The sequence below is a fragment of the Tritonibacter horizontis genome, from assembly GCF_001518015.1.
In the GTDB taxonomy this organism is placed as follows: domain Bacteria; phylum Pseudomonadota; class Alphaproteobacteria; order Rhodobacterales; family Rhodobacteraceae; genus Epibacterium; species Epibacterium horizontis.
This window is the reverse complement of record NZ_LPUY01000087.1, coordinates 1-52,186: the sequence shown is the minus strand read 5'-3', so window position 1 is coordinate 52,186 and position 52,186 is coordinate 1. Positions and strand designations below refer to the sequence as shown.

At 60.4% G+C, this 52,186-nt stretch carries 55 protein-coding genes; 15 read left to right on the top strand and 40 right to left on the bottom strand.

The annotated features are described in order from the left end of the window. A partial coding sequence (locus TRIHO_RS16810) for a glutathione S-transferase family protein (RefSeq protein WP_068246286.1) occupies window positions 1–466 on the bottom strand: 466 nt, incomplete at its 3' end. Window positions 467–568: 102 nt separating this feature from the next. Here TRIHO_RS16810 and TRIHO_RS16805 point away from each other — a divergent pair. Continuing rightward, window positions 569–1,006 (top strand): MarR family winged helix-turn-helix transcriptional regulator, encoded by a 438-nt coding sequence (locus tag TRIHO_RS16805; protein WP_232367817.1) that lies wholly within the window; start codon window positions 569–571, stop codon window positions 1,004–1,006. Between the two features lie 62 nt (window positions 1,007–1,068). Here the strand turns inward: TRIHO_RS16805 and TRIHO_RS16800 are convergent, their stop codons facing one another. Together TRIHO_RS16800 and TRIHO_RS16795 are read right to left on the bottom strand one after the other, a co-directional pair. After that, window positions 1,069–2,307 (bottom strand): L-rhamnose isomerase, encoded by a 1,239-nt coding sequence (locus tag TRIHO_RS16800; RefSeq protein ID WP_068246275.1) that lies wholly within the window; start codon window positions 2,305–2,307, stop codon window positions 1,069–1,071. An 86-nt stretch (window positions 2,308–2,393) separates the two neighbouring features. Continuing rightward, a complete protein-coding gene (locus tag TRIHO_RS16795) occupies window positions 2,394–4,493 on the bottom strand; it encodes a bifunctional rhamnulose-1-phosphate aldolase/short-chain dehydrogenase (RefSeq protein WP_106406203.1) in 2,100 nt (699 codons plus the stop codon). 186 nt (window positions 4,494–4,679) lie between these two features. Here TRIHO_RS16795 and TRIHO_RS16790 point away from each other — a divergent pair, with 186 nt between their 5' ends. The 7 genes from TRIHO_RS16790 (at window position 4,680) to TRIHO_RS16760 (ending at window position 11,800) form a co-directional block, all read left to right on the top strand. Then, window positions 4,680–5,480: a DeoR/GlpR family DNA-binding transcription regulator gene (locus TRIHO_RS16790; protein ID WP_068246320.1), complete on the top strand. Its 801-nt coding sequence runs from the start codon at window positions 4,680–4,682 to the stop codon at window positions 5,478–5,480. 32 nt (window positions 5,481–5,512) lie between these two features. Next, window positions 5,513–6,514, top strand: coding sequence for a rhamnose ABC transporter substrate-binding protein (gene rhaS / locus TRIHO_RS16785; RefSeq protein WP_068246265.1), 1,002 nt, complete (start codon window positions 5,513–5,515; stop codon window positions 6,512–6,514). Between the two features lie 89 nt (window positions 6,515–6,603). Then, complete coding sequence (locus TRIHO_RS16780; RefSeq protein ID WP_068246318.1) at window positions 6,604–8,151, top strand: sugar ABC transporter ATP-binding protein; 1,548 nt, start codon at window positions 6,604–6,606, stop codon at window positions 8,149–8,151. Beyond that, window positions 8,151–9,137: an ABC transporter permease gene (locus TRIHO_RS16775; protein ID WP_408646196.1), complete on the top strand. Its 987-nt coding sequence runs from the start codon at window positions 8,151–8,153 to the stop codon at window positions 9,135–9,137. The genes TRIHO_RS16780 and TRIHO_RS16775 overlap by 1 nt, the downstream gene beginning before the upstream one ends. After that, window positions 9,134–10,132 carry an ABC transporter permease gene (locus tag TRIHO_RS16770; protein WP_068246259.1) on the top strand — a complete coding sequence of 333 codons (999 nt, stop codon included), beginning with the start codon at window positions 9,134–9,136 and terminating at the stop codon, window positions 10,130–10,132. The genes TRIHO_RS16775 and TRIHO_RS16770 overlap by 4 nt, the downstream gene beginning before the upstream one ends. Then, entirely contained in the window at window positions 10,132–10,446 is a 315-nt protein-coding gene (rhaM, locus tag TRIHO_RS16765) for an L-rhamnose mutarotase (RefSeq protein WP_207498712.1), read from the top strand. Before TRIHO_RS16770 ends, rhaM begins: the two co-directional genes overlap by 1 nt. A gap of 7 nt (window positions 10,447–10,453) precedes the next feature. Then, a complete protein-coding gene (locus tag TRIHO_RS16760) occupies window positions 10,454–11,800 on the top strand; it encodes an FGGY-family carbohydrate kinase (protein WP_068246255.1) in 1,347 nt (448 codons plus the stop codon). Window positions 11,801–11,806: 6 nt separating this feature from the next. Here TRIHO_RS16760 and TRIHO_RS16755 read toward each other — a convergent pair whose 3' ends face one another. Continuing rightward, entirely contained in the window at window positions 11,807–12,103 is a 297-nt protein-coding gene (locus TRIHO_RS16755; RefSeq protein WP_068246252.1) for a DUF2218 domain-containing protein, read from the bottom strand. 80 nt (window positions 12,104–12,183) lie between these two features. Further along, window positions 12,184–14,148: a TonB-dependent receptor domain-containing protein gene (locus TRIHO_RS16750; RefSeq protein ID WP_082705178.1), complete on the bottom strand. Its 1,965-nt coding sequence runs from the start codon at window positions 14,146–14,148 to the stop codon at window positions 12,184–12,186. A 166-nt stretch (window positions 14,149–14,314) separates the two neighbouring features. On the opposite strand from TRIHO_RS16750, the gene TRIHO_RS16745 reads away from it, so the two are divergent. Beyond that, window positions 14,315–15,289, top strand: a complete 975-nt coding sequence (locus TRIHO_RS16745) for a helix-turn-helix transcriptional regulator (RefSeq protein WP_068246249.1) — start codon at window positions 14,315–14,317, stop codon at window positions 15,287–15,289. 186 nt (window positions 15,290–15,475) lie between these two features. Here TRIHO_RS16745 and TRIHO_RS16740 read toward each other — a convergent pair whose 3' ends face one another. The 4 genes from TRIHO_RS16740 to dcm form a co-directional block, all read right to left on the bottom strand. Continuing rightward, on the bottom strand, window positions 15,476–16,693 hold the full coding sequence (locus TRIHO_RS16740; RefSeq protein WP_068246246.1) for an MFS transporter: 1,218 nt from the start codon (window positions 16,691–16,693) through the stop codon (window positions 15,476–15,478). Between the two features lie 546 nt (window positions 16,694–17,239). Next, window positions 17,240–18,472, bottom strand: coding sequence for a type II restriction endonuclease (locus tag TRIHO_RS16735; protein WP_068246243.1), 1,233 nt, complete (start codon window positions 18,470–18,472; stop codon window positions 17,240–17,242). Between the two features lie 18 nt (window positions 18,473–18,490). Then, window positions 18,491–18,946: a very short patch repair endonuclease gene (locus TRIHO_RS16730; protein ID WP_068246303.1), complete on the bottom strand. Its 456-nt coding sequence runs from the start codon at window positions 18,944–18,946 to the stop codon at window positions 18,491–18,493. Then, window positions 18,939–20,171: a DNA (cytosine-5-)-methyltransferase gene (gene dcm / locus TRIHO_RS16725; protein ID WP_068246240.1), complete on the bottom strand. Its 1,233-nt coding sequence runs from the start codon at window positions 20,169–20,171 to the stop codon at window positions 18,939–18,941. Before dcm ends, TRIHO_RS16730 begins: the two co-directional genes overlap by 8 nt. 446 nt (window positions 20,172–20,617) lie before the next feature. Here dcm and TRIHO_RS16720 point away from each other — a divergent pair, with 446 nt between their 5' ends. The 3 genes from TRIHO_RS16720 to TRIHO_RS23945 are packed head-to-tail and all read left to right on the top strand — an operon-like array spanning window position 20,618 to window position 24,381. Continuing rightward, complete coding sequence (locus TRIHO_RS16720; protein ID WP_207498710.1) at window positions 20,618–22,354, top strand: HEAT repeat domain-containing protein; 1,737 nt, start codon at window positions 20,618–20,620, stop codon at window positions 22,352–22,354. Further along, a complete protein-coding gene (locus TRIHO_RS16715; RefSeq protein ID WP_068246234.1) occupies window positions 22,351–24,054 on the top strand; it encodes a hypothetical protein in 1,704 nt (567 codons plus the stop codon). Before TRIHO_RS16720 ends, TRIHO_RS16715 begins: the two co-directional genes overlap by 4 nt. Window positions 24,055–24,096: 42 nt before the next feature. Next, window positions 24,097–24,381 (top strand): hypothetical protein, encoded by a 285-nt coding sequence (locus tag TRIHO_RS23945; RefSeq protein WP_165595924.1) that lies wholly within the window; start codon window positions 24,097–24,099, stop codon window positions 24,379–24,381. A gap of 580 nt (window positions 24,382–24,961) precedes the next feature. Here TRIHO_RS23945 and TRIHO_RS16705 read toward each other — a convergent pair. The 31 genes from TRIHO_RS16705 to TRIHO_RS16555 form a co-directional block, all read right to left on the bottom strand. Further along, complete coding sequence (locus TRIHO_RS16705; RefSeq protein WP_082705177.1) at window positions 24,962–26,017, bottom strand: DUF262 domain-containing protein; 1,056 nt, start codon at window positions 26,015–26,017, stop codon at window positions 24,962–24,964. Next, entirely contained in the window at window positions 26,014–26,769 is a 756-nt protein-coding gene (locus TRIHO_RS16700) for an FRG domain-containing protein (protein WP_068246225.1), read from the bottom strand. The genes TRIHO_RS16705 and TRIHO_RS16700 overlap by 4 nt, the downstream gene beginning before the upstream one ends. 455 nt (window positions 26,770–27,224) lie before the next feature. Then, on the bottom strand, window positions 27,225–27,599 hold the full coding sequence (locus tag TRIHO_RS16695; RefSeq protein WP_068246222.1) for a hypothetical protein: 375 nt from the start codon (window positions 27,597–27,599) through the stop codon (window positions 27,225–27,227). Next, the gene (locus TRIHO_RS16690; protein ID WP_068246218.1) at window positions 27,596–28,363 is read right to left on the bottom strand and encodes a hypothetical protein; all 768 of its coding nucleotides are present in this window, start codon (window positions 28,361–28,363) and stop codon (window positions 27,596–27,598) included. The genes TRIHO_RS16695 and TRIHO_RS16690 overlap by 4 nt, the downstream gene beginning before the upstream one ends. Then, the gene (locus tag TRIHO_RS16685) at window positions 28,363–28,632 is read right to left on the bottom strand and encodes a spike base protein, RCAP_Rcc01079 family (protein ID WP_068246215.1); all 270 of its coding nucleotides are present in this window, start codon (window positions 28,630–28,632) and stop codon (window positions 28,363–28,365) included. The genes TRIHO_RS16690 and TRIHO_RS16685 overlap by 1 nt, the downstream gene beginning before the upstream one ends. A 93-nt stretch (window positions 28,633–28,725) precedes the next feature. Next, on the bottom strand, window positions 28,726–29,532 hold the full coding sequence (locus tag TRIHO_RS16680; protein WP_068246300.1) for a DNA adenine methylase: 807 nt from the start codon (window positions 29,530–29,532) through the stop codon (window positions 28,726–28,728). 180 nt (window positions 29,533–29,712) lie between these two features. After that, window positions 29,713–30,060, bottom strand: a complete 348-nt coding sequence (locus TRIHO_RS16675) for a hypothetical protein (protein WP_068246212.1) — start codon at window positions 30,058–30,060, stop codon at window positions 29,713–29,715. A 43-nt stretch (window positions 30,061–30,103) separates the two neighbouring features. Continuing rightward, complete coding sequence (locus tag TRIHO_RS16670; RefSeq protein ID WP_068246211.1) at window positions 30,104–30,874, bottom strand: peptidoglycan-binding protein; 771 nt, start codon at window positions 30,872–30,874, stop codon at window positions 30,104–30,106. A gap of 74 nt (window positions 30,875–30,948) precedes the next feature. After that, complete coding sequence (locus tag TRIHO_RS16665) at window positions 30,949–31,275, bottom strand: hypothetical protein (protein WP_068246210.1); 327 nt, start codon at window positions 31,273–31,275, stop codon at window positions 30,949–30,951. Window positions 31,276–31,284: 9 nt separating this feature from the next. Next, a complete protein-coding gene (locus TRIHO_RS16660; RefSeq protein WP_068246205.1) occupies window positions 31,285–32,511 on the bottom strand; it encodes a peptidase G2 autoproteolytic cleavage domain-containing protein in 1,227 nt (408 codons plus the stop codon). Window positions 32,512–32,528: 17 nt separating this feature from the next. Then, the gene (locus tag TRIHO_RS16655; protein WP_068246202.1) at window positions 32,529–33,434 is read right to left on the bottom strand and encodes a hypothetical protein; all 906 of its coding nucleotides are present in this window, start codon (window positions 33,432–33,434) and stop codon (window positions 32,529–32,531) included. Further along, the gene (locus tag TRIHO_RS16650; RefSeq protein WP_068246199.1) at window positions 33,434–38,191 is read right to left on the bottom strand and encodes a phage tail tape measure protein; all 4,758 of its coding nucleotides are present in this window, start codon (window positions 38,189–38,191) and stop codon (window positions 33,434–33,436) included. The genes TRIHO_RS16655 and TRIHO_RS16650 overlap by 1 nt, the downstream gene beginning before the upstream one ends. Next, window positions 38,192–38,470, bottom strand: coding sequence for a hypothetical protein (locus tag TRIHO_RS16645; protein ID WP_068246197.1), 279 nt, complete (start codon window positions 38,468–38,470; stop codon window positions 38,192–38,194). It abuts the gene before it with no gap. Window positions 38,471–38,508: 38 nt separating this feature from the next. Further along, window positions 38,509–38,892 (bottom strand): GTA-gp10 family protein, encoded by a 384-nt coding sequence (locus TRIHO_RS16640; RefSeq protein WP_068246194.1) that lies wholly within the window; start codon window positions 38,890–38,892, stop codon window positions 38,509–38,511. Then, window positions 38,889–39,335 carry a hypothetical protein gene (locus TRIHO_RS16635; RefSeq protein ID WP_068246192.1) on the bottom strand — a complete coding sequence of 149 codons (447 nt, stop codon included), beginning with the start codon at window positions 39,333–39,335 and terminating at the stop codon, window positions 38,889–38,891. The genes TRIHO_RS16640 and TRIHO_RS16635 overlap by 4 nt, the downstream gene beginning before the upstream one ends. 49 nt (window positions 39,336–39,384) lie before the next feature. Then, a complete protein-coding gene (locus TRIHO_RS16630) occupies window positions 39,385–39,747 on the bottom strand; it encodes a hypothetical protein (protein ID WP_131811214.1) in 363 nt (120 codons plus the stop codon). Further along, window positions 39,744–40,223 carry an HK97-gp10 family putative phage morphogenesis protein gene (locus TRIHO_RS16625; protein ID WP_068246186.1) on the bottom strand — a complete coding sequence of 160 codons (480 nt, stop codon included), beginning with the start codon at window positions 40,221–40,223 and terminating at the stop codon, window positions 39,744–39,746. The genes TRIHO_RS16630 and TRIHO_RS16625 overlap by 4 nt, the downstream gene beginning before the upstream one ends. Further along, on the bottom strand, window positions 40,223–40,561 hold the full coding sequence (locus tag TRIHO_RS16620) for a head-tail adaptor protein (protein ID WP_131811213.1): 339 nt from the start codon (window positions 40,559–40,561) through the stop codon (window positions 40,223–40,225). Before TRIHO_RS16620 ends, TRIHO_RS16625 begins: the two co-directional genes overlap by 1 nt. After that, entirely contained in the window at window positions 40,561–41,142 is a 582-nt protein-coding gene (locus TRIHO_RS16615; protein WP_068246180.1) for a head-tail connector protein, read from the bottom strand. The genes TRIHO_RS16620 and TRIHO_RS16615 overlap by 1 nt, the downstream gene beginning before the upstream one ends. Before the next feature lie 33 nt (window positions 41,143–41,175). Continuing rightward, entirely contained in the window at window positions 41,176–41,370 is a 195-nt protein-coding gene (locus TRIHO_RS16610; RefSeq protein WP_068246174.1) for a hypothetical protein, read from the bottom strand. Window positions 41,371–41,431: 61 nt separating this feature from the next. Then, window positions 41,432–42,715 (bottom strand): phage major capsid protein, encoded by a 1,284-nt coding sequence (locus tag TRIHO_RS16605; RefSeq protein WP_068246171.1) that lies wholly within the window; start codon window positions 42,713–42,715, stop codon window positions 41,432–41,434. Window positions 42,716–42,809: 94 nt separating this feature from the next. After that, entirely contained in the window at window positions 42,810–43,403 is a 594-nt protein-coding gene (locus TRIHO_RS16600) for an HK97 family phage prohead protease (RefSeq protein ID WP_068246168.1), read from the bottom strand. An 11-nt stretch (window positions 43,404–43,414) separates the two neighbouring features. After that, window positions 43,415–44,722 carry a phage portal protein gene (locus tag TRIHO_RS16595; protein ID WP_068246165.1) on the bottom strand — a complete coding sequence of 436 codons (1,308 nt, stop codon included), beginning with the start codon at window positions 44,720–44,722 and terminating at the stop codon, window positions 43,415–43,417. After that, window positions 44,713–46,548 carry a terminase large subunit gene (locus TRIHO_RS16590; protein ID WP_068246162.1) on the bottom strand — a complete coding sequence of 612 codons (1,836 nt, stop codon included), beginning with the start codon at window positions 46,546–46,548 and terminating at the stop codon, window positions 44,713–44,715. The genes TRIHO_RS16595 and TRIHO_RS16590 overlap by 10 nt, the downstream gene beginning before the upstream one ends. Continuing rightward, the gene (locus TRIHO_RS16585; protein ID WP_068246294.1) at window positions 46,545–47,024 is read right to left on the bottom strand and encodes a P27 family phage terminase small subunit; all 480 of its coding nucleotides are present in this window, start codon (window positions 47,022–47,024) and stop codon (window positions 46,545–46,547) included. The genes TRIHO_RS16590 and TRIHO_RS16585 overlap by 4 nt, the downstream gene beginning before the upstream one ends. Window positions 47,025–47,141: 117 nt before the next feature. Continuing rightward, window positions 47,142–47,372 (bottom strand): HNH endonuclease, encoded by a 231-nt coding sequence (locus TRIHO_RS24380; RefSeq protein ID WP_232367816.1) that lies wholly within the window; start codon window positions 47,370–47,372, stop codon window positions 47,142–47,144. 223 nt (window positions 47,373–47,595) lie between these two features. Then, window positions 47,596–48,375 (bottom strand): hypothetical protein, encoded by a 780-nt coding sequence (locus tag TRIHO_RS16575; protein ID WP_207498708.1) that lies wholly within the window; start codon window positions 48,373–48,375, stop codon window positions 47,596–47,598. Further along, a complete protein-coding gene (locus TRIHO_RS16570) occupies window positions 48,372–48,980 on the bottom strand; it encodes a hypothetical protein (RefSeq protein ID WP_131811212.1) in 609 nt (202 codons plus the stop codon). Before TRIHO_RS16570 ends, TRIHO_RS16575 begins: the two co-directional genes overlap by 4 nt. Before the next feature lie 173 nt (window positions 48,981–49,153). Continuing rightward, window positions 49,154–49,777, bottom strand: a complete 624-nt coding sequence (locus tag TRIHO_RS16565; protein ID WP_082705175.1) for a hypothetical protein — start codon at window positions 49,775–49,777, stop codon at window positions 49,154–49,156. Next, window positions 49,774–50,034 (bottom strand): hypothetical protein, encoded by a 261-nt coding sequence (locus tag TRIHO_RS16560; RefSeq protein WP_232367815.1) that lies wholly within the window; start codon window positions 50,032–50,034, stop codon window positions 49,774–49,776. The genes TRIHO_RS16565 and TRIHO_RS16560 overlap by 4 nt, the downstream gene beginning before the upstream one ends. Beyond that, window positions 50,034–50,357 (bottom strand): hypothetical protein, encoded by a 324-nt coding sequence (locus TRIHO_RS16555; RefSeq protein WP_068246154.1) that lies wholly within the window; start codon window positions 50,355–50,357, stop codon window positions 50,034–50,036. The genes TRIHO_RS16560 and TRIHO_RS16555 overlap by 1 nt, the downstream gene beginning before the upstream one ends. A gap of 315 nt (window positions 50,358–50,672) precedes the next feature. On the opposite strand from TRIHO_RS16555, the gene TRIHO_RS16550 reads away from it, so the two are divergent. The 3 genes from TRIHO_RS16550 (at window position 50,673) to TRIHO_RS16540 (ending at window position 52,011) form a co-directional block, all read left to right on the top strand. Continuing rightward, window positions 50,673–50,933: a helix-turn-helix transcriptional regulator gene (locus tag TRIHO_RS16550; RefSeq protein WP_068246149.1), complete on the top strand. Its 261-nt coding sequence runs from the start codon at window positions 50,673–50,675 to the stop codon at window positions 50,931–50,933. A 315-nt stretch (window positions 50,934–51,248) separates the two neighbouring features. Beyond that, window positions 51,249–51,530 (top strand): hypothetical protein, encoded by a 282-nt coding sequence (locus TRIHO_RS16545; RefSeq protein WP_068246147.1) that lies wholly within the window; start codon window positions 51,249–51,251, stop codon window positions 51,528–51,530. Window positions 51,531–51,762: 232 nt separating this feature from the next. Beyond that, window positions 51,763–52,011: a hypothetical protein gene (locus TRIHO_RS16540; protein WP_068246144.1), complete on the top strand. Its 249-nt coding sequence runs from the start codon at window positions 51,763–51,765 to the stop codon at window positions 52,009–52,011. Window positions 52,012–52,186 lie beyond the last annotated feature (175 nt).

Genomic DNA, 52,186 nt, shown 5'->3' with positions numbered 1-52,186 from the left:
AAACCAGCGCAAATGCCGCATCGACCAGCGAAAACGTCGCGCCATTGAAATAGGGCCCGGCGCTTAACTGGTCTTCAAGTCGTCGCACTTTCCGGGTCATGGCCGCGATCTTCTGGTCAAAAACTGTCGGGTCGCTGGTCCCATAAAAGCCGGCAATGTCGTTCAGCATTTCAGAGGCGAAGGCAATCCATCCGCGATGCTGGGCCCGCACCACGGGGTCAGCGGGATGGAGCGGCGGCGTTTGGCTCTCTTCCAGAAACTCAAGGATCGCAACGGAGTCAAAGATGGGTTGACCCTCCACGGTCAGAACCGGCGTTTTTCCCAAGGGGGACAGCGCCAGGAACCAGTCCGGTTTGCGGGCCAGGTCGATGGTCGTGCGTTCAACCGCGACGTCCTTTTCAAAAAGAGAAATCGCCGCCCGCTGCACATAGGGACACAGTGCGTGGCTCATCAGGTGAAGGTTCATCTCGCGCTCCAATGTAAATGCAATTGCATGTATATTGGCGTTGGAAAGCCAGATGTCAATCTTGATGCAGCTGCATCTTTTGGTCTATTCTGAGGCATGAGCGTGCCAAACCAACATACGATCGCGGCCTGGACCGCGCTGGTTACCGCCAACCGAAGGGTGCTGGAGACCATCGAACGGGCCCTGAAAACAGCGGGATTGCCGCAGTTGAGCTGGTATGACGCGTTGCTGGAGCTTGAAAAAGCCGGCCCGTCTGGGATACGGCCCTTCGCCCTAAAGGAGCGGTTGTTGTTGCCGCAATACAGCCTGTCCCGGCTGCTCGACCGGTTGGAGGCGGCACAGCTGATCGACCGCCACGAGGCAGCCGATGATGGGCGTGGCCAGATTGTCCATCTGACCGAGCTGGGCCTGCGGACCCGACAAAAGATGTGGCCGGTCTACGCCGAAACGCTGTTGCATTGCGTCGAAGACCGACTGTCACCGAACGAAGCGGCAGAGCTTGCGCGACTGCTCGCCAAACTCGCTGACGCGCCATCGTAAGACCGCAAACAATGCCCGGCGGCACCACCCAAGATTACCCGCCGCGGGCCAGCCGGGGCCTGTCACCCTCTGTCCGTGACAGAAGCCTGGTACCGCGCCAGACTGTCGACCAGCAGCGCGCCCGTCGGACGATCCTGACGGGCGCAGAACTCGGCCCAGATGGCGGCATAGGGCAGGTCTTTCAACTCCTCGGTCAGAACCAGCCGCGTTGTATAATCCCGCGCGGTCTCGGCCTGTTTCAGCCGCTCTTGCGGTGCCAGAAGCGCCTCGAGCAAGGCCTTTTGCATGTTGCGGACGCCGATGACCCAGGCCGCTGTGCGGCTGATGGTGGCGTCGAAAAAGTCCAGCCCGATCCGGGTGCGCTGCAAGAGCCCGCCAAAGACCAGCTCCTGCGCCATGGCCCGGATGCTGTCGTCCAGCAGGATCACATGATCGCTGTCCCAGCGCATCGGGCGCGAGACATGCAGCAGAATATCCTGCACGCTGAGCGCCACCGCCGAAAGTTTGTCGGCGACATTCTCGGTCGGATGGAAATGGCCCATATCCAGGCAAAGGGCGGTGTTGTTCCGGATTGCATAGCCCAGGTAGAATTCATGGCTGCCGACCGTCATCGCCTCGACCCCGATCCCGAACAGCTTGCTTTCGACCGCGTCCAGCAAATGCGCCCGGTCATGCGCCGGGGCAAACATCGCATCCAGCGAGGCCTCGAGCCGACGCCGCGCCCCCATGCGGTCGACCGGGTTGTCCTTTGACCCGTCCGGCACCCAGATGTTGTTCACCACCTCGCCGCCCTGGGCCGCCCCCATCTTGGCGGCGATCTCGCGACAGCGCTTGCCGTGTTCGATCCAGAAATCGCGAATGCCCGCGTCGGGATGGGCAAGCGTCAGGTTGTCGTCGGCCTTTTCATGGGCAAAAAAGGTCGGGTTGAAATCAAGCTTGATGCCCGTCTCGCCCGCCCACTCGACCCAAGGGGCAAAGTGGCGAAATTCGATCTCGTCCCGGTCTGGCGTCTCTTGCGTGTCGAGGTAGAAGGCATGCAGATTGAGACGGTGCTTGCCCGGGATCATGGAATAGGCAAATTCCAGATCCGCGCGCAGCTCATCCGGGGTGCGGGCCCGGCCGGGATGGTTTCCCGTCGCCTGAATGCCACCGCCAGAGGTGCCCTGCTGTTTCTCAAACCCTCTGACATCGTCGCCTTGCCAGCAGTGAACCGAAATCGGGATCTGCGCCAGGGCGGTCAAGGCGAGTTCCGTGTCGACCCCCCATGCGGCAAAGGCCTCGCGCGCGTCTTGGTAACTCATGTTTCCTCCGGGAACTTTACTGGGATCGGAACCTCCGATCGTTCATGGGCCGGTGTCGAGGCGGCGCAATGGCCGCCTCATGCCAATCAGCGGGTAAAGGCTTCCTTGTTGCCTGCATCCACGTTCACGATATTGCCGGTCGATTTGGCGGATTGATCCGATGCCAGGAAATAGGCTGCCTCGGCGATATCCTCAGGCAGCACAGACCGTTTCAGCAGCGACCGGTTGCGGTACATTTCTTCCAGCCCGCCCTTGTCGGTGCCATAGGTCGAGGCCCGTTGCTCCAGCCATTCGCCCTCCCAGATCTTCGACCCGCGCAGCACCGCGTCCGGATTGACCACATTGACGCGGATCCCGACCTCCGCGCCCTCCAGCGCAAGGCAGCGGGCAAGGTGGATTTCCGACGCCTTTGCGGTGCAATAAGCGGAGGCATTGGGCGAAGCGGCAAGCCCGTTCTTGGAGGCGACAAAGACAATCGCCCCGCCGATATCCTGCACCCGCATCACCTTGAACGCCTCGCGCGAGACCAGGAAATAGCCCGTCGACAGGATGTCCATGTTCTTTTGCCACAGCGCCAGGCTGGTTTCCTCGACCGGGGCCGACGACGCGATCCCGGCGTTGGACACCAGAATGTCGAGGCCACCGAATTCGACCGCAAGATCCGCATAGGCCTGGGCCACGGCCGCCTCATCCGTCACGTTCATCTCGGCGATCCGGACGACGTCGCGGCCATATTTCTGCACCAAGGCCTCCTGCGTGGCGGTCAGGCTTTCGGTATTGATATCGGCCAGCAACACGCAAGCGCCTTCGCGCAGGTAGCGTTCTGCGGTGGCCGTGCCGATGCCACCCGCGCCGCCGGTGACCAGCGCAACCCGGCCCGCCATTCCCTTGGGCTTTGGCATCCGCTGCAGCTTGGCCTCTTCCAGCAGCCAGTATTCGATGTCAAAGGCCTCCTGTTCCGGCAGGCCGACGTATTCAGACACCGCCGAGGCGCCGCGCATCACGTTGATCGCATTGGTGTAGAATTCGCCAGAGATCCGGGCCGTGGCCTTGTCCTTGGCAAAGGTGATCATACCGACGCCGGGCACCAGATAGACCACAGCATTCGGGTCACGCAGGGCGGGCGAGTCGTCATGTTTGCAGCGGTCGTAATAGGCCGCATAGTCGTTGCGATACTGGGCGATCTGCTCGGGCAGATTGGTCAGGACCTCGTCGATATTGCCCTTGGCGGGATCAAAGTCGAGCACCAGCGGGCAGATTTTTGTGCGCAGGAAATGGTCCGGGCAAGAGGTTCCCAGGGCGGCCAGCGCGCGCATGTCCCTGGCGTTGACGAATTCAAGCACCGTGTCGCTGTCGTCAAAATGACCGACCATATGCTGGTTGCCGGAGACAAATCCGCGAATGGCCGGCATCAGCCGCGCCGCGACGCTGCGCCGGGCCTGTGGGTCAAGGCTCTGATGAACGGCGCCGCCAAAACCGGGCTGTCCTGCGGTCCGTTCGGCGAACCAATCCATGCCCCGCTGGATGATATCAAGCGTCAGCTCGTAGCAGGCCTTGGCATCGTCATCCCAGGTGAACAGGCCGTGGCTTTCCAGCACGACGCCCTTGGCGTTGGGGTTTTTCTCGCAGAACTCTTCCAGCCACAGACCCAACTCATAGCCCGGACGCTTCCACGGTAACCAGCCGATCTCGGCGCCGAAAATCTCTTGCGTCAGCGCGCGGGAGTTTTTCGCAGCAGCAATCGCGATGATCGCATCGGGATGCATGTGATCGACGTGTTTTTTCGGCACATAGGCATGCAGTGGCGTGTCGATGGATGCCGCGCGCGGGTTCAGGTTGAAGGTGCAATGGGGCAGATAGCCAACCATTTCGTCTTCAAATTCGACGCCGCGGTATTTGCCCTTCAGCGCGTTCAGCTTGTCCATATAGAGGGTCGCGAAACCGTCCATCTTGATCGAGCCGACATCGCCGCCGGATCCCTTGACCCAGAGCACCTCGATAGGGGCGCCGGTCAGCGGGTCGGTTTCGGTCACCTTGGCAGAGGTATTGCCGCCGCCATAGTTGGTGATTCGCTTGTCGGACCCGAGAAGATTGGACCGATAAAGCAGTTTTTCGGGCTCGGACATGCCCTCGGCACGCGCATCATCCCACAGGTTTTGAAGCCGATTTTCGGCACGGGTCAACATGGTCATCCTCCCTGAAACACCGCAAGATGCGGCAACTTGCTTGACCGATCCTTGCGAAACTTTGCAACGGGAGTCAACCAAAACCAATCACAAACAGTCATGCTGCACCGCAGTATGATCGAAACTGAAAGAAAATGATTGACCGAATGAGAATTTCGGGCATTCTGCATGGAACGGGAGGACACAATGCACGAGACGGAGCGCCACAGGATCATTCTATCGGCTGTACAGGAACGCCCCATCGCCACGGTGGGGGAACTTGTCGCCTTGACAGAAACCTCCGAGGCCACGATCCGCCGTGATATCGCGACACTTGATGCCAAGAAACGCCTGCGCCGGGTGCGTGGCGGGGCGGAGGCGCTGACGCCCCCGGCCCTGCCGGGACTGGCGGGGCGGCCATTCAGCGTCAACCAGGCGATCAACGCGGAGGCCAAGCAGGCCATCGCCAAAGAGGCGGTCGCGCTCTGTGACGATGGCGATCCGATCATCATCAATGGCGGCACGACCACCTTTCAGATGGTGCATCCGCTGGTCAATCGTCGGCTGCAGGTGCTCACCAACAGTTTTCCGATCGCCGAACACCTGCTGCGTCACTCCAAGAACACCGTGATGCTGCCGGGCGGCGCGATCTACCGCGAACAGAACATTATCCTGTCGCCATTTGACAATGACATGACCCGGCATTTCTATGCCCGGCGCATGTTCATGGGCGCACATGGGCTGGGCCCTCTTGGCCTGATGGAAGGCGACCCCTTGCTGATCCAGGCCGAAGAAAAACTGATCGGGCAAGCGGACGAGCTGGTCGTTCTGGCGGACAGTTCCAAATTTGAGAACCGCTCCAGTCTGGTGCTCTGCCCGCTGGATCGGATTGACGTGGTGATCACGGACGAAGGAATCACGGACCGGGCGGCTTCCATGCTGGAGGCGGCAGAAATCCGGCTGATCGTGGCGCAAGGGAGTGCCGCGCAATCATCGAACGCAGGATAGCGTTCACACTTACTCAAAGGGAGGATTTGAGAATGACACTGACACGGAGACTGTTTGGCGGCGCAGCGATGGCAGCGGCCCTTCTGGCCGGAGGCGCGGCCCAGGCGCAAGAAGACCCCATCCGCATCGCGCTGGTGGTCAAGGCGCTCGGCATCGGCTTTTTCGAGGCCGCAGCCAAAGGCGCCGAAGAAGCGGCAGAAGAGCTGGGCAATGTCGAGGTGATCTATACCGGTCCCACCGACACCACCGCCGAGGGCCAGATCGAAGTGATCAATTCCCTGATCGCACAGCAGGTCGATGCCATTGCCGTATCCGCCAACGACACCGATGCCCTGGTGCCGGCGCTGAAAAAGGCGATGCAGCGTGGTATCACGGTCATTTCCTGGGATTCCGGGGTCGCACCCGAAGGGCGGCAACTGCACCTGAACCCCTCTTCCAACCCGCTGATTGGCAACATGATCATCAAGATGGCCGCGGATGAGCTGCCTGAGGGCGGCAAAGTGGCGGTGCTTTCGGCCACCACCACCTCGACCAACCAGAACATCTGGATCGAAGAGATGAACAAGGTGCTGGGCGACTACGAAGGCATCGAGGTCGTGGGCACTGTCTACGGCGACGACCTGGCGGATAAATCCTACCGCGAGGCCACCGGCCTGATGCAGACCTATCCTGATCTCGACGCAATCATTGCGCCGACCTCGGTCGGGATCGTGGCCGCCGCCCGCGCGGTCGAGGATGCAGGCAAGATTGGCGAAGTCAACGTCACCGGCCTTGGTCTTCCGTCGGAAATGGCCGGTGCGATTGCCAGCGGTGCGTCCAAATCCTTTGCGATCTGGAACCCGATTGATCTCGGCTATTCCGCGACTTACCTCGCCTATCAGCTGGCAACCGAGGCCGCCGAGGCAGCGCCGGGTGCGAGCATCCCGATGGGCCGCATGGGCACGCTGACACTGGATGAGAACGCCGAAGGCGCGATGGCGGATCCCTTCGTCTATGACGCAAGCAACATCGACGCGTTCAAGGATATCTTCTGATCCACGTTTCGTAATCTGCCTACCAGTCCCGGCAGCGCCACAGGTCCTGCCGGGACCACCTGAAACCACATCCAATGATGGAGGAAACGATGCAGATGAGCGTCGAGTCCCGACAATTCGGCGCGCCTGCAGCGGGCGATGAGCCGATCCTGGCCCTTTCCGGGATCACCAAGACCTTTCCGGGGGTCAAGGCGCTGTCGGATGTGTCGCTGGACCTCTATCCCGGCCAGGTCACTGCGCTGATCGGTGAAAACGGTGCCGGAAAATCCACCATCGTGAAGACATTGACCGGGATCTACCAACCTGACGCCGGCGAGATCCGGGTGTCGGGCGAGCCGGTGCATTTTGCAACCGCCCAGGACGCCGCTGCGGCCGGGATCACCGCGATCCATCAGGAAACGGTGCTGTTTGACGAGCTGACGGTGGCCGAGAACATCTTTATCGGCCATGCCCCGCGCAGCCGGTTCGGCCTGATCGACTGGGCCCGCATGCGCCAGCAGGCCCGGGACATCCTGACACGGATTGATGCCGACCTGGAACCGGACATGCTGCTGCGCGACCTTGGCATTGCGTCGAAACACCTGGTGGCCATCGCGCGCGCCCTGTCTGCCGAGGCCCGTGTCGTGGTCATGGACGAGCCCACTGCCGCCCTGTCTCACAAGGAAATCGAAGAGCTCTATGACCTGGTCGAACGGCTGAAGTCCGAAGGCCGCGCGATCCTGTTCATCAGCCACAAGTTCGACGAAATCTTTCGCATTGCAGATCGCTATACCGTGTTTCGGGATGGCACCCATGTCGGTTCTGGACTGATGTCAGAGGTCAACGAAGCGGATCTGGTGCGGATGATGGTGGGCCGCGACGTGGACCAGATTTTCCCGCAGCGTCAGAAATCGCCCGGCGACGAGGTGTTGCAGGTGGTGGGATATTCCCATCCGACCGAATTTGCCGATATCGGGTTCACCCTGCGTCGGGGCGAAATCCTGGGATTCTACGGTCTGGTCGGGGCGGGGCGTTCTGAGGTGATGCAGTCCCTGGTCGGCATCACCCGCCCGTCCAAGGGCGTTGTGAAAATCGACGGCACCATCAAGGTGATCCGATCCCCCGCCGATGCTGTCAGCAACGGCATAGTCTACGTGCCCGAAGATCGCGGCAAACAGGGTGCGGTTATCGGCCTGCCGATCTATCAGAACGTCACCCTGCCCTCGCTGTCGCAAACCTCTCGCAACGGTTTCCTGCGCCTGGCGGAAGAATTCGATCTGGCCCGCCACTATACCCAGCGGCTCGACCTGCGGGCCGCAGCACTGGATCAGGATGTCGGCAATTTGTCAGGTGGCAATCAGCAGAAGGTGGTGATCGCCAAATGGCTGGCGACCAAGCCCAAGGTCATCATCCTAGATGAGCCGACCAAAGGCATCGACATCGGCTCGAAGGCGGCGGTGCATGCCTTCATGGCGGAACTGGCGGCGGAGGGGCTGTCGGTGATCATGGTCAGTTCCGAAATCCCCGAGATCATGGGGATGTCGGATCGGGTGATCGTGATGCGCGAAGGTCTGATCGCCGCAGAGCTTGAGGGTGACGCGCTCACGCCGGAAACGCTGGTGCGGCACGCCGCCGGTATTGGAGAAAAACAGCCATGATGACATTTCTGAAATCCCGCGAGGCGATGCTCGGCGCGGCCATCCTGTTGCTGCTCTTCCTCATCGCCAGTCGGTTTCCCGCGTTTGTGGCGCCCGCCAACCTGGTGCGGGTATTTACCGACACATCGCCGCTGCTGATCCTTGCACTGGGACAGACCGTGGTGATCCTGACCCGCTGTATTGATCTGTCTGTTGCTGCGAACCTTGCGTTGACCGGGATGGTCTGTGCGATGCTGAACGCAGCCATGCCGGGCCTGCCAGTCGCTGCGATCCTGTTGCTTGCCGTCGCCCTCGGGGCGTTCATGGGGGCGTTGAACGGGCTTCTGGTCTGGAAGCTCGCGATCCCGTCAATCGTGGTCACCCTTGGCACCATGACGATCTTTCGCGGCATCATCTTTCTGATTTCCGACGGCGCCTGGGTCAATGCCCATGAGATGAGCGCCTCATTCACCGGCTTTCCCCGGTCAACGGTCCTCGGGCTGCCGGTGTTGGCCTGGTTTGGCCTGCTGGTGGCGGTTCTGGTGGCGGTGATGATCGCGCGGACACCGCTGGGGCGCGCGTTTTACGCCGTTGGCGGCAATCCGCATGCCGCCATCTACACCGGGATTGATGTTGGCAAGACCCAGTTTTGGGCCTTCACCCTGTCCGGGGCCCTGGCCGGGCTGACCGGTTATCTTTGGGTTGCGCGCTATGCGGTGGCCTATGTCGATATTGCCGGCGGCTTCGAGCTGGAGGTCGTGGCCGCCTGTGTGATCGGCGGCATTTCGATTGCCGGTGGCGCGGGGACGATCCTCGGCACTATCCTCGGGGCGCTCTTTCTCGGAATTGTCAAAAACGCCCTGCCGGTGGTCGATATCTCTCCCTTCTGGCAGATGGCGATTTCCGGCACCGCAATCATTGTCGCTGTCACCCTGAATGTACGCAACGCGCGGGCCAAGGGCCGTATCATCCTGCGCAGCGCCCAGGCCGAAGGAGCCACCGCATGAGCGATCTCAGCACAGATCCGTCCGTCCGTCAGATCCCGGACCGTTTGCAAAGCAGATCCGCGCGGTTGCTGCAAAGCTGGGAGTTGCTGTTGTTGATCGTGGCAATTGCGATCTTTATCGCCAACAGTTTTGCCTCGCCCTATTTCCTCAACGCCTGGAACCTCAGCGACGCGACGTTCAATTTTACCGAAAAGGCGATGATCGCCTTTGCCATGGCGCTGCTCATCGTGTCGGGCGAGATCGACCTGTCGGTGGCCTCCATCATCGCGCTGGCCTCGACCGCCATGGGGGCGGCGGCCACGGCCGGGTTTGGCACACCGGCGCTTGTGCTGGTCGGCCTGGTGACGGGTCTGCTGTGCGGCGCCTTCAACGGGACGCTGGTCACCCGACTTGGGCTGCCGTCCATCGTGGTGACCATCGGCACCATGAGCCTGTTTCGCGGCATCAGCTATATCGTGCTGGGCGATGGGGCCTATCGCAGTTATCCGGCGGATTTCACCTATTTCGGACAGGGCTACGTGTTCTGGGTGATCTCTTTTGAATTTGTCCTTTTTGTGCTGTTTGCGCTGGTTTACTACGTCCTGCTGCACCGCACCAACTTTGGCCGCGCCATCTTTGCCATCGGCAACAACCCCACCGCCGCGCAGTTCTCCGGGATCCGGGTGGGACGGGTCAAGTTCACCTTGTTCCTGTTGACCGGGCTGATGTCCGGGGTGGCGGCGATCTGCCTGACCTCGCGGCTCGGCAGTACCCGCCCGTCGATCGGCTTTGGCTGGGAACTGGAGGTGGTCACCATGGTGGTTCTGGGTGGCATTTCGATCCTCGGCGGATCCGGGTCCATTCCGGGGGTGGTCATCGCGGCCTTCGTCATGGGGCTGGTCACCTTCGGGCTCGGGCTGTTGAATGTGCCAGGCATCGTTATGTCGATCTTTATCGGCTGCATGCTGATCGGCGTCATCGCACTGCCACGCCTGTGGAAAATGTGGAGATCATAGTGGAAAAATACGCCTTCACCATGAAACTGCACGCCGGTCAGGCAGCAGAATACAAGCGTCGCCATGACGAAATCTGGCCAGAGCTGGTGACGCTGCTGAAGCAGGCAGGCATCTCGGATTATTCCATTTACCTGGACGAGCAGAGCCATGTTCTGTTCGCGGTGCTCTGGCGTCGCGACGATCATACCATGGACCAGCTGCCGCAGAGTGAGATCATGCAACGCTGGTGGTCCCATATGGCCGACATCATGGAAACACTGCCCAACAACGAACCGGTCGCCCTGCCGCTGCAACCGATGTTCCACCTGTCATGAGCCAACCATGCCCCATGTAGCCGTCCTTGATCTGGGCAAGACCAACGCGAAACTGGCGCTGGTCGCGACCGACACAATGCAGGAAATTGCGGTGCTGACGCGGCCCAATACGGTGTTGCCAGGCCCGCCCTATCCGCATTTCGATACCGAAGGTCTTTGGGCTTTTTTTCTCGACAGCCTGCGCAAGGTCCATCGCGAATATGGCATCGACAGCATCAGCGTCACGACCCATGGTGCCTGTTTCGTTCTGTTGTCGGACACCGGCGCGCTGGCCTGTCCGGTGCTGGATTACGAACACGACGGACCGGATGCACTGGCCGCTGCTTATGACAAGATCCGCCCGGCCTTTGCCGCCACCGGCGCGCCGCGATTGCCGATGGGGCTCAATGTGGGGGCGCAATTGCACTGGCTGCTGCACACGCAGCCCGATCTGCGCGAGCGGGTGTCGCAGGTCGTCAGCTATCCGCAATATTGGTCCGGTCGGTTGACCGGCCACTACGCGACCGAGCCGACGTCGCTTGGCTGCCATACCGATCTCTGGGTGCCGCAAGATCACCGTTTTTCGGATCTGCCAGCGCAGCTCGGGCTGCGTATGGCGCCCCTTGCGGCGGCCAGCGACATCGCCGGGGTCATCACCCGCGAGGTGGTCGCGGCCACGGGGCTTGCGCCGGACACGCCGGTGCATTCCGGAATTCATGACAGCAACGCATCGCTATTGCCCCATTTGCGCCTGCGGCAGGGGGCGTTTTCTGTCGTGTCCACCGGCACATGGGTGGTGACAATGGCCGTGGGCGGCGCGCCGGCGTCGCTGGATCCGGAGCGGGATACATTGATCAATGTGAATGCTCTGGGACAGCCGACGCCTTCGGCCCGATTTATGGGCGGGCGGGAATATGAACAACTCCGTTCCGAAATCGCGGCGCCGACGCCTGCGGACATCGCGCGGGTTCTGGACGACCGTGTGTTTCTCTGGCCCGCGACCGCGCGGGGCTCTGGCCCGTTTCCAGAACGGGTCGGCGGATGGAGCCGCCCGGACCTGACGCCGCAACAAAAAGGCGTCGCCCTGCCCTGGTATCTTGCGTTGATGACAGCCGAATGTCTGTCGCTGATCGGGGCCGCGGGCTGCACCACCGTCGAGGGTCCGTTTGCGCGCAACCCGCTTTATCTGTCGATGCTGGGGGCGGCGACCGGCCGTCCGGTGCGCACGTCCAGCACCGCGACCGGGACCAGTATCGGGGCGGCGCTTCTGGCGGATTCTACGGCAGAGCCACCGGACAGCGCGCCCTTTGTTCCTGAGGACACGCAGGGTTTAGAGGCCTATGCCGCGGAGTGGCGGGCCGGTGTGGGGCCGTAATCGCAGCTATTCCTGCGCCGGTGTGTCCCAGGTCATCTCGGTAAAATCTTCCCGGAATGCAAAGGTCTTGAGGTGGGAATCTATCACCGCCCGGGCCCGCACCAGCACCTCCGCCTCCTGCGCGCAGACCGTGGCATGCAGGGCGTCGTCCGTGGCGCGCAACTCTGCCCGGCCAAAGGGAAAGGCGACCTCCCCCCGCTCGGTATCAAAGGTCACCTCCACCTTATGGGCAAAGTGTTTGCACAGCTGTTGCAGGTATTTGCTGGCGTGAGATGTCGGGAAATGGCCGGTTTGCGTATACATAGAGATCTGGCTTTTCGCTGGAAGAAAGAAGGACGGAGGGCGACTGGCGCCCTCCGCCGACGAGGCAGATACCGGTGGCGTCAGAACCGAAGCCGCGCTGTCAGCCCGAAGGTGCGACCCGGTTCGTTCAGCGCGATCACCCGGGTGGAGCCGACCCCATCAGAGCTGCGGCTCTGGTAGGTGGCATCCAGCAGATTTTGCACATCCAGACGGATTTCAAGATTGTCGATGTTGCGCGGACGGTAGGCGGCGTAAACATTGAACACCTCATAGGCCGGCAGGACGGTCGCGGCGTCGTCATTTTCCAGCGCGATCTCCGCCGTGCCGCCGACACGCCATTGGGTGTCAATGGTCCAGCCGCCTTCCAGCGCGATCACATGCCCGACCGGACGACCGAGGTAATAATCGGTGGTGCCGATCACCGCTTCGTTCAGCTCGACATCGGCATAGGTCCAGTTGACCCGCGCAAATCCCGACAGCCAGTTGTATTCGGCAGAGGCGTCAAAGCCGCGACTGGTCAGGTCAGACAACGCCCCCCGCGCCCCGTCGGTCGGCAGGACGGCGGCAATATCCTTGACTTTCGTTTGGAACAGGGCCGCGCTGACCTTCCAGGGACCGTTGTCATAGCGCAGACCGATCCGACCGGAGGTGGCACGCGACGGTGCAAAGCCGGTATAATCCCAGGCGGTGCCGAAATTGACCAGCGCCGCTTCACCCAGTTCATAGCCGCCCCAGCTGGAGGCAAGCCCGGCGGTCAGGCTCCAGGTGTCCGACAGGACGACATCGACCGCACCGTTGACGCTCAACCCGTTGTCGGAGAACTCGGTTCCATCGGCCGCAGTGAAGTCCTGGCTATCAAACCGGGCCCCGTAGCTGACAGAGAACCGGTCGCCCAGATCCTGACGCGCCTGTGCAAACAGACCGATATTGTTCAGCTCTTCCTTGCCTGAACTGCCAAAGGGACCCGGGCCGCGGCCCTCGCCCTCTGCGGTTTCGCGGAAGAAATCGAGCCCCGCCGTCACCGAACCGCCCGCAATGGCAAAGCTGTTCTTGAAGGTCCCGGAGAGACTCTTGTTGGTGCCATATACCCCGATCGCGTCGATTTCCTGCTCGTTGTGGCTCAGTTGGAATGTCGGATCCCATTGCCCGGCAGGCTGGGTGTTGTTGTAGGTCAGCGTATAAGACGTGCGGCGCGACAGGCCTTCGGCAAGAACGCTGGGTCCGGAGGTGATCCCGGAAAAGTCCGGCCGGATGAACAAGATCCCGCCCGGCCCCGCCTGAGCGGCCCGCAGTCCTGTGTCCTCGGTGCGCGAGGCGGCGAATTCGAGGCGATGCCCCTCAAGGCTCTCATAGGCGAACTTGCCGACGAAATCAGTCAGATCGGCCTGGGTCCCGAGCACTTCATTGCCATCGCCATCTTCGTAGTCGTCGCCGGTGCGACGGGTGGCGCTCAGCAAGTACTCCAGGCTGCCCGAACGCCCGAAGAGCGACAGGGAGGTGTCGAGCTTGGTTCCATTGGAGGTGGTGCCAAGCGTGAACAGCCCGCCGAACGGATCGCCCTCCTCCAGCAGATCATCCGCATCCTTGGTCTCATATGCAATCGACCCGGCCAGCGCACCGGGGCCTGCATCTGCCGGGGCGAGCCCCTTGGTGATGCCGACAGATTTCAGCAATTCAGGGTCCAACAGGACGTTGCCCGTGTGGTGGAACGCCGACTTGTTCTGGCGTGCCCCATCAATGGTAACCGACAACAGGCTTTCTTCGATCCCGTTGACAAACACCTTTTGCGCAATGGCCGCGCCGCCACCCGTGGTCACGGAGCTTTCGCCGGCAAAGACCTCCCTGGTGGAGGCAGGGTTGCGCGCTTCGATCTGTTCCTGGGTGATTTCATCGTTGCCAAGCACGCTTTGCGAGGCGGGGGCCTGGATCCGGATCGGTTCGAGCACGATGACGTTTTCTTCTTGGGCAACCACGGTTTGGGCCAGAAGAGACGTGGACAATGCGGTTCCGGCAAGCATTGTAAGGCGCAGGGGCTTCCGCGACATGAGACGTTCCTTGAAAAGTTGACTATAACTGTTGGGAACTCTATAGACTGACAGGTGCCCCAGCCAGACGGTGACCTTTGCGAGATGGTCAAAAACATTTGCCAGATGTGCAAATCCTGCGTCCTTCAGCCAATCGGGCCATGAGTTCACTAGATTTGGCGACGAGATGACAGGGTCCGCTTTCCCCACCCAGACCGCGACGGATTTCAAACGCAAGCTCGACTGGTTCACCCCAGCCGAACGGCCCAAGCCGCAGGTCTTTGACGGGCTTGTGACGGCTGTGCAGCTACAGGCCGGGCTTGGCCTGCACACATTGAACGCAACCGCGCGGCAGGCCTTTGCGGTCGATGGGCAGCGTCCGCCCGGCGCGGTCCTGCATTGCTTTCTCGAAGGCAGCACCGACGCCCGCCTTGACGGCAAACCGATGAACCTGGGGCGGCGCAACGGAGAACCGGTCCGGCTGGTCCTGACGGCGATTGACGAAACCCAGTCCTTCACGCGGCAGTCGCATGAAAATGAATATGTCCGCAAGGTCAGCATCCAGATGTCGCATGCCTGGCTCGATACCTATGGGTTCGCCTTGCCCGGCACCGCCCGGGCCAAGGGCGGGCAGCGGATGGAATGGCTGGCGAGCCCCGAAGATGTGGCCGCGCTGGAAACCTTGGCGCGGTTCGAAGGGTTTACCTCGCCGCTTGTGCGGCTGCAGGCCGAAGCGACCTCACTGGCGCTCTTGGGGCGCAGTTTTGAAACCCTCGGCACGACGCCCTCGCTCGTTCCCGCAGGTCGGGCGTTATCGGACCGCGAATGCAAGCAACTTCGCCGGATCGAGGATCTGGCGAGAGCCTTCGGCGCCCTGCCCTCGCTGCGGCAACTGGCCACCGAAGCCGGACTCAGTCAATCCAGTCTCAGGCGTCTGGTGCAGTCCGCCTATGGGCGATCCCCCCTCGAACATGTCCGCCACCTGCGCCTGCACCAGATCCGCGAAGATCTGGAGCGCGGGCATATCAGTATCGAAACAGCGGCCGAACTCAGCGGCTACAGCGCCGCCAGCAATTTCGCGACAGCATTCCGTCGGACCTTCGGCGTCACCCCCTCGCAGGTCAAACGCAAAACCCGCTCCCAGATCGGCGATCCCCGATAGCAGCGAGCCGCAAATAGCGCCATTTGCCAACCCAAGGCTTTTGCCAAGCATGAGCGGGTGATGCCACGGTCCAGCCCACCCTCAAATGGTGCCCTTCGCTGCTGGTGCACTCCCCCCACCCCCATCGACCGGAAGAGTTGTGGGACCTTGCGGCCTTTAGATTGGCCCAAAGGAGGGTCCGCTTGACTATTCCAAACGGAGTTTCGCCAATGCGTAGGCGAGCAAAACCGCACATGCCGCTCCGGCGCAGATAAATGTAGCGCGCAACGCGATTTCCCGCCCGAGTTCCTGCTCCAAGACTGAGACGAGAAGCCCGCCAGCCATGGCACCAAATGGCATCGATCCCCATCCGAAGAAACGGTAAATACTGTTGACCCGTCCAAGCAACGCGGGCGGAATACGCCTTTGCCGCCAGGACACTGTGATAACGTTCCATAGCATGGCTGCCGCCATCACAAAGAACAGCGCAGCGGACATTACCAATCCAGAATGGCTAAGCCCGATAGATTCATAGCCAATGCCCCAGGTCGCAATCGACAGATACAGGCACCGTTGAGTTCCGAAGAGCACAACAAGCTTTGGGGCAAGCAGGCTGCCCGTGACGGCCCCTAGGGCGGCGACAGACAAGACCAGCCCATAAGCGTAGGCAGACATGGCCAGAACATCTTGCGCAAAAAGCACCTGAATTGTGATCGTGGCCGTCGCGATGAAATTTGCGACCCCCAACACAACGGCAAGTCGCAGCAATAGGGAATCGGAACGCATAAAGGCGATCCCTTCCATCAAAGCCTTGCGAAAACGTGTCTTGCGCCGCGTCCGTGGAGCGAGTGAAATCATCCAGATTAAACCGGCCGACAAGACCAGCAAGGCAGCGTCAACACCAAAGGGGATGCCAATGCCTGCCGCGATCAGAACCCCGGCCAGGGGCGGTCCGATAAACTGGTTTGTCAGTTGCTCGCTGCTCCAGAGTTGACCATTGGCCGCCTCCAGGTCTTTTGAGTCGACGATGGACGGAAGCATCGTCTGAGCCGCATTGTCTCTCAGCACTTCCGCAGAGCCCAAGACGAACGCGAGCCCCGCCAGCACCCAGACTGCGCCCTCTGCGGGCTGGTTCACGGCCAGCATAAGGATCGCCAACGCGATGATCGCACGCACAAGATCAGCTTTGGCGATCAGCCTGTTGTGTTCAGCATTGTCGATAACGACGCCCGCCGGCACCGCAAAAAGCAGCCAGGGCAGCCGACTGGCCGCCGCTACCGCACCAATCGCCACAGGGTTTTGTGACATCAATGTTGCAAGCCAGGGGAGTGCGAGCAAGACCAGCCCGTCGCCAAGATTGCTCAAGGTGCCGGCGCCCAGGAGAAGGCGGTAGTTCTTGTTTCTGATAAGAAGAGGTGCCGTCACGATTTACCCCTATTGCCGCTTGGTAAACTGTGGCAGTGCCGCGCAGTCGCGGCAAGCGAAAGGGTGTGGATTTGTGGAACGGTCTGATCCCAAAGTCGCCGACTGCCGATGTCGTAGACACGAAGGACAGATCGTGACCGTGATACTGAACTGTGAATTGGACGCCACGGCGTACGCCCTCGCCTTCAATATCGCGGCTGTGAAGCTGGCGACGGAGCGTGTCGGGTGTGGGTCTCATCTGCCACTTGGTGAAAAGGAAAAGCCGCCGGTTTTGTCACCGGCGGCTTTCTCAAGCAAAAACAATGCTTTGCGATGGTACCCAAGGCCGGACTCGAACCGGCACGCTGTCACCAGCGGGGGATTTTGAATTCAGCGGAAATAGCCGAATTACAGCGGTCTATTGAATATATGCCCCCCAGACAGAACAAGAACGAACGGAGAATGGGGGGCGCGATAGTTTGCCTCATTTGAAACGATCCAGTATCGCAAAGCACCTCAACCAACAGCCGCGCTTGTGCCAAGACTCTTGGGTCAGCGCAGAGAAATTCACTCTCTGGACCGGATTACATCGAGAAAGTTTTCTACGCTCAGCAGCCAACCTTGCTGATCTTCATGATAGGATTGATGAATTGCTTGCGGCAGCACCAACCTCAGGCTCTGCTTTCGCATCTCATCCGTCTGCGTTCTTGAAATGGCCGGCTCCAAAGTCAGCAAATGTTTCTCGTTGATCCGGTCGGCCTCAGCCAAAACCTGCCGCCAGCGATCTTTACAGGTTGTCTTGGCCGCGAGCATGGTCAGTCTGGCCGTAGGAAACGCCAGGTCGGTATATTCTTCTTCGCCTGGAAACAGAAAGTCCGCGGCATTTCGTTTTTCGGTGGTGGCCTCACGCTTGTAGCGTACAGAATTTGCTTGCAAGACAGCCTCGATATGGTGGCCAAAAGCATAGCCCACCCTCGATTTTCGACGGTTCTGCACGCCTAGTGAGAACTTCAGGAAACCATCTACATCCACTTCGTTTCCTGAAGCGAATCCTGCTCTCAAACGCTCTGCCAGTACTTCCTTTTCCATGTGGCGAAACAATGCCTCTTCATGTTCCATCCATGCCATCAAGGTCTTGTCTGGCTCAGCCAGAGGGTCGACGTTCTTCAGCGTGTCTCGCGCGAACTTGGAGAGCTTGGCTGTGGACGGGAAGACCAAGCCGAACTTTTTCAGGAGTTGGTCGAACGCGGCTGGCGTTGGTTCTTCAGCTTCTATCCCGATTTCTTCAAGGACAAATCGCGCCGCGAAATCGATATCTCGCCCACCTTCTTCAACAATATCGCGCTGAGACAACTCAAAGTCGCTGGTCAGGGATAGGCCAAACAGCCAAAGCAATTTCTGCTCGATCGAACTCCCTACCGGACACAGTATCGCCAGAACCTTTCTGCTCGCCGTCATGCAGAGGAAAAGCGTATCGTTTTCCTTCGCACGATAAACGATGGGTTCCGCGGCTGCAGGATAGTAAAGGCGGTATTCGGGTGTCCGGTGCGGCTGTCGTTTTCGGCTATTATACCACGTTCCGGTCAGCTCAAGGCTAACAGGATCCTCTCCGCTGTCATCCATCCAGAGGTAGGTGAGAGGGACAATTTCACGATCAGCAGGAATGCCGACAAATGCTCGGAATACATCTACACCCTGAAACTCATGACCTCGCGAGACTTTGGGGTCGACTTCAGTTCCCCTAAGGCTTTTCGCTGCAGCACCAATAAAGTATTTTGAAAGAAATCCACGGCCCGACAAAAGCGCTACTCCTTTAGTTCAGCGGAAGCCCTCAATCACGAGCTCAGTGTCGGCAGTCAGCAACCAATGGGAGAGAGAGTCAATCACATCTCCCGCGTCTGTTTTGCCCCTTCCCTTCAGCGCGCATTCCCAAACAACTGCCACATGCCAGCCCTCGGTCTCCAATGCCGCCCTGTTCCTGATATCGCGTTCAATATTTGCACTGATCTTGTCGTGCCAGAACTGCTCGCGGCTTGCTGGCCATTTGAAGAGCGGGCAGTCGTGACCATGCCAGAAGCAGCCGTTTACAAGTACGACCGCGCGATGTTTCGGGAATACCAGGTCGGGCCTGCCCGGCAAGTTTTTGGCATGAAGCCTGAAACGAAAGCCGCGGGCATGAAGCCCGCGCCTTACGATCAATTCTGGTTTGGTATCGCGGCCACGGATGGCTGCCATGTTCCGGCTACGCGTTGTCTTGTCGTGTACATCAGGCAACAGCAACTTCCGGGATTTTTTGCTCTTCTTCGATCAGATGCCTGATGTGCGGCTCCATAGCTCGTGCGACCTCTGAAAATACGGGTACTGCGACGGAATTGCCAAACTGTTTGTAGGCCTGCGTGTCAGATACGGGGATCTGAAAATCCTCCGGATAGCCCATCAGACGGGCACATTCCCTGGGTGTCAGCCTGCGGGGATTTTTGCCTTCGCCGCGGCTGACAAGGATTTCCGACCCGTCTTTGTAGTACCGGGCTGATAGCGTCCGGGCGATACTGTCGCCGTCAACAAGTCCAAACCCAAACCCGTTTCCCTTGGCCTTATGTTTCGCCGCGTAATTTTGCAGGTAAGCCCAAAGTTTGTCAGTCAGCACGTACTTGCTATTGACGGTCGCGTCGTTGCCAAGCGTGAAATGGCCTTCCGGATCTTCGGTGCCATCTTCCGGGTGCAGAATATCGCGCATACGCTTGTTGCCATAGGGCGGGAGTGAGATGTCATCGAAGCTAAAAGGTACGTCCTTTCGGTACCCGACAATGACGATACGTTCCCGGTGCTGTGGTACGAAGTGTCCTGCATCAACAACCCGCGGTTCTGGCACGAAATATCCAAGTTCGTCGCGCAGTTTTCGCATGATCACTTCGAATGTACGACCCTTATCGTGGCTGCGCAGGTTCTTGACATTCTCAAGCAGAAACGCTGCTGGCCTGTGGTGCTGAAGGATACGCAACACGTCAAAAAACAGCGTCCCCTGTGTCTCATCTTTGAAACCATGCGCACGGCCAAGCGCATTTTTCTTAGACACCCCAGCGATTGAAAACGGCTGGCAGGGAAAGCCCGCCACAAGCACCTGGTGTTCCGGAATACTATCCGCACTGATCTCGCGGATATCCCCTTCAATTGGGCGATTGTCTCTATAGTTTGCGTCGTATGTCTGCTGGGCAAAACGGTCCCATTCCGATGTAAAGACACACCGCCCGCCGATGCTTTCCATAGCCTTGCGCAACCCGCCGATCCCTGCGAAAAGATCAATGAACGAGAAAGCTGGTGCACCTTCTGACGGCCTCTTGGCATCAACTGTCATTCGGAGGGTTTTGAGAGCAGCTTCCCGTGCGGGTTCATCACCACGTTTCCAGCGATATACATGACCTTCGGAGTAGCCAAGCAGCTTAGCCGCTTCAGAAACCGACAGACCGGCCTTCTGAAGCAGAAGTTCAAACTCATTCATGTGGTATCCTCGCTCGACCAGAAAAACGAAGCGCAATCTGGGTATTTTTCTGACACAATGAGAGACATCGACCCCGGAGGCAAGAACATTTGGCTAACAGAAGTCGTTTTTCCGGACAAGATCAGAAGAACGTTGCCTCCTAGACCTCGATACGCCTATTTGTGGACGGCCTCATCAAAGCAGACTTTATGTTGCCTGCCGCTCACGCTAGGGGCTTCAGCCCTTAGCTGCCGGACATGTCCGGCGCGGCACAAGGCTTGGTGTCGACACGAAGGGCGGGTAGCCGACTATCGCTGCACTTTGCGCTGATATCGGAAATTCATCAGGAAGCGGACTTCGCCGAGGCGTGCATCGCGTTTGGCTTGAATCTCTCAAGCACGCATAGCATGTTTGCCTTCTGATGGCGTACAGCTGCCAGCTGTGTGCTAGAGTTACGACTTATTGAATTGGCCATTGCTGAAATGATGCTTCCTGAAGACATAGAAAACGCGCTGATCACGGCGGAGCGTGAAGTGGCGCTCATTGCCGCGGTTACGTCAAATGAATTGAGAGGGCAGAGCGACGAGCTTGGCGCCAAACTGAGTGACTTACACAATTCTGGCGCAATCTGCCTCACGTCTGAAAGTAACCTCAATGCCATCCAAGCCTTAGATCACAAAGATTTTTGGATTGCCGTACACCCGCTTAAAGAGGCCATTCCCAACCTGCTAGGATCACATGGCCAGATGTTGGCATACGTTAACACACTGGTAAAAAAAGCGGGGTCTGACGGCGCTGCAGGTATGCCCAATGTGGCGTTGATCGAATGGTGCCGAAAAAACCCTGAAGAAGCATCGAAGATCGTAGAGCGCGCCCAAAATTGTGATCCGCTTGGGCTAGAGCACGGCTTGTTCGCTGTTTTGGCGCTAGCAAATCCTAAATCGCCCTTTGAACTGATCAGACACGCTGAGCTCAAAGTTCGAACACTGGGATTGCGGTCGTTAGGAAGAATGGAAGATTTGAGCTTGGAACACATCAAAGCGGGCGTAGATGAAGCATTGAGGGCGCTAAAAGTCGAGACAGATGAAGACGTCCGGACTGCGGCTATCGAAGCTTCTTTTAGACTGTGGGAGAATGCTCCTCCAAAGTTTCGCTATAAACAGACTGATTTGATCAACTCTATCGGAGAGCTAGGCAATCAGACTGAACTGACAGTTCTCGCGGCGATGCTGTTTTATCATAACAAAGGCTTAGTCGGCGCGGATATCGACCTAGTGCTAGATTGGCTTTCCAAGAAACCTTCAAACGCTGCTGCGACGCTCAGGCACCTCGATATGGCTATTCGACGTAACGATGAGCGTTGGAAATTTGAGAATGTGGTGAGTGTCATCGAATTTTGCCTGCCTATGCTCGACAAGCCAGTTGATGCAGACGGCTTCTATGGATTTCGCAAGTGGCTTTGGGACGACCCCAAGCACGCGTCCTATCTTTTCTCCCGCTGGCTACTCAACGGGCAACGTCAACTGTGCGACTTTCTCAGCGAGATCCTCCAAGCTCTCTCTGCAGAACAACTGATAAACATTCAAAAGGGTGATCTGCCGACTAAGACAGCTGATCAGGTCTTCTTGGCGCAAAAGTGTATTGGCTACCTTTGGAACCACGAAACAGTCGTGGCTTCAATACTGCTGAGCATTGTTCGAAATGGAACAACAGACGCGCGTGCAAATGCGGAAGAGCTTCTGTTCCACCCAATGCTATTGAGCTATGGCGGAAATTTACGCAGCTATCTGGAAGGTCAGCGAGGCAACAATTCAAAGCGGATTTCAGAGAGCATAGAGCGATTGCTCAGTAAGCACGACATGCACATATCAGGCACCGAAGAAGTCCGCGATGTTGTCGAGTTATGTCCGACGATTGAACAGCGGCGTGCCGTGGCCATGAAGGACCGTGATAGAAATCGAGACATTCAAAAGGCTGCGCACAAGCGGTCAATTTTTGCGGACTTGGCGACCCACCAAACGCTTCTGTATGGGCGCAAGAGCTTATCGATTATTCACGGCGTGGACGGGGAGCAACATCCTCAAATCACTGAACTCACTGAACACTCCTATAGTGTTGAGCTTCCTCGTCTCTCGGTCATTGATCCGGTTGGCTTCAACCAACTCTTGACTGTTTTTCGAGCCAGGACGCGAGCCCAATCATGAAGTTGATTTTGAAAGAGTATTTGGCTTCTCTTAGAGAGCGCGGCGACTTGGATAAATCGGTATTGCCGAACTTGCTAGCTGAGATCGGCCTGAACGTACTAAATACACCGATGATCGGCACCCGTCAGAACGGTGTTGACATTGCCGCAGTTGGCAAGGTGAAAGGCGAAGACATCGAGCGTTTTTTGTATCTGTTTTGTATCAAAGCTGGCAATGTCACTCGCAGTGATTGGGAGGGCAATCCGCAATCCGTGCGCCCAGAACTCAATGAGATTCGTGATGTCTATCTGAATGCCAACGTGGCAAAGGAACACGCGGATTTACCTGTGAAAATCTGTCTGTGCTGCGGTGGCGAGATTGAAGAAACCGTTCTAATGAACTGGGCGGGTTACACCAAGCAACATACCACAGACAAAATTCACTACGAACGTTGGAATGGCGATAGGCTAGCGGACCTCATGATGCGGTCTTTGTTAGCTAGAGAATTATTGGACGAAGGACCACGTGGCGATTTCCAAAAGGCGGTCGCGATGGTGAACGAACCTGGTGCCTGCTACGAATACACCAGTGCCTTCTTGCGCGGCCTGTTGCTCGATGCCCAAGAACTCCCTGAGAAGGCTCAGCTGTTAAGGTTAAGACAAGCCTATATCTGCATAAACGCCATCACGGCATGGGCACTCGAAGCAAAAAACCTTGAAAGTATCTACAAGGTTTCTGAGTTGGGAATGCTACTTTGCTGGCATGTAGTTCGAAAATCCCTGCCGGAAGACAAGAAGCCCACCAAGTTTCACCGTTCGTTGCATGCTCTGATGGACCAGTTTGTAAAACTGCACCTAACGTGTTCTGAGTTGTATCTTGCTAAAACCGCTTTTGCGCACGCTCACAAACGTCATGCGCTTTCGGTTGCTGTCCGCTCACGGGAAGCAGTTGATGTGAACCTTGCGATGTTTGAGCTGCTTGGACGCGTCGCCATCCGCGGGATTTGGACAGCCACGTTGGCGCTAAATCAAGCTGAATCTGATTCAGAATTCGCACAGGCGATGGCCGAGAGCACACAGCGTTCACTAGATGTGATCGTTGAGCTCATTAACAATAACCCGACTCTCCATTCACCCTTCAAGGACGATCACATGATCGAAATTGCGTTGGTGATGTACTTGGCGCAGTTGACGGATTCAGTGCCGCGATTTGTTCCGTGGTTGACGTCAGTAGGCGAAAAAACCACCTTCGCTCTGCTCTTAAATTCCAACTATCCTACGGCGCACAGAGACTACGTTGATCTCTTGAACCACCCTGCAAGTAACGATGATGAATATAGGAGCGAGGCATGTAGCGGCAGCATCCTTTACCCGTATTTGTTTGTGTGGTTGGCAAATACAGGCACCGAGGAAGAAAAGTTTGGGTTCTGCGAGCGTTTGAAAGAAATGCTCCCAAACTGCACCTATCAGGCCTGGTTGCCGGATGAAGACACCGAGGAGCTGATTTGGCAGGGCGAGACCTATCATGGCGTTTGCGTTACTGATCTATCTCCGCAAAATGGGCTGAATGAAGTAGCAAAGATGCTCAATTTGGCCATTGATAACTGCCCGGATATCAACAGCATAAGTGCAGTTCGCTTTGGGTTAGTACCAATGTTCCTTGCGGCTTGCAGGCACTACCGACTACCAATACCTCCGCATTTTTGGTTCACCTCGAGCTAAAATCAATGACCCCGCGAAGATCTCGCTTATTCCACGCGACTTTTGAGTTCGGTTGAGGCCAAAATTTTTGGCCGCAACGAATGTCTGGAATGGTTGGCCGCACTGCAGAAAATGTGGTCCGCGCTGGATGGCAGCTTTGGGCCGGAAGCAACTACATTGCCGCTGCCGCCAGCCGTCTGGCCTGCTGCACCACCGCATGCCCGATTAGCACTCTCAGTCGACGATTCGGCCCATGCGCGCTGTCACAAGCGCCACGAGTTCGGGCTGCATGAACTCAAATTTGTCCCTTATATCCAGGCAAACGAGCCGCTTTCCCTTGAGGTGTGAACCCAACTGGCGTCTGAGGCGAGACAGCTGCGTCTTCTCCATAACGGCTATTGTATCAGCCCACGCCAAGTGCTCAGGACTAACACGCTCGTCTGCGTCGGCACTTAGCCCTGCAAAATCTGTTTCCATGCCCGGGCGGTCGGCGAGGACGGCAGCTGCCGTGGGGCTTCTTTTGCGGGCCTTTCCGCATATCAAAAGGACGTTGGTCATCGCTAAACCATCTTACAGCGACCTGCCGTTGTCCAGCGGTGAGTGCCGCGCGCTGTCCCAGATTGTGAGGACCGGCTCGCTGGATGATGCTGCACGGCGGCATAAAAGGCCGGTTCGGGGAAGCTGCACCGCACCGGTGATCCGCTTGGCGAAGGTCAGGAAAGGGCGGGAAGCACGGGCCGGCGCATTACGGCACGCCCCTTGGGAGCGATGTCCGCTCTCAGCCCAAAGCGACCGCCTGCCTGGTGGCCAGTCAGGCGGGCCAGTGCAAGCAGGTGGGGCGGGAACCGGACCTTCTCCAGGTGCGTTGAGCCGCGGTCAACATGGCCAAAGCAATCATTCGGGCAGCTGTTTTGAGCCGATCACGCCCTTAGATCTTTAGCCAGTCTTTGTAGGAATCCTCCATTATTTGAACTCTACCAATGTGACTTTGAAGATCATTGGTGCTTCTGTTCAACGTATCAAATCGGGCGAGGTTTCTCTGAAGAGCCTCAGCACCTGCCACTTTCTGATTGTCTCTGTTTTTTTTCCGCTCTTCTTCGAAATAGATTAAGAACGGGCGAATTGATGCCAATTCATTCATGCCGATATTTCGAATAAACCAATAGAATACTGGAATTATCCCAGCCGATGACAATAATGGATCGTGTGGAATGAAGACTTGGCTCATAGATGAGAGCGTATCCAGAGCACGCCTTCCAGCTAACTCCAATTTCTCCCGATCAATATCTTGTTTCGCGAATGCATCCAAGTCGCTCTTCTTGGTCGCGGTAGGCATCTGCTGATACTCAAAAAGCAGCAACTTGGCTGCGGCATTCAAGTCTGCAGCTCGCTTAACTGAAAACCGAATATTCTCAACAAAGAATTCGTGTGAAGTTAACACGCGAATTAAGTCCGCAACAGGGCCATCAACAGCGTTTCTAACCTCTGCGCCGGTTAGCGGTTTTGATTTATTCAAACGCACGAAAATGTCATTAATGACCGCTTCTTCTTCGGCGACAACGCTCATGATATCGAGGGATTCGTTTTCAAATTCACTCGCAACCCGCGGATGAGACCGTCTTAGGTCCTTAAGACTCAACCCGCCAAGTTTCAATGTGAGGTCCTTTCTGAACTTAAAATCTTCATTGAGGACCAGATTATTCTCGAAAAAATCGAACACTGCTTCCAGCCTCTGTTTTCCGTCAATAATCGCATAGGGAAGTTTCGCTTTGTTCAGCTCTGATTGACCGTACTGAAAATCTGCAAGGTATAGTTTTGGAACATCAAAGCCATTGATGATTGAATCTATAAGATAGGCTTTGTCGCGATCAGACCACAATCTGCCTCGACGTTGATAAGGAGGATCAAAGTCGATCTCATCCTTTCGACCATACCACCAAATTAACGTTTTAGGGCTGTGAGGGGATATTTTGAAGTTTTTCATTGGGTAAATCCAAACGAGCGTTTTAATTCCAACGAAAGACCATGAAGGTCAGGGTAGATTGTGGAATCAGATATTCCTTTTCGAAAAAGCGATGTGGCTATGTTGTCTCTATCTGCTTTTGGAATTATTACTTGTTGTAAGACGCCCGCATCAAAGCCGCCACCTTTATAGCTTTTTTCCATTGGATCGACGCTCTTCCCAAACAGTGAAAACATGCCTCTTTGCGCAACAATTCTGGGGCTATTGTGCGTGCCGTAAATCATCACCGGCAAGTTCTTTCGCTCAGCAAGATCACCTTTCGGGCTGTAGCTTTTTACTTGCTCTCGGTTGGGATTGAGGATTCCACCGTCGTATGAGATATCCTTTAGTGCCCCGCGGTTCCAAGCTGCTGGGTCCAGCATCCAGAATGCAGCATCGTTCTTAGGTTTTCCGGCATTGGTTCGATCACATGAAGAAAGCGCAAAATATAGAGCTATAAAAGGGCTTTCGGTCCAGTCTAGCAACCGGGTTGGTATACCGTAGTGCTGCATGAAGAACATCTGCTCCCACTCTCCGTCAAATGTCTGCGCGACGAAGGGGGGGGAGCGCTGCTCAAAGACCGACGCCAATTCGTTCTCCATCTCTTGGATTTGCTCGATACTCTTCTTCTTGGTGTGCCGAAAGATTGAGGGAGATAAGCCATATGTTGAGTTTCCCACGCCCCGATACCAAGAGGTTTTATGTGCTTCCTGAAAGGTTTCAATTACTCCCATTAGCTCTTTGAAATTACTGCATGTGTGCTTTTCTAGCGCTGGCATTGACACCTCAAATGAAAGTTTCCGAAAATTCATCCGGCCAAATATCTTTGCTTGCACTATCTACGACAAGAACGGGTAGCGCAACTTGAAGTAGGCAGTGATGAAAGATGAATGCACCAAAGCACGCCACTTTACGTTGAGTTCTCTCGCGGTTCGTTGTGTTGCACACGCGCCCAGTAGTTGCCAGCGTAGCCAGCGAGAGACCGCTTCGGGAAGCTGCAATGCAACGACGCTGACATCGTTTGATGTCCGCTTTGGTCCGGCCAGGCTCCGAAGGACGACCACAGTTCGCAACTTTGCAGCAGCAGCTTCCTGCGCAAAGCCACCTTTCGCCCAGGAACCGCCCGCCCCACAAACAAAAAGGCCCCGCACAATGGCGGGGCCGTTGATCCTCACGAATGACATCGCCGCTAAGGATCCGCAGGTATCCGTCTCAACCCCGCCGTGACTAACATCGCATCAAACTGGGCGCCTGGAGCCGTGCTGGTGGCGATCCCGTCCACAACGGTCAGGTGATCGGCGACCGCCTGCCAATCCTCGCTCTTCAATGCGGTCGGCCACTCCATGCCCTCCGGCAGTCCAGGCGCGGCGGCGACGGTGGCGAGGAACAGATCGGTTTCAACCGTCGAGCCGCCCAGGTGCGTTGCGGGATCTGTGCCCGTGGCGGACAGGCGGACCGTGAAGTTCTCGCCCGCCCGCCCAAGGGCATTGGCGGCGCGGTTGCAGGCCTCTGCTTCTTCGATCGGTACGCAGAAGGCCAGCCGGTAGTGGTGTTTTGTTGTCATAGCATGCGCCCCTGTTTTGCCCCGAACCATGTGGTCACATCCGCCAGTTCCGCACCCGTCAATGCCGCATCGAAGATCGCGAAGGCGTGCATCCGCATGCCGCAGGGGTTGGTTGCGGCGCGATTGGCGGCGATGCGCAGGGTTTGGTCCGGGTGAAGGCCCACGGTATAATCCGACAGCTGGCTGACCACGGCCCCGTCGATGATCATCGCAGCCGTGCCGCCGTCGAGATCGAGCCGGATCGCCTCGACAAAATCAACGCCAAGCCGGTCCACCACATCATTCAAAAAGCCCGACAGCCCCATGCCGGAGGAATTCGCCCGGCCATAGAACTTGTCCGCGCCCCCGGCCTCCACCTGGTAGTCCCGCGACACCGCATCAAAGGACCAGAGGCTTTCATTGACGCCGGTGGCTTCCAGGGGCCGCGCGGCCATCACGGCGGTGTGGTTTGGCGTGCCGGGGATCGCCACCTCCAGATAGTCGTCGACGCGGTCGAACTCCAGCCAGTGCAGCCCGCCGGAGCTGCGATAGACCGGCCTTGCGGCATCGGATTGCGCCACCAGGTGGTTGCCGTTGCCGCTCTTGTCCAGGACGCGCCGCACCGGATCGCCATCGGCGGTGACCGGCACCACCCCGGCAGCGTCCTGGAACAGCGTCGAGAGGTCCGAAGGATCAAAGAGGGCCAAGGGATCGAGGTCGGTCGGCGCAAATCCCGATGGGAGAATTGCCGCCGCCGTCATCGCATAGGAAAGCCCCAGCTGCATCAGTACAGCCCCACAATGCCGGTGGCGCTGGTATCCGTTGCCAGCACCCGGCTGACACGCACGGGGTATGGCACGCCCGGTTGCAGGGCGGGCAGCGTGCCCAATGTGCCGTCTTTCATGATCACGGCCACGTCGCCCGCCGTGCCGACCATCAGCGCGCGGGGCATGATTGTCAGGTCGGCATTATCATCGGGCAGGATCGTGATCAGGCCGGTGGCAGGCGAGTCGAGGCCGGAGCCAATATTTGCGAAGGTGTCTTTTGCAGGCATAGCGCCCTCCATGTTGCAATGAAGGCGGGCCGCTGGCCCGCCTTTTGTCGTTTCTCAGTGGTGAGGTCTGCCCCCGATCGGCGGGAGCAAACCCTAAAACAGTCCCACCTCCGGTTCGAAGTTTGTGATGATCAGCTCGCAGGCCTCTGTCGCGCTGCCAGAGCTGACGGTGTATTTCAGGCGGACCTCTTCGAAGCAGAAGGCCGCGAAGATCTCGCGGATTTCCGGGCAATCGTTGATCGACAGAATGAACCGGCCTTTGATCGAGGCCAGCTGATCGGCCATGAGCGCAAAGTCATCGCGCGCGAAGAGGCCCTTGCCATAGTCGCTTTCCCCGCCCCAATAGGGTGGATCGAGATAGAACAGCGTCCCTACCCCGTCATAGCGCCGGATCAGATCCTGCCAGTCGAGGTTTTCAAAAACGACGCTTTCCAGCCGCTCGTGCGCGGCCTCCAGGATCGGCTCCAACCGGGACAGGCTGAAGCGCGGGGGGCGACCGGGATCAACGCCGAACACGCCGCCCAGCTTGCCGCCAAAGGCCTGGCGCTGCAGATAGAGAAAGCGCGCCGCGCGTTGCAGATCGGTCAGCGTCGAGGGATCCACCCGGCGCAGGCGTTCAAATTCCCGGCGCGAGGCAATCTGGTACTTCATGACCTCCATCAGTTGTGGATAGTGTTGCTGCAGAATGCGGAACAGGTTGGTGATTTCGCCATTGAGATCATTGGCGACCTCGCAGGCGGGCTTCCAGCTGCGGCGCAGAAAGACACCGCCCATGCCCACAAAAGGCTCGGCATAGGTGGTGTGATCCGTGGCCTCGATCCGCTCGATGATGCGGGCGCTCAGGGCTTTCTTGCCCCCGAGCCAGGGGGCGACGGGCGCGGCAGGGCGCACTTTGGTCATTGTCGTCATTGGTGATTCCAGAATATGGACCGCGCACTCTCGCGAGAGTCGGGCGGCATTTCTGAATGGCTGTGTCGGCGCAGCCGCTTTCAACGGTAGGCTGCGAGGGAGAGGGTGTTGACGCACCCGATCCCCCCGCCCGCAGGCGAAGGGACCGTGTTCAGATCCGTTTGCCTGGCCTCACTCGGCGTAACGCGCGACCACCCCGGCCAGCTTGCTGCGGGCCAGAGTGTCCAGCACATGTTCCCCCGGCGCGAGGCGCTGGATCGCATCGGGCACCGAGGCTTTGGCGTGGTCGACCGCCTCGCGGATCAGCACCTCGGCGGCCTCTTCGGGGCCGCGCTCGATGGCGGCTTTGACACCGCTGATCAGGGCGGCGTGCAGGGCCTCGCGGTGGCGCGCCTCGATGTCGAGGCCCCAGCGCTGTTTGGCGGTCTGGGCAGCCGTGGCGATCAGGGCAGAGAGAAGAAGGCTGAGGCCGCTCAGCAGCACGGGGGTCAGCTCCTGCAAAATATCGTTCAGGGTCATGGGGTTTTCCTTTGATTTGGGAGAGAAGAAGGGGTGGCCGCGCTCAGGCGCGCAGCCATGCGAGGACCCGCAGAAGCCAGTGCGGCGGGTTCGGTTTCAGGAGCGCAGGGGATGTGATCGGCGGCAGCGCGCAGAGCGCCTGGTGCAGGGCGGCGCGGGTCTTTGGTCCCGCCTGCCCGTCCACCGTCAGACCAGCGGAGCGCTGGAAGGCGCTGACGTCACCACCGGCATGGCCCAGCAGCACCAGCTGTGCGCGATCGGTCCAGCGCTGCCGCGCGGCAAAGTGGGTGTAGCCGCCGTTGATGGCCTTGGTGATGGCGCGCACGTCACCTGTATCCGCCAGCGCGTTGAGGCCCTTGGCGGTCCAGTACCAAAGCGCCACCAGCCCTTCCCAAGGGTCGGTCAGCACCGCCTCCGGATCGGCCTCAAAATCCGGCGCGGTATGATCAATCCCGCGCGCCCAGGCGGTGAAGGCGCGATAGTTCCAGCGCCCGGTGATCTGGATCGGGCCGCGCCCGCGCATGAGGTACCCGTCGCCGTCGCGTTCGGGCGTATTGCCCAGATCGGTGCGGGTGTCATAGCGCGCCTGGGCAGGCGTCGGCCCCCAGATCTCGCGATCATAGCGGAACGCGCCGCTTTCCAGCAGCACCTGCCCCAGCAGATAGCTCAGCCGGTGCGGGCGGTTGAGGCCCAGTTCCGCGCCATAGCGGTTCAGCGACAGCAGGAAGGATCGCGCGTTGAGATCCTGCCTGCTGCCCGGCTGGACCGGGCCAGTAATCCGCTGAAGGGTTGCAAAGTTCAAAAGGTCAGCCATGGGCGTCTCCAACAAAAAAGGCCCCGCAAAGGGCCTGTGAGATCAAAGGATCGGGGGTTCGGAATCGGATAGACTTACCGGAGCGGCACGCGCTCCATGCGCTCCAGCCGGTTGTCGATCTTGTTGAGCGTGGTCAGGATCAGCGACAGGCGTTCATCCTGGCGCGCAAGGCTGGTCTCATTGGCGCGCACCCGCACCGTCAGCGCGGTCTGGCGCGCCTCGGAGGTTGTGAGGTTCACCCGCAATTCGTTGATGGTCTGGGCCAGCACGCCGGTTTCTCCGCGCAAGGTGGCCACCTGGATGCCAACCCAAAGCCCGGCCCCGACCAGGCCGCAGGCCACCGTCCAGGCCAGCGATTTGTTCAGGGTGATGCCCCGGTCACTGTTTTCAATCATGGTCATGGGGTCCCCTCATCGCACCAGCCAGTCTTCAACCTCTGCGCTCACGTCGCGCATCCTGATCCAGCGCGCGCCGACCGGCTGGCCTGTGCGCAGGCGCAGCTTGCCCAGCAGCCCGACCATGTCCCACTCGGGGCGCGCGCTGCGCGGCTGGTAGGCCTGCGCCGGATCAAATTCCGGGTTCAGACACCGGCGCTGCTGGGTGACGGTCTCGCCGGTTTCCGGGTCCGTGACCTGATAGTCCTCCCAGATGTAGGCCCCGAAGTCATCGCGCAGATATTTGCCCTTCCAGCGGTCAATGTCGCTGTCGCCCACCACCGAGGGGTTGGCCGAGATCACGCCGATGGGATCTTCGCCCGCCAGCGCCGGGCGGATCTTGGCACCATCCAGAACAACCGTCATGCCACGCCGGTCCTCGCCGGTCGGGTTGCCGTCCAGCCACTCGAAGTATTCCGCATAGTCGGCACCGGTACTGCCCCACGACCCATCGGTCATGTTGTCCCCATCGCCACCAATGTAGGTTTCCACATCGGGCGTGCCGGAGGCATTGGAGACACAGCGGAGGAACTGGAAGTCCGGCGAGCCAGTTCGGTTCGCCCAGAGGCTCAACACCCGGTGCGAGAACGACGCGTTTGTGTTCCTGAGATACGCCGCGCCCCTGTCCTGTTCACTCGTGATGCAGCTGAGTTTGTCGTAAACATTGTCTGTCCCGACAGAGAGATTGCCGTTCAGTTTGCACAAATAGCTGTCAACGTTGCCGCCAAGCCGATGGTTCGCGCCTGCACTGTTGTTGCCTTGAAGAACATCAAAGGTGACCTCGCCCGTCGTGTCTGTATCGCGGAACAAGCGGATTGCTGACCGGCTGGTCTCGTCCACAGTTATGGGGTCAATGTCAAACAAGGCATCGCCCTGAGACTGGATGCGCAGGTAACTGGCGTCAGACGTGTCTTGCAAAACGACGCTGTCGCCAAAAGACGCGGCCCCGCCAACCCCCAGGCTCTCCGCCTCCAGATCCGTAAACGCCCCCGCCGCAGGCGTGTTCAGCCCAATGGTGGTGCCGTTCAGCGCCGCGCCGATGACGGTGGAGTTGGTCTCCAAGAACGCGATAAAGGCCAGCAGCTCGTTGCGGTTGGTGATCGCCAGATGCTGGAACAGCGCATACATCTTGGCGTCAAACTCCGCCTCCGGCGTGCTGCGCTGCGGGATTTCGGGGTATTCTGAGAAGGTTGGGATTGGCATGCCACAAGGCTCCTTGGTTATTTCAGGGTTTTGAGGGTCAGGGGAAAGACCGACTCGCCGGCCACATCGATCGGCTGGCTGTGGTCATCGACAAACCCCAGCCCCTCCAACCCGAAGGCCGGCGCATCGCCGGTGACGTAAAAGGCCGTTGCCAGCCCGTCGATTTCCGCCACGATGTCCATGGTTCGCTGGGCCTGATAGGTCGGCACCACAAGCGACAGATCGACCTTGCGGGTGGAGCCGCGCCTGACCAGCAGCTCATTGCCATACTCGTCATAGCCCTTGCGGCTGTGGCTCACGAACTGGATGGACGGCAGGTTCAGCACCCGCCCCAGCAGGTGGTTGCGCCCCATCACGATATGACCCACCTCCGCCACCGCCCCGCTGGCATCGATGGTGATGTCGATGCGGTGGCCGATATAGCCGGGAAAGCCGTTCAGAACCTTCTGGCGCGCATAGACAATGCCGCCAAAGAACCAGGTGTAGGCGCTGACCACATGGCCGGTGTCCACCATCACAAAGGTCTCGTCATAGATCCGCAGCGCGCCGTCCCAGACCTCGATCCGCACCGATCCCGCCGTCAGCCCAAAGAGCGCAATCGCATCACAGTCCCGGCCCGGCACCACCGAATAGGTGATCTGATCCGCCCGGCGGGCGACATTGGAGCGGCGCTGATCAAAGGCCCGCCAGCGGTTGGTCGCACTCAGATCCAGCCAGCGACTGCCGTCATCCGAGGTGGGATCAGCCCCGGCATTGCCCGCCACCAGGCTTTCATAGATCCGGTGACTGGTGGTGGAGATCACCATTTCCCCCAGGTCATAAGATGTGGCCGCATCCCATACGGGATGATCGTCCTCGGCGATATTGGAACTCAGCAGCTCCGCTTCGGTGATCGCCATCGGCGCGATGATATTGAAGTCCATCAGCTGCGCTCCTCCGGCAGGCCCAGATCATTCCATTCGTCCACCTGCGCGGCGATGCGATCGACCAGCATGCGGATCACCTGCCCCTGCGCCACCACATGGCGGGTCAGATCCTGCAGCCCCTGCACCACCGGGCGGTTGTCCAGCATCGCCACCGATTCCGCATGGCTGTGGATGCGCGAGGGGCCGGTGTGCTCCACCTCCCAGCCGCCCTCGCCGACGATGCGCGCCCCGCCCTGATGCGCCCCGCCGCGCGCGAAGGCCGGAATGCCGCCAAGGGCACGGATCTGGCCGCGCAGTTTTTGCGCCCGCTCATAGGCAGCCGAGGTCTGCGCGTTGCGCGCCTGGAACACATCGCCGATGATGCTGGTGCCGAAGGTCTCCTTCAGCGCCGCCCAGAAGCCGCTGACATCGCCGCCTTTGTAGCCGTCAAAAGACGGGGTGATATAGCCGCGCGCGCCCACCGTGACGCTGCTGTTCTGCCCCGTGAGACCAACGCCATACTGCGTACGCAGCGCGTTGAACTGATCCACCACATCCTGCCCGCCGCCGGTGCGGGCCATGGCCTTTGCGCCGCGCGCCTGCAAGCTGGTGATCCGCAGCTGGTCTTCGCGCGCCTGGCGATCGGCGCGGACCGCATCGCGCAAGTCCCCCAGCATCTCGCGCAGCCGGTCCATCGGCGCTGTGAGCCGCGCGGTGCTTCGCGCCAGATCCGCAAAGACATCATCCGCCTCCAGCACCACGCCACCGCCAAAGGTCAGCCGCCCACTGCCTTTGCCATCGCCAATCAGATCCGACAGATGCGTCAGCCGATCCAGCGTGTCTGCACCGCCCTTGCTCAGGGTGACATTGACGCGCCGCGACAGGGTGGCAGACCGGGTCAGCACCAGGCTGCGCGTCTCGGGGTCCAGATCCTGGCCGAGATCCAGCATCAGCCTGCGCCGCAGATCCGCCGCCGCCGTCAGCGCCAGCTTGCGGGTGTTCCTGGTGAGATCCTGCCCCATCACCAGATCCAGCGTGGCCACGTGATGCGACAGCGCATTGGTGGCAATCCAGCGATCCGCAGGGGTCAGATCATCGCGCTGGATGATAAAATCCAGCGTGGTGCGGATGCCGTCATCGGCAGCGGCCACCAGGCGGCGCAACCAGCGCGGCGCATCGTCCTCCAGCGCCACCGCCACATCCAGCGCCCCCACCAGATCGTCATAGCTGAAGGCCTCCGCCGCCGCGATCGCCTGTTCCAGTCCCGACAGCGAGGTCTCAAAGGCCGCAACCGTGCCATCCCAATCGGCAGCCAGCGCCTGCACGCCGTCGCTCAAACCCGCCACCTGATCTGCTGTCAGCCCCTCCAGCTGCAGGAAGCTGCCCAGCGAGGTCAGCACCTCGATCTGCTGACGATACAGGCCTGCCAGCACCGCATCATTGCCGCTTTCCAGCTCGGCAATGCCCGCCGCTTCGCGCAGCTGGCCCTGCACCTCTGCCGCGATCCGGCGATATTCCAGGTCCGATCCGGCGGTGTCGCGCGCGCCGCGCAAATAGTCCCGCGCCAGATCCGGCAGGGCTGCTGCGGCCTCCGCATCCCCCGCCTTCACCCCGGCAAACCCCGCATCCAGCCGCGCCCGCTGTGCAGCGTCTCTCTGCGCGGAACTGGCCGCGCTCAGATCGGTGCCCAGCAGATCCGACATGACGCCCCGCAGCCCCTCTGCCGCGCGCCGCCATTCTTCCGCCGCCGCCTGACTGGCGGTCACCATGTCGCGCACGCCGTCAATCCGCGTGCCGATCTCGCCACCGATCTGATCCGCCATTCCGGCGATCTCCGCCGTGAAGGCCCCCACCTGGGGCAGCACCTCATCCATTGCCCCAGAGAGCTGGATGAGCTGCGCATAAAGCGCCTGGCCACTTTCCGTGCTCAGATCGAGGCTTTCGACCATGGCCCGGAAGCCCGCGCGGGACGCAGGCATGGCCACGCCCAGCTCCTCAAACGCGTCCCGCAGCCGCCGCATCACCACTTCGCTGCGCTCGCCTTCGGTGTAGAAGCTGCCAAAGTAACCCGTGATCGCGGTCGAGAACGGCTCCACCCCGCCAAAGGCATCCACCAGGTCAGAGGCCAGATCCGCCCCCAGCAGCGAGACGTCAAAGCTGGTCTGCCCCAGCAGATCCATCGCGTCATTGACCGTCAGCAGGCTGGTCGACAGGCGCGACAGCGTCTGCGCCGCCCCCTCGCCACTGCGCGCAAGATCATCGGTGCCCAGGATCAGCGCGGCCATCTCATCGGAGGCCGCAGCCATATGTTTGGCAATCGCCTCCTGGATCTGCGCCTGCGACCGCCCGGTGGTTTTGAGCGAGAAGCGATATCCCTCAAACTCTTCCAGCGCATCCGCGCCCAGACCAAGGGCTTCGGACATCGACAACAGGCCAGTGGTGATCCCCATGACCTGCTGATCCAATGCGGCATCCAGATCCGCATCCAGATCGCGGTAGACGGTCTTGTCGCTGCGGAACCAGCCGCCTTTGTAAAAGTCACGCGCGCGCCCGTCGAACCCCTCTGTGCCGACCGTGCCTTCCAGGGCGGAATATTCGAACTTGCGGCTGAAGGCTTTGGACAACAGGGCAACGCCGCCCAGAAGAATGCCGATCGCAGGCAGCGCCGCGCCGATGGCCCCCAGCCCGCCAGAGGTCCCGGTCACCAGCCCGCCCAGGTTGGCAAAGCTGGAGCCAAGCCCGCCGCCCGACAACACGCCCCCCAGACCGGAGCCGATGCCGGAGCCGATGCCACTCAAGACGCCACTGCCGCCCAATAGACCCGACAGCAACCCGCCACCGCCGCCGCCGGAGATCAGCCCGCCCGCTGCATTTGCTGCCGTGCCGCTCCCTGCAAGTGAGATCCCCAGCACCAGCTTCAACTGGTTCTGCGCAAACTGGCTGGCAAGATCCGACAGGCCGCGCTTTGCGGCATCCCTGATCCCATCCCAGAGCGATTTGAAGTCTCTGAGACCGCCCGAGATCCAATCGCCAAAGGCCCGCGACACGCCCTCCACCGCCGAGGTCAGCGGCCCGCGCAACTCTGTCGCCGCCTCCTTTGCGGTCTCGCCGGTCTTTTTCAGCCCGCCCGCAACACCGCCGCCGGAGCTGTCATCCAGCACCTCACCCAATTCACTCAGCCGATCCTTCAACGCATCGGCGCTGTCATCGCCCGCATCCAGCTCCGCATTGGCCGAATCCATTTGCAGGATCAGGGTCTTCAACGCCTCCGAGGCCTTGCCCCAGCCTTCCTTCGCGAGTTTTGCCGCTGTCTGGCGCGCAGCCTCCGCCGCTGCCCGATGGTCCTCCACCTGTACGGTCAGACCATGCACCGCGCTGGACGCCTCAACCGCATAGCCGTGAATCGTCAGGGCCAAACTGTCCTGCCCTGCGGCCTGCGCCCCTCGGGTCATCATGTGAAGAAAGCCTGCCCAGGTCTGCTGCAGCCCGGCGATCATGGTCACAAACCCGGCGCGGACATCCGACCAGACCGCCTTCAGGGCAGGACCAATCGCCTGCGCCCCGCTCTTGATCCCGGTCCAGATCCCGCCCGCCAGATCACCAAGCGCCTGCAGCGCCGCGCCCCAGCTGCCCGTCGCCACCACCAGATTGTTAAACTTCATCGCCAGATAGCCCGCCCCCACCACCAGCGCGCCGATGCCGGTGGAAATGATCGCCCCGCGCAACAGACCCAGCCCGCGCTGCAGCCCCTTGATGGCGACACCCGCCACCGCCGCTTTGGTCGAGGTGGCCCCCAGCGCCATCTCCAGCGCGATCGCGGATCTGGCCGCAGCCGCAAATCGCACCGGGGCCAGCGCCACCGTCGAGATCAGACCGCCCATGGCAAGGCCAAGCGGCAGCGTCACCTTCAGCACCAGCCCCAACGCCAGGGCGGCAGGGCCAACCGTGCCCGCGATCAGCGCGCCGGTGGCGATAAATTGCTTGGTGCGATCCGACAGCCCGTTGAACCAGGTCGCCACGTCAGCCACCCGGTCGCTCAGGCCCTGCAGCGCAGGTGCCAGCGCCACCGTCACCTGGTTGGCCAGACCCCGCCCCGCCAGCCCCATGCGCGAGATCGCGTCATTGGTCAGCTCGATCTGATCCGCATCCACCTCGGAGATCGCGACGCCAAACCGGGTCACATCCTCAGCCGCCGTGCGCAGCGCCGCGCTGTCAACGCGGGTGAAGATCAGCCCCGCCCGACTGCCGAAGAGATCAGAGGCCACCGCCGCCCGTTCCGCCTCCGGCACAAATTCCGCCAGCGCGCCCTGGATCTTCTCCAGGCGCTGATCCAGCGGCAGCGCCTGCAATTGGGACGCACTCAGCTGCAACCGGTCCAGCGCCTTAACCGCCGTGCCGGTGCCGCCCGCCGCCTGGCTCAGCCGTTTGGTCAGCTGCAAGGTCGCCTGCTCCACCTCGCCCATGGAGACGCCCGACAGATCCGCCGCCCGCTGCAGCACCTGCATCGAGGCCACCGTGGTGTTCAGCGATTGCGCCGTCTTGGCCTGGGCATCGATGATCTTCAGGCTGGCGCGCACCGCAATCGTCGCCGCCCCCGCCATCGGCAGGGTGAGGCCGAGCGCCATCCGACGCCCGGCCCCTTCCATCTTGCTGGCCAGCACCCCCATGCGCCGCTCCACCGTGCCCATGGTGGCCTTGGCGCGCTTCGCGCCGGTCTCAAAGGCCGCCGAATCCATCGACAGCACGCCGCGCAGCGCGCCAATAACTGCAGACATCTAAGTCCCCTTTTTGCTTTGAAAGTGCAGCCCCATCAGGCCCGCGCGCAGTTGTTCCACGCCCTGCGCCGCCTCGCAGATGCTGCGGCCTTTGCGGGCGGCAGCCTTGGTGAAGTCCGGCATGGATTTGGGACTGTGGAAGGCATGGCTGACCAGCACGCCCAGCTCCTGGTTCAGCACCCGGCGCGCCTCGATCCTGGCCGCTTGCGCCCGGATCTTTGCGCGCGTGATCAGGTCGTATTCGCGCAAGGTGAGGCCGTAGAACTCGGCGTGGTCCAACCCAAGTTCGCACCACGCCGCCAGAAGCGCCGACCAGTCTACGCCCCCGCCACGTCCTTGACCGGGGGGCTGGCCTTTCCCGCGCCGTCCGCGCCGTCTTCCCTGTCCTGGTCGGCGTCCTTCGCGGGATCAGGAAAGGCCTTGCCGATGGCCTCCGCGACAAAGCCCACCACCTGGCGCACGCCGCCAGCCTGGTCGATCACCGCCACCGCCTCGTCGCGCGACACGCCCGCGCCATCCGCCAGTCCCGCCGACAGCGCCGAGACCAACAGCCGCGCGCCGCCCTGCCCGGTGATCAGCCGGTCCAGCAGCACATCAAAGGCCTGACCGCCGTTGTCTTCCTCAAACCGCATCAGCGCACCCGTGGTCAGGCGCAGTTTATGGGTCGTCTTGCCCAGTTTCAAAGTTGCTGCAGGAATCATGCGTTCGCCCCTCTCTCCCAGTCGATCAGCCCCGTGGGCCGCAATTTGAGATCCGTCATCAGATCGCCGTCCTGATCGGTCGAGGGGATCGAGGGGTTCACAAACGCCTTGTAGGTAAAGACATCCCCCGTCGCAGCGCCCTCCACCGCAGGCAGTTTGACCCGGAAGAACACCGGCGCGCGCGCCGCCTTATAGGCCGCTGCCGCCTCATAAAGATCCGCCGAGTAAAAACAGCTCAAGGTCACCTCGCTGGTGTCCGTCAGACCGACGCCCCATTCCTTTGCCCGCCCAGGGCTGTCGAGCGAAGTGCGATCGCGGTATTCCGGGTTTTCCTCCGGAATGCCCACGGTCTTGCACCCCGGAATGATCTCATAGGTCGCCTCTTCACCATCCGGCGACCATTCAAGGTCCACCAGATCGCCTGCAATGACATGCTCTGCCATGGCTCAAGTCCTTTCATATGTTTGGAAAATGACCGGTCCCCCGGTCGCTTCAGGCGCGGTAGCGCACCTGCATATCCAGCATTTGCAGCCGGATCACCTCGCCGCCGGTCTCCACCACAGAGTCCCGCCGGGAAAGTTCCTTGATGCGGATCACCGACCCGCCGCGATAATCGCAGAGTGTTTGGGAGACCAAAGGCGCCAGCTCCAAAAGCGCGCCGTAGGTCTGGGCGGCGACAGTCACCTGCACCCGCGCCGTCTCCACATCGGAGCGGCCTTTCAGCGAGTAATCGGTCAGATTGGAGATCCGCTGCAGCGTCATCCGCGGATAGCCCACCTCCTTGTCAAAAACGCCCCAGACAACCGGATGCCCCAGCCCCTTCAGCAGATCCTTCAGCTCGCCTTCCATGCTCATCCTGACGCCCTCGCCGCTTTCCGGCGCGCGCGCTCCACCGTCTTTTCGATCTCCGCCCAGACCTCGCGCTTCAGCGTCGCCAGCATCACCGCTTTGCCCGCGTCCCAGGCCGGTCGCAGAAAGGGCCGCGCCATCATCGATCCTGTCACCCGGCCTGTGCTGGACTGCACCCGAACCCCGGTGCCAAACTCATAAAGATGCGCATGGGGCGCACCGTCACCGTCCCGCGTCACCGGTCCCACATAGAGCACCACCTTGCTGCGGCCCCGGTCCCGGCGCGCGTCCCGCTGCTGGCGCGCCGTCAGCTTGCTGGTCACCGCAACCGTAAATGGCGACAGCGCCTCAGCCGCCTGCGCCACCGGCGTCAGGCTTTTCTTCATCGACCGGCGCATCACACCCTTCGCCGTGCCCCGCGCCAGCTCCCCCAGTGCGCGCTCAATATCGCCCGCCCCCTCGATCCGCATCTTCACTGACATCAGGACGCCCCCTTCCCCAGCCGCCAGGCGGTGATTTCCAACCCCTCGCGAAAGCCGATTTCCTTCACGCCCGTGATGCGCCAATCCCCGCCGTCAAACCGCAGGCGGAAGGCCCCATTGACCGCCGCCAGCCGGGGCATCCAAAGCACCTGGAAACGCGCATCCGCCTTTTGCTCCACCGCCGCCGCCCGCAACCGCTCGCCATCACTGACAGGCTGATAGGCCGCCCAGGGGCGGGCATAAATCTCCCACGACGCTGGGATCACTTCTCCGGCCTCGTTTTCTTCGGTCACCGCCTGCAGGAGGATGATTTTCCGGTCGCGCGCCGCAATTCGCATCAGCGCCACCACGTCTTGTAGTTCGCCACCAGCCGGGAGATCGACAGCGGCACCTCCACCGGCTTTGCGTCAAAGACAACCGGTTCGCGCGCTTTGTAGAGATGCGCCGCAAAGAGAAGGATCGCATGTCCGATCGGTCGCGGCACCGCAGAGGCCGCAGCGCCATAGCCCGCAACATACTCGATGCGCAACGGCGCGCGCTGCCTGCCGGGACGCGGCCAGGCGGCGGCAGAGACATAAGACCGCCCCCCAACCTCAAACAGCTCCACCGCCGACCCAGGCACCTCGTCCCAGTCCCCGGCCAGATTGAACACCTCGACCTTCAACACGCTGGAAACCGGCGACAAAGACAGCTCGACAGATCCGCCAGCCGCCGGAACCCAAGGGAAACTCTCGCGCCAGCTCTGGGCAATCAGCGCCCGCCCCAACTCGCCGTCATCCCCATCAAACTGCGCAATGGCGACATCCAGGCAATGCTGCAGGTATTCGGTGTCATCCCCCTCTTCCAGGCGAAGATGGGCGCGCAACTGCGCCAGATCCACCGGTGTCGAGACCGGCGGGGGAATCAGGGTCAGGGCCATGTGTCAGATCCTTGATGAGGGGCGCGCGGGGCGCTATTTGCCCTTTGCCGCAGGTTTCGGCGCTTGCGGCGCGGAGGCGGCCAGCGGCAGCTGCGCATCCGCATCCATCACGTCAGCATATTGCGCCCGCACCAGGTCCGCCCCAAGCGCATCAGGCACCGTCCGGATCTCGCCAACGACAAAACTGCCAAACGGACCGGAACAGCTGGTGGTCATTTTGATCTTCATGGGATTTTCCTCGGAAGGTTACAAAAAAGCGGCCCCCCTCGGGGCCGCCAAAGGGGCCGGATCACGCAGCCATTTGCAGGGTCTTGATGGCCTTGGTCTGGGCAGGCGCACCGTCAACCCGGTGCACGCCCATAATGCCGAGGTTCGGAAAGAACTTCTCTCGCGCCACGCCGATCAGCGGGTTGCCGACCTTGCGCACGTAATATTCAGAGAAGTCCCCAAAGGCGATCGGCTTGGCGCTGGCACCGATCTGCGCCATCGCCTGGTTGAACGACACCGGCTTGCTGTTCAGCGTGGCCGGCACCCCCCTGGTCACATCGCCATCCGACCAGATGTAGCGCCCATTGGTATCTTTCAGCTTGCGAAGCGCCTTGACGGTCTGATCATGCATCTGGAAGCGCACCTTCGGGCCTCCGCGATAGGCCGGATCAACCGAATGTTCCAGATCCATGATCTCGTCAAAGGTTAGCGCGACAGAAGCGGCTGCCACATGACCAACCGGCGCGCCGGTCACAAAGCCCAGCGGCTGTTCCACACCGGTGCCAACCGTCAGCCATTTGTTTCCGGTGCGCCCAATACGCTCCCCGATCAGCTTGGCCAGCAGGGCCTCAAACCCAAAGGACGCATCCTGCGCCAGCTCAAACGACCACCGGATCCAGGGCGTCACCAGCGTGTAGGCCAGAAGCGAGGTCTTGGCCAAAACGATATCGCCGCTGTTGTCGTCCGCGCCCTCCTCGCCTTCGGTATGGGGATTGGCCTCCTCCTCCGTGTCATCCACCTTGGGCAGATCAAAGGGCGCGCCATTGGCCATGTTGATTTCCGTCGCAACATTGGCGTCCATCATCGGGCCATGGGCGGCGGCGGCGATATTGATCGCACTGGCCAGCGTGGTCGGCACCAGAAAGCCGCCAGCCGCACCGGTGCCCGTCGCCTGGCCACGGTGTTCCCGGTAGCCCGCCCGCAAAGCATCCCGCGCTTCCTTGTCCATTTCAGACTGATCCGCCCCGGTCGCAAGGTACTGGCGGAAGGCTTCGCGGTATTCGTCGCTGACATTCACCCCGCCGCCCGCCGGGCTGATGCTGTCCTGGCCGGGACGCCGCGCCTCACGCTCTTCGCGCTCCTGCGCGTCCCGGCGCTGCTCGGCGTCCTGTCTCGCCTTACAGGCCCGCTCTTCGCGGTCAGCCTCTTTGACCAGATCATCATAGTGATCCATCATCGCGTCGAATGTGTCATTCGCCGCCCGCGCCTCTTCTTTCGGCGTTTTTTCGGTCACGCCATCGCGCAGCGCGGTTGCGTCTTCCAGAACCTTTTTGGCCTTGTCGCGCAGCTCTTTGATCTTGGTCATCGTCTTTCCTTCAGTGTTTTGAATTGCGCTTGCCCAAGGCGCGGGGAGTGACGGGCAAGGGCCTGTCAGTTCAGGCCAGATCAGGTCAGGCCTGTCAGTTCAGGCCAGACAGACGCCCGCGCATCTGCATTCGGCGGCAGTACAGATCACCCCCGCCGCCAAGCGCTGCAGCCTTCGACCGCAACCCGATTTCGGTGCCCTCATAAGCCGGGTCCGTCACAATCGAGACGTCAAACAACTGCACCGATTGAATGGTCCGAACCGGGTGATCGCCGGTTTCGTCCCAGGTCTCCTTCTCCGACAGGAAGGCGAAGCTCATCTTCGACAGGTCCCCGCGCTTCATCTTGGGCAGGATCCGCTGCACATCCGGATCGGACGGGTCCAGCGCCGTGTCGATCCGCAAGCCGCGCTGATCCTGCGTGAGCTCCAGCGTGCCCGAGGTGTTCCGCGCCAGCGGCAGGCCGCTATGGTTGATCAGAAAGGAAACGTCATCGCCCCGCGCCAGCGCCTCGCTGAAGGCACCCTCTTCAATCACCTCAACCCAGCCCCAGCGATCCAGCGGACCAATTTCAGTGGCCTCGCCAAAGGTCGCCGCATAGCCGGTGACATGGATCAGGTTGCCCTCGGCCTCGCGCAGCTCAATGGGCGCGACGGCGCAATATCGCACCTCGCGGGTCTGGTCGCTCATCGCGGCCTCCTTCAGTCTGTGTTGGGTTCCTGGTCCGCGTCAGCACCTTCTTCCGGCGCGGCTTCCTCATCGGCAGCGAGATCCGCCGCCCCCCTGGCAAAGGCCTTCCCGGCCAGCGCCAGCGGCACCGTGGCCCCCTGGATAAACAAGGTGTCACCGCCCGGCAGCGGGGGCTTCTTCATCATTTCCCGGCCCTCGTTTGGGGTCAGAAGGGAGTTTTGCACCGCCCGCACAATGGCCTCGATCCGGGTTTTGAAGTCGCCCCTGGTGATGCCATCAAGATCGAGCTTCACATATCGCCTGGCCCCGCGCCCGAAGATCTTCAGCGTCAGTTCCTGTTCAAACTTTTCCACCCAACGCCGCAGCGTATGTTTGACCAGGTGCAAATCCTGATGCTCGATATTGTTGTAATTGCCCTTGCTCAGCTCCTGCAGGAACACCGGCGGCAACTGATAAATCCGCGCCACCTGCCCCACCGCAAAAACCTGCACCGGCGTCAGTTGCATCTTTTCGGGATCATCCCCGAGACGCACCAGATCGTGCCCGGAGGGCAGTGGCAGCACCGGCTTGCCCTCTTCCGCAGCCCGCCGCGTCACCTTCATCAGATCCGCCGCCGCCCGCATCATTTCCTTGGCCGCACTGAACGGACCCTTCAGCACATAGGGCGGCACGCCGTTCTTGCCAAACACCGTCAGCGCATAGCGGTTCGCGTTCAGACCCTGCCGGATTGCACTGGCGCAGGTCATCACCGGATTGTGGTAGGTCACATGATCCGGGCGCAGCAGATAGGCAAGGTCGATGACGTCTTTGCCCTCATAGGTTTTGACCGTCCCCGATGGCTCCAGATAGTCATAAAGCAACCGCCCCCGCACCTTGCGCACCGAGGTGCGGTCATGCTCCATCGGAAAGAGGTTGATCGCCCGCCCCTGCCGGTTGCGCTCGATATAGGTGTAGGCCCGTCCCGGCCCGAAGACCTGGGAGAAGAACGTCTCCCGCCAACTGAACGATGTGGTGCTGTCATTGACCGCCTCGGCCAGTACATCCGCAACCCCGCCCGTCACCCGCCTGTCGCCGCCCGCCGTGCCCGTCTTCTCGAAGACCTCGATCGGCAGACCCGCCATTGCCGCCGACAAAAAGTTGATCGCATCCCAAACCGCAGGCAGCGACATGGCTTCTTTCATGGTGACGCCTTCCGGCATCTCACCCGACAGCACCTCTGTGATCGAGGCCATGCCGCTGTCCGCAACCACCTGCGCCCGCGCTTCTGCCGTCGCATCGCCAACCCTGACCTCGCGCCGAAACAGCGATTTCAATCCCACAGTGCGTCCTCCATCGAATAGCTGCCATCCACCCAGGGCGATTGCTCCCGGCCCCCGCGCTCACGGCACAGCGCCATGCCCGCCGACATCGCCAGCGACACCATGCCGTCAATGCGGCCATGGGCCTTTTCCTTGTCAAACATCCGGTGCCCGGTGCGGTTCTCCGCGTAGGTCACCGAGGCCGCCATACTGTCCAGCAGCGGGTTCTTCGCGACGGTCAGCCGCCCGTCATAGATCGCGTTTTCCAGCTTGTTGATGGAATCCGGCATCCACAGATAGATCTCGATCTCTTCGCCTGGATTGGTCGGATCCGGCACCTTGTCCAACACCCGCTTCTGGAACCCCTGCGGATGCACCTCGGTCGGCAGCACCAGCCCCTTTTCCGTCAGACTGTCCTTCAGCCGCTCCAGCCCATACTGGTCGCAGGCAATGACCTCCGGCTGATAGCGGGAGTTCAGATCCGCCAGCGCATCCGCCAGCCAGGGGTATTTCAACCGCTCACCCGGAACCGCCTCGATATGGCCCTGGCTGGCCCACAGATCATAGGGCGCCTGATCCCGCCCCGATCGCTCCAGCAGCGTCTCCTGCGGCGTCCAGAACCATGTTTTCGACACCAGCTGTTCGCCATCCTTGGTCGCGTCCAGCACCCAGGTCAGCGTCAGCGCGGTAAAATCCCGCACCTGGCTGAGATCCAGACCGCCAAAACACGGATAGCCCTGCCGCGTCAGCTCCTCCGGGTCCACCGCCCCGTGGCAGGCCACCCAGGCCTCGCGCCGGATCGCCGCCCGCACGGATTGCGTCCACTGGCAGAAGTGCAGCCGCGCAATGCCGTTGCGCTTGCCCGGCATCATCCGGGCTTGCTTGACGACATTGTGCAGATAGTCCTCTTCGATCGTCACCCCCAACAGCGGGTTCACCTTGATCCAGCAGCTGGGATCCGTCTCCCAATCGTCGCCGTCATCCAGCGCGCAGATGAAGGCGAAGGTACTGTCATCCTCCTGCACCCCGGTCACCACATTGACCCCGTGCTGATGCTCTTCCCAGCAGATCGATTTCTTGTCGGTGCCCGAGTTGGTCGCCATGCACAACAGCGGTTGTTTGCGGAACTTGAAGCCGCGTTCCAGCATGTCGATCACATCCCGGTTTGGATGCTCATGCACCTCATCGGTCAGCGCGCAATGCGGGCGCGGGCCGGACTGCGCCTTTTCCGCCGACAGCGGCTTGAACTTGCGCTTGTCCCCGCTGCGCCCGGTGTAGGTCATCTGCCAGACCGGGTTTTCCCCGAGTTGCTTCACCTTGCGTTTCAGAACCGGGGACTGATCGACCATCGCCACCGCGTCCTGGAACAAAATGCCCGCCTGGTCCTTTTTCGCCGCCGCCGCGTAGATCTCCGCGCGCGGCTCATTGTCAGCCACCATCATATAAAGCCCGATGCCGCCCAGCATCGGTGATTTGCCATTGCCCTTGCCTTCCTCATCATAAAACCGCGTGAACCGACGCAACCAGGCCCTATGCGTGGCGCTGAACTTCTTCCAGCCAAAGATCGACCCAATGCGGAACGCCTGGCTGGGATGCAGTCTGAACGGCCGGCCCTCAAACTGCCCGCCGTTCAGCCGCAGCACATCCGGAAAAAACCGGATCGCCCGCTGCGCCGCCGCCAGGTCCCAGTTCAGGCCGCGCGCCGGCCCCTCGATCAGATCGCGCAGATGACGCGCCGCTGCCGCCCGCACATAAGGCCCCGCCACAATGTCCCCCGCCGCCACATCCTGCGCCCAGGCGGTCACCGGATCATCCTCGTAAGTTGCCCGGTCAGACCCCGCGCTCACGTCAGATAGCCTTCCGGGCCGTTCGGATCCGTGAAGTTGAACCCCATCTGACCGCCGCCAGACAGGCCGCGCTCTGCCGCAGGCGTCATCCCAAAATCATTGGCAAGGCTGCGGATCTGCCGGAAGGTCTCGTTATACTGCGCCACCTCCGGTCTGGATTTGATCTGCTTGCCGTTGCGGGTCTCGCTCTCATAGATCTCCGTCAGCTCTTCCAGCTCCAGCTCCAGGCGCTCAAAACGCAGCACCGCCTTGCAGAGCTGTTTGAACATGAAAGCGTTCGTCCGGTTCAGCCGATCCACGGTCGGGTGACACAGCGGCAAGGCCATCCGATCAAAGGTCCAGCGCAACTGACCCGTCAGCCCCTCGGGCCGGATCTCCTCAAGCCGCGCCTTTGCCCGCTCTTCAAGATTGTGCAGAGACCCGCCGTCTTCGGTGAGCGGGACCACTTTTTCCTCTGCTGGCTTGCGACCTCTCATGACCCCCATGCCCCCATGTTGATGTGGCTTTTTCTATCCAATTTCGACTTTGCGCAGAAAAAGGGTCTCCCTCCGGTTTCCACCAAAACCGGATTTCCTTCAGACCCTCCCCCCGGCCTATCGGTTCGCCGGGTGCTGCGGATCGATCGGCCAGCCATCCGCGCCCCGCTCTTGCGAGTAGCCGCGCGCCTCAAGCCGTTGCTTGTTCTGGTCGTGATCATCCGGGCAAAGCGTTTGCAGGTTCGCCGGATCCAGAAACAGGCCCAGATCACCCCGGTGCGGGATCACATGATCCACCACCAGAAACCGCCGCCTGGCATTGGCCTGATCCTCTCCGGCAGCGGTCAAAGATCCATCATTGATGATCCCCCGCCGCAGGCACGCCCTGCACAAAGGCTCCCGCGCCAGATGCTGCGGGCGCAACTGCCGCCGCCATGCCGATTTGTTGTAAAGATGGTGGTATTCGCTGCGCGCTGTCATCGCAGACCCCCGGAACGCAAAAACGCCCGCCGGTTTCCCGTGGGCGCAGTTCGTGATGATGACAAGTCATTGCCAGTTGGGCGACCTAAGGTCAATCCCCTTTCTTTCGGGTGCCGCTCCACTGGCTTGCGTCTACCACCGGCATAGCCCCGCTGTGGTGCGACTGAACCCTATTTTTGACGTTCCCACCTGCCATTCGATCAAGCGATTCAAGCAACGCGCACCGCAGCGCCTTGACGTGTTTTCCATTTGGGCGCTGCCCTTCCGCCGCCCAGCCCGACCGCCTAAGTGCCTCCGTGAGCGTCAGGCCTTGCACGCAAACCATATCCACCAGCGCGCGATCACTGATCAGCCCAACCTTGTTGCGCGCCGATGGTCTGATCCTGCGGACCGCCAGCGCCGCGCCGGAGCCGATGCGCCGCTGCATCTCATCCAGCCTGCGCCGATCCGCCAGAAGCGCGTCGATGTATTCGCCACCGCCACCACCCGAAGCCTGTGACAACACCTCCACCGAAGAACAGCGCACGCCTGCCGCATCCAGTTTTTCAAACAGCACGCCATAGGCTCTACCGACCTCTTTCTGGTACCCCTCAAACAGGGACTTACGGGCCTGCGCCTCCATCTTGTCGAAGGCATCGAGCATCCGCATCGCCTTGCGACCGCGATAACCTGCAGGTTTGACCGCCGATCCCGCGCCATCAGGATAGAACTGTTGCGGCTCAAACAGACGGAACGCCGGGCGCGCCGGGGCCTCACCGATGCCATCCCCGCAGGCGGGTGGCACATGTCCGCGCGCCTTGATTTGCTTGATCCGCTTTGCCTCTTCAACCAGGCGCGCCGTGCCATTGGGCGCAACCACCACAACGCTCACTGGGCCACCTCAGCGCTTTGCGCCGCGATCGCTTTGCACTTCACCGCTGCCGCCTCGCGCATCGCGCGCCACTCCAGGTCTCTCTGTACGACCCCCAGCCCACGGGCTTCACGGTCCTGAATAAAGGACAGCCGTTCACGGGCCTCCGCCGCCTCGCGCTGGATCTCAGTTGGCACACGATCTCGCGGCCATTTGCGGTGCCGCTTCAAATAGCGCAGCAGCTCTGGCCCCCAATCGTTCGCGATCGCTTCACGCCCAATTGGTGCCGCAAACACCGCCAGCATCAAGGGCGACGCAGTCGGCTCCGGCTCCTGTATGCCCGCCGCCGCTCTCAGGATCTCATTCGGGATCGGCATCTGGTCCCGACCCGCACCCGCCGGGTTCGCCGCGATCTGCTCTTCAAGCGCCGCGAGGTTCAGCGCGGTCATATAAGCCAACTTCGGGCAAAGCGTCTTTTCCACCATCAGGTCAAAGTCTTTGACCTTGGTGAAGCCCTTCGGCCTGGCAAGCCCGCGCGCCTTCAGCGGTTCAACCAGCAACCGCATGACCCGCCGTTCGCCCTCTGCCTGTGCCCTTGCATCCATCTCTGCACCTCTTCTCAGCATTTCGAAGTTATCCACAGGCGACACCGTCAAAAACTGCCACCTGTCGGAAGGTTTCCTTTCATTTGATTTCTTCTCCTTTCCTTTCAGCCGCGCAGTTTTTGAAAAAAATGAAATCTTCCAAAAACCGGTTCTGGAAATTTCTGTTTCTTCCGGCGGAAGTTTTTGGGAAGAAATCAGTGCCGCGACGACAGGTCGTTCACGGCTTCTTTCACGCGCTTCAGTGTTGCGCTGCCGCCGGGATAGCTCTGTTCAATCCAGTCGCTGATCTGGTTCACGACCTCATCGCTTTGGGCCATACGCGCACCACCCGTCAGACTGTTGGTCAGGTGTCCGACAATGGTCCCCAAACGTTTGCGCATACGATCGTCAGCGTTCTTTGAATCGTTCCGCTTCTTTGAGCCAAGGGCGGCGAGCGCCACTTCTGTGACCACCGGGTGCGCCAGCCTGGTCTGCCCATTGTCACACAGGACCGGACGCCAGCCATGCAGCGGGTTCACCTCGCGGGCTTTCAATTCCTTCCACCGGACGATCGGCATCCGCAGCAGAAACGCCAAGGCCTCGTCATCGCCAGGCAAAGTTCCAACGGGTGTTTCGTCCTGCGAGATTTCGAACAGCTCGCGCCCAAACCAGCCGACCTCTGGATCGGCATACCCATGCCTCCGGAATTCGCTGCCGCGCCAGCGTTTCAGGTTCCATTGCAGGAAAAAGTGGGAATCGAGGCGATCCGACGCGGAAATGGGATATGTCGGCAAGTCAACGGAATCGACAGGCCGCAGATGAGCAGGTTGCAAGGTCATGCCGCCTCCCCGAACAACCGCAACAGCGCGCCGTCCAACGGTTCGGCCAGGTCCGACCGGGCGTCGGCAGAGCAGCTGCGCGACATCTTGCGATAGCGCCCGTTCCAGCCGCGATACCGGCAGATCTGCAAGCAGCACTGGACCGAGGTCCCGGTAAACTCCGCCATGTCCTGCAGCGTGCATTCCCCGGCGCTGTCCTGGATCAGCCACCAGATCTGATAGGCAATCCGTTCGATGCGCGGTGATCTCTGCGCCATCACGCCGCCCTCGCCAGTTGTTCATGAAAGAAGGTCGGCAGGTCCGGATCCGTCAGCACCATCAAGAGCGCGATATGGCTGGTGGGCGCAGTGACCGCGCCCCACCAGTTCAGGGCGGTTTGAAATGACACATCACAAAACAGCGCCACCTCGCGCGGGCTGTGAAACCGCGCGCGAAAGTAGCCCGACCAAAGGTCAGCAGCACTGACCTTCAGAGCGTAGGGGTCAAACTGATTTGACCAAGACGCTGCCGGGATAGACGTGCCAGGCTGGTCGCATGGCACATCATTGTTCACAATCAGGGTCAGACGCGGACGGCTCATGCGGGACCGTTCGAATTAGATTCCGGATGGCCACGGAAAAGATGTTCCGGAACATCGAATCCATAGTTTTTGCAAAAGTCTCGCACCGCCCAAAACCAGTGAGAAGGAAACACGCCTTCCTTCTTCGCTCGGCTCACAAGTTGCCCCGAAAACCCAGTGTCAAACTGAAAGCGACTACGTCCAACGCCATCGAGAAATTCTGAAACTGTCACGTGCAACCTCCGCTTGGGTTCGCCCAAACTACGCACTTTGCGTAGTTTGTAAATACGCAATTTGCTCAGTGCCGCACCTAATCAAAACCGATAGATTGATGACATGCTTGAAGAACGCGAAGATGATATTGAAGCTGTGGCCGCGCGCCTGAAGAGAGTGCGCGAAATCCTTGACCTATCGAAAAAGGATTTCGCGGAGAGCGCCGGCCTGACCGAGCAAACGTACGGGCCATTTGAAAACGCGAAGCGAGAGCTTTCACTCACCGCTGCAAAAAAACTGCGGAAGCGCTATGGCTTGCCCCTGGAGTTCATGTACTTCGGGAAGATTGATGATTTGCCCACTAGGATCTCTAAGGCTCTCTGATCCAAGCCCTCAGTCAAGTCTACCCAAAAATCTAAGGAAAGCCCGGACAAGTTTCGCGCTTCCTTTAGTAACCTCAACCTTGCAATATCATTCATTTTTCTCCTCCAGAGAGATATATTCAAACAATCTCAATCGGTAAGAACAAACGAGAAACAAAGCCTTACTTCACGGCTCAGATTCTGGTGCCTGGACAAGCTGTAAGTACAAATTTGATACTGCCATCTCCGATTGAAATTCGCAATATGCGTAGTTTTTATATTGACCTACGCAATTTGCGTACTGTAGAGATGTTCCCATCAACCGATGGAGGATTGAATGCAAGACCAACCGACAAACATGCTGCATCACGCCCGGCAGATCGCGGGATCACCTGAGGATCACCTCGACACTCCTCAGCTGTTCACAACCGCCTGGGCAACGATGAAAGCCGCGCGTGGACAGGCCTTTGACCCGGCCCGCCTGCAGGCCGCGCATCTGGTCGAACGACCAGCCCCAACCCCGGAACCCACCGAGCAGGTGCTGGCCCGCACCGGACAAAAAGTCCGTCGCTACATGGCCGAGCAGAACATCACGCCCCGCGGCACCCATGCGGCGTAACGCAAGGCGTGCCCGCAATGGCTGTCCATTCCAACACCGATCCCGCGCCCATGCGGGCCAGATCCCAAGGGCACCGCCCTTGGACCCAACCGAATAGCCGGTGCGCGCTGGAGGATTGCGCGCCGTGGCTCTCCCCGAGGTTTCGCACCCGTCTTGCGGTGCGGATCATGCGCGGGCGGTTCAATCCTCCAAATTGCCCACCGCCCGCGCGCTTTTTGAAAGGCTGTCCAGCATGACCCCAGATTGCCCCATCAAGACATTCGCCCGCACCCTGCAGGCCCTCCCCGCAGCAGAGCGCCGCGACAGTTTCGCCAATGCGGTGATCGAGACAGGTGGCCACTACAATGTGCCCACCGACCTGCCACCGGGGCGCTCGATAGTGACCCTCAGCCTGCATGGCATCCAGACCAGCGGCTGGTTCGAAGATGCCGCGATCGACAGCTGGGTCCGCATCGCTCTTGGCGGCGAGGTCGCGGCATGACGGTTGACCCTGAAGCCTTGGCCCGCACCATTTTGCCACTGCCCGCCTTCGGGCGCGCCCTCGCCTTCGTCCGGGCGGGCGGCATTCTGCACCGCCCCGATCCCCGCGCCATGTGCTGGGACGAAACCACCTGGATCGTGCGCCACGCCGACATCACCGGCAGCGGCAGCACCGG

What these genes read in the sequence shown, in the direction of transcription:
- TRIHO_RS16800 (WP_068246275.1), bottom strand. Translation starts at nt 2,307, where the DNA reads ATGAGTTACCAAGACGCGCGCGAGGCCTTTGCCGCATGGGGGGTCGAC.
- TRIHO_RS16795 (WP_106406203.1), bottom strand. Translation starts at nt 4,493, where the DNA reads ATGTTGACCCGTGCCGAAAATCGGCTTCAAAACCTGTGGGATGATGCG.
- TRIHO_RS16790 (WP_068246320.1), top strand. Translation starts at nt 4,680, where the DNA reads ATGCACGAGACGGAGCGCCACAGGATCATTCTATCGGCTGTACAGGAA.
- rhaS (WP_068246265.1), top strand. Translation starts at nt 5,513, where the DNA reads ATGACACTGACACGGAGACTGTTTGGCGGCGCAGCGATGGCAGCGGCC.
- TRIHO_RS16780 (WP_068246318.1), top strand. Translation starts at nt 6,604, where the DNA reads ATGCAGATGAGCGTCGAGTCCCGACAATTCGGCGCGCCTGCAGCGGGC.
- TRIHO_RS16775 (WP_408646196.1), top strand. Translation starts at nt 8,151, where the DNA reads ATGACATTTCTGAAATCCCGCGAGGCGATGCTCGGCGCGGCCATCCTG.
- TRIHO_RS16770 (WP_068246259.1), top strand. Translation starts at nt 9,134, where the DNA reads ATGAGCGATCTCAGCACAGATCCGTCCGTCCGTCAGATCCCGGACCGT.
- TRIHO_RS16760 (WP_068246255.1), top strand. Translation starts at nt 10,454, where the DNA reads ATGCCCCATGTAGCCGTCCTTGATCTGGGCAAGACCAACGCGAAACTG.
- TRIHO_RS16755 (WP_068246252.1), bottom strand. Translation starts at nt 12,103, where the DNA reads ATGTATACGCAAACCGGCCATTTCCCGACATCTCACGCCAGCAAATAC.
- TRIHO_RS16750 (WP_082705178.1), bottom strand. Translation starts at nt 14,148, where the DNA reads ATGTCGCGGAAGCCCCTGCGCCTTACAATGCTTGCCGGAACCGCATTG.
- TRIHO_RS16745 (WP_068246249.1), top strand. Translation starts at nt 14,315, where the DNA reads ATGACAGGGTCCGCTTTCCCCACCCAGACCGCGACGGATTTCAAACGC.
- dcm (WP_068246240.1), bottom strand. Translation starts at nt 20,171, where the DNA reads ATGAATGAGTTTGAACTTCTGCTTCAGAAGGCCGGTCTGTCGGTTTCT.
- TRIHO_RS16715 (WP_068246234.1), top strand. Translation starts at nt 22,351, where the DNA reads ATGAAGTTGATTTTGAAAGAGTATTTGGCTTCTCTTAGAGAGCGCGGC.
- TRIHO_RS16705 (WP_082705177.1), bottom strand. Translation starts at nt 26,017, where the DNA reads ATGAAAAACTTCAAAATATCCCCTCACAGCCCTAAAACGTTAATTTGG.
- TRIHO_RS16700 (WP_068246225.1), bottom strand. Translation starts at nt 26,769, where the DNA reads ATGGGAGTAATTGAAACCTTTCAGGAAGCACATAAAACCTCTTGGTAT.
- TRIHO_RS16695 (WP_068246222.1), bottom strand. Translation starts at nt 27,599, where the DNA reads ATGACAACAAAACACCACTACCGGCTGGCCTTCTGCGTACCGATCGAA.
- TRIHO_RS16690 (WP_068246218.1), bottom strand. Translation starts at nt 28,363, where the DNA reads ATGCAGCTGGGGCTTTCCTATGCGATGACGGCGGCGGCAATTCTCCCA.
- TRIHO_RS16685 (WP_068246215.1), bottom strand. Translation starts at nt 28,632, where the DNA reads ATGCCTGCAAAAGACACCTTCGCAAATATTGGCTCCGGCCTCGACTCG.
- TRIHO_RS16680 (WP_068246300.1), bottom strand. Translation starts at nt 29,532, where the DNA reads ATGACCAAAGTGCGCCCTGCCGCGCCCGTCGCCCCCTGGCTCGGGGGC.
- TRIHO_RS16675 (WP_068246212.1), bottom strand. Translation starts at nt 30,060, where the DNA reads ATGACCCTGAACGATATTTTGCAGGAGCTGACCCCCGTGCTGCTGAGC.
- TRIHO_RS16670 (WP_068246211.1), bottom strand. Translation starts at nt 30,874, where the DNA reads ATGGCTGACCTTTTGAACTTTGCAACCCTTCAGCGGATTACTGGCCCG.
- TRIHO_RS16665 (WP_068246210.1), bottom strand. Translation starts at nt 31,275, where the DNA reads ATGACCATGATTGAAAACAGTGACCGGGGCATCACCCTGAACAAATCG.
- TRIHO_RS16660 (WP_068246205.1), bottom strand. Translation starts at nt 32,511, where the DNA reads ATGCCAATCCCAACCTTCTCAGAATACCCCGAAATCCCGCAGCGCAGC.
- TRIHO_RS16655 (WP_068246202.1), bottom strand. Translation starts at nt 33,434, where the DNA reads ATGGACTTCAATATCATCGCGCCGATGGCGATCACCGAAGCGGAGCTG.
- TRIHO_RS16650 (WP_068246199.1), bottom strand. Translation starts at nt 38,191, where the DNA reads ATGTCTGCAGTTATTGGCGCGCTGCGCGGCGTGCTGTCGATGGATTCG.
- TRIHO_RS16640 (WP_068246194.1), bottom strand. Translation starts at nt 38,892, where the DNA reads ATGATTCCTGCAGCAACTTTGAAACTGGGCAAGACGACCCATAAACTG.
- TRIHO_RS16635 (WP_068246192.1), bottom strand. Translation starts at nt 39,335, where the DNA reads ATGGCAGAGCATGTCATTGCAGGCGATCTGGTGGACCTTGAATGGTCG.
- TRIHO_RS16630 (WP_131811214.1), bottom strand. Translation starts at nt 39,747, where the DNA reads ATGAGCATGGAAGGCGAGCTGAAGGATCTGCTGAAGGGGCTGGGGCAT.
- TRIHO_RS16625 (WP_068246186.1), bottom strand. Translation starts at nt 40,223, where the DNA reads ATGTCAGTGAAGATGCGGATCGAGGGGGCGGGCGATATTGAGCGCGCA.
- TRIHO_RS16620 (WP_131811213.1), bottom strand. Translation starts at nt 40,561, where the DNA reads ATGCGAATTGCGGCGCGCGACCGGAAAATCATCCTCCTGCAGGCGGTG.
- TRIHO_RS16615 (WP_068246180.1), bottom strand. Translation starts at nt 41,142, where the DNA reads ATGGCCCTGACCCTGATTCCCCCGCCGGTCTCGACACCGGTGGATCTG.
- TRIHO_RS16610 (WP_068246174.1), bottom strand. Translation starts at nt 41,370, where the DNA reads ATGAAGATCAAAATGACCACCAGCTGTTCCGGTCCGTTTGGCAGTTTT.
- TRIHO_RS16605 (WP_068246171.1), bottom strand. Translation starts at nt 42,715, where the DNA reads ATGACCAAGATCAAAGAGCTGCGCGACAAGGCCAAAAAGGTTCTGGAA.
- TRIHO_RS16600 (WP_068246168.1), bottom strand. Translation starts at nt 43,403, where the DNA reads ATGAGCGACCAGACCCGCGAGGTGCGATATTGCGCCGTCGCGCCCATT.
- TRIHO_RS16585 (WP_068246294.1), bottom strand. Translation starts at nt 47,024, where the DNA reads ATGAGAGGTCGCAAGCCAGCAGAGGAAAAAGTGGTCCCGCTCACCGAA.
- TRIHO_RS16570 (WP_131811212.1), bottom strand. Translation starts at nt 48,980, where the DNA reads ATGCTGAGAAGAGGTGCAGAGATGGATGCAAGGGCACAGGCAGAGGGC.
- TRIHO_RS16565 (WP_082705175.1), bottom strand. Translation starts at nt 49,777, where the DNA reads ATGACCTTGCAACCTGCTCATCTGCGGCCTGTCGATTCCGTTGACTTG.
- TRIHO_RS16560 (WP_232367815.1), bottom strand. Translation starts at nt 50,034, where the DNA reads ATGGCGCAGAGATCACCGCGCATCGAACGGATTGCCTATCAGATCTGG.
- TRIHO_RS16555 (WP_068246154.1), bottom strand. Translation starts at nt 50,357, where the DNA reads ATGAGCCGTCCGCGTCTGACCCTGATTGTGAACAATGATGTGCCATGC.
- TRIHO_RS16550 (WP_068246149.1), top strand. Translation starts at nt 50,673, where the DNA reads ATGCTTGAAGAACGCGAAGATGATATTGAAGCTGTGGCCGCGCGCCTG.
- TRIHO_RS16545 (WP_068246147.1), top strand. Translation starts at nt 51,249, where the DNA reads ATGCAAGACCAACCGACAAACATGCTGCATCACGCCCGGCAGATCGCG.
- TRIHO_RS16540 (WP_068246144.1), top strand. Translation starts at nt 51,763, where the DNA reads ATGACCCCAGATTGCCCCATCAAGACATTCGCCCGCACCCTGCAGGCC.